This is a genomic window from Hominiventricola sp. (assembly GCF_057604405.1).
In genome coordinates this window covers 1-57,671 of the sequence record NZ_DBLYVB010000007.1, presented here as the reverse complement: position 1 = coordinate 57,671, position 57,671 = coordinate 1, and the positions used below count along the sequence as shown (strand labels likewise).

At 47.0% G+C, this 57,671-nt stretch carries 51 protein-coding genes (1 of these 51 running past the window's edge); 45 read left to right on the top strand and 6 right to left on the bottom strand.

The genetic code is table 11. The features are described 5' to 3' along the window. Nucleotides 1-2,219 carry the 3' portion of a DUF5722 domain-containing protein gene (locus ACZMB2_RS06430; RefSeq protein ID WP_487596046.1) on the top strand. 1,255 nt of this gene lie to the left of the window's left edge, so the window shows 2,219 of its 3,474 coding nt (coding positions 1,256-3,474); the start codon falls outside the window, past its left edge; it ends in the stop codon at nt 2,217-2,219. Nucleotides 2,220-2,285: 66 nt separating this feature from the next. Here ACZMB2_RS06430 and ACZMB2_RS06425 read toward each other — a convergent pair whose 3' ends face one another. After that, on the bottom strand, nt 2,286-2,570 hold the full coding sequence (locus ACZMB2_RS06425) for a hypothetical protein (protein ID WP_487596045.1): 285 nt from the start codon (nt 2,568-2,570) through the stop codon (nt 2,286-2,288). Between the two features lie 169 nt (nt 2,571-2,739). Between ACZMB2_RS06425 and ACZMB2_RS06420 the strand changes: the two genes are divergently transcribed. Together ACZMB2_RS06420 and ACZMB2_RS06415 are read left to right on the top strand one after the other, a co-directional pair. Beyond that, nucleotides 2,740-3,546 (top strand): HAD family hydrolase, encoded by an 807-nt coding sequence (locus ACZMB2_RS06420; RefSeq protein ID WP_487596044.1) that lies wholly within the window; start codon nt 2,740-2,742, stop codon nt 3,544-3,546. Then, nucleotides 3,536-4,519: a peptidylprolyl isomerase gene (locus ACZMB2_RS06415; RefSeq protein ID WP_487596043.1), complete on the top strand. Its 984-nt coding sequence runs from the start codon at nt 3,536-3,538 to the stop codon at nt 4,517-4,519. Before ACZMB2_RS06420 ends, ACZMB2_RS06415 begins: the two co-directional genes overlap by 11 nt. A gap of 31 nt (nt 4,520-4,550) precedes the next feature. Here the strand turns inward: ACZMB2_RS06415 and ACZMB2_RS06410 are convergent, their stop codons facing one another. Beyond that, the gene (locus ACZMB2_RS06410; RefSeq protein ID WP_487596042.1) at nt 4,551-5,675 is read right to left on the bottom strand and encodes a pyridoxal phosphate-dependent aminotransferase; all 1,125 of its coding nucleotides are present in this window, start codon (nt 5,673-5,675) and stop codon (nt 4,551-4,553) included. 107 nt (nt 5,676-5,782) lie between these two features. Between ACZMB2_RS06410 and ACZMB2_RS06405 the strand changes: the two genes are divergently transcribed. The 14 genes from ACZMB2_RS06405 to ACZMB2_RS06340 all read left to right on the top strand — a co-directional run bounded on the left by ACZMB2_RS06405 (nt 5,783) and on the right by ACZMB2_RS06340 (nt 23,269). Continuing rightward, nucleotides 5,783-8,872, top strand: a complete 3,090-nt coding sequence (locus ACZMB2_RS06405; RefSeq protein ID WP_487596041.1) for a DUF5717 family protein — start codon at nt 5,783-5,785, stop codon at nt 8,870-8,872. A gap of 14 nt (nt 8,873-8,886) precedes the next feature. Then, the gene (locus ACZMB2_RS06400; protein WP_487596040.1) at nt 8,887-10,053 is read left to right on the top strand and encodes a DUF5716 family protein; all 1,167 of its coding nucleotides are present in this window, start codon (nt 8,887-8,889) and stop codon (nt 10,051-10,053) included. Further along, nucleotides 9,974-10,678, top strand: a complete 705-nt coding sequence (locus tag ACZMB2_RS06395) for a hypothetical protein (protein ID WP_487596039.1) — start codon at nt 9,974-9,976, stop codon at nt 10,676-10,678. The genes ACZMB2_RS06400 and ACZMB2_RS06395 overlap by 80 nt, the downstream gene beginning before the upstream one ends. 98 nt (nt 10,679-10,776) lie before the next feature. After that, nucleotides 10,777-11,679, top strand: a complete 903-nt coding sequence (locus ACZMB2_RS06390; protein WP_487596038.1) for a transporter substrate-binding domain-containing protein — start codon at nt 10,777-10,779, stop codon at nt 11,677-11,679. Between the two features lie 241 nt (nt 11,680-11,920). Continuing rightward, nucleotides 11,921-12,607, top strand: coding sequence for an amino acid ABC transporter permease (locus ACZMB2_RS06385; RefSeq protein ID WP_118770218.1), 687 nt, complete (start codon nt 11,921-11,923; stop codon nt 12,605-12,607). Between the two features lie 13 nt (nt 12,608-12,620). Further along, on the top strand, nt 12,621-13,406 hold the full coding sequence (locus ACZMB2_RS06380) for an amino acid ABC transporter ATP-binding protein (protein WP_118770217.1): 786 nt from the start codon (nt 12,621-12,623) through the stop codon (nt 13,404-13,406). A 225-nt stretch (nt 13,407-13,631) separates the two neighbouring features. After that, nucleotides 13,632-15,080 carry an amidophosphoribosyltransferase gene (purF, locus tag ACZMB2_RS06375; RefSeq protein ID WP_487596037.1) on the top strand — a complete coding sequence of 483 codons (1,449 nt, stop codon included), beginning with the start codon at nt 13,632-13,634 and terminating at the stop codon, nt 15,078-15,080. Nucleotides 15,081-15,098: 18 nt separating this feature from the next. Then, complete coding sequence (gene purB / locus ACZMB2_RS06370) at nt 15,099-16,532, top strand: adenylosuccinate lyase (RefSeq protein ID WP_118770216.1); 1,434 nt, start codon at nt 15,099-15,101, stop codon at nt 16,530-16,532. A gap of 30 nt (nt 16,533-16,562) precedes the next feature. After that, a complete protein-coding gene (locus tag ACZMB2_RS06365; protein ID WP_487596036.1) occupies nt 16,563-17,462 on the top strand; it encodes a putative ABC transporter permease in 900 nt (299 codons plus the stop codon). Between the two features lie 140 nt (nt 17,463-17,602). Next, entirely contained in the window at nt 17,603-18,052 is a 450-nt protein-coding gene (locus tag ACZMB2_RS06360; RefSeq protein ID WP_487596035.1) for a MarR family winged helix-turn-helix transcriptional regulator, read from the top strand. Beyond that, on the top strand, nt 18,045-19,799 hold the full coding sequence (locus tag ACZMB2_RS06355; protein WP_487596034.1) for an ABC transporter ATP-binding protein: 1,755 nt from the start codon (nt 18,045-18,047) through the stop codon (nt 19,797-19,799). The genes ACZMB2_RS06360 and ACZMB2_RS06355 overlap by 8 nt, the downstream gene beginning before the upstream one ends. Continuing rightward, complete coding sequence (locus ACZMB2_RS06350; protein WP_487596033.1) at nt 19,792-21,684, top strand: ABC transporter ATP-binding protein; 1,893 nt, start codon at nt 19,792-19,794, stop codon at nt 21,682-21,684. Before ACZMB2_RS06355 ends, ACZMB2_RS06350 begins: the two co-directional genes overlap by 8 nt. Then, the gene (locus tag ACZMB2_RS06345; protein WP_487596032.1) at nt 21,681-22,340 is read left to right on the top strand and encodes an HAD family hydrolase; all 660 of its coding nucleotides are present in this window, start codon (nt 21,681-21,683) and stop codon (nt 22,338-22,340) included. Before ACZMB2_RS06350 ends, ACZMB2_RS06345 begins: the two co-directional genes overlap by 4 nt. Before the next feature lie 32 nt (nt 22,341-22,372). After that, nucleotides 22,373-23,269 (top strand): DMT family transporter, encoded by an 897-nt coding sequence (locus ACZMB2_RS06340; protein WP_487596031.1) that lies wholly within the window; start codon nt 22,373-22,375, stop codon nt 23,267-23,269. A 236-nt stretch (nt 23,270-23,505) separates the two neighbouring features. Here ACZMB2_RS06340 and ACZMB2_RS06335 read toward each other — a convergent pair whose 3' ends face one another. The 3 genes from ACZMB2_RS06335 to ACZMB2_RS06325 are packed head-to-tail and all read right to left on the bottom strand — an operon-like array spanning nt 23,506 to nt 25,019. Continuing rightward, the gene (locus ACZMB2_RS06335; protein ID WP_487596030.1) at nt 23,506-24,375 is read right to left on the bottom strand and encodes a deoxyribonuclease IV; all 870 of its coding nucleotides are present in this window, start codon (nt 24,373-24,375) and stop codon (nt 23,506-23,508) included. Nucleotides 24,376-24,391: 16 nt separating this feature from the next. Continuing rightward, nucleotides 24,392-24,715, bottom strand: a complete 324-nt coding sequence (locus ACZMB2_RS06330; protein WP_118770208.1) for a PTS sugar transporter subunit IIA — start codon at nt 24,713-24,715, stop codon at nt 24,392-24,394. A 4-nt stretch (nt 24,716-24,719) separates the two neighbouring features. Continuing rightward, the gene (locus ACZMB2_RS06325; protein ID WP_118770207.1) at nt 24,720-25,019 is read right to left on the bottom strand and encodes a PTS sugar transporter subunit IIB; all 300 of its coding nucleotides are present in this window, start codon (nt 25,017-25,019) and stop codon (nt 24,720-24,722) included. A gap of 44 nt (nt 25,020-25,063) precedes the next feature. Here ACZMB2_RS06325 and ACZMB2_RS06320 point away from each other — a divergent pair, with 44 nt between their 5' ends. From ACZMB2_RS06320 to proC, 12 genes are all read left to right on the top strand, one after another. After that, nucleotides 25,064-25,810 carry a MurR/RpiR family transcriptional regulator gene (locus ACZMB2_RS06320; protein WP_118770206.1) on the top strand — a complete coding sequence of 249 codons (747 nt, stop codon included), beginning with the start codon at nt 25,064-25,066 and terminating at the stop codon, nt 25,808-25,810. Between the two features lie 224 nt (nt 25,811-26,034). After that, nucleotides 26,035-27,441 (top strand): family 4 glycosyl hydrolase, encoded by a 1,407-nt coding sequence (locus tag ACZMB2_RS06315; protein WP_487596029.1) that lies wholly within the window; start codon nt 26,035-26,037, stop codon nt 27,439-27,441. Nucleotides 27,442-27,459: 18 nt separating this feature from the next. Next, the gene (locus ACZMB2_RS06310; protein WP_487596028.1) at nt 27,460-28,758 is read left to right on the top strand and encodes a PTS sugar transporter subunit IIC; all 1,299 of its coding nucleotides are present in this window, start codon (nt 27,460-27,462) and stop codon (nt 28,756-28,758) included. Nucleotides 28,759-28,908: 150 nt separating this feature from the next. Next, the gene (locus ACZMB2_RS06305) at nt 28,909-29,994 is read left to right on the top strand and encodes an LURP-one-related family protein (protein ID WP_487596027.1); all 1,086 of its coding nucleotides are present in this window, start codon (nt 28,909-28,911) and stop codon (nt 29,992-29,994) included. Nucleotides 29,995-29,998: 4 nt separating this feature from the next. Then, entirely contained in the window at nt 29,999-30,661 is a 663-nt protein-coding gene (locus ACZMB2_RS06300; RefSeq protein WP_487596026.1) for a hypothetical protein, read from the top strand. Nucleotides 30,662-30,758: 97 nt separating this feature from the next. Further along, nucleotides 30,759-32,525, top strand: a complete 1,767-nt coding sequence (gene argS / locus ACZMB2_RS06295; RefSeq protein WP_487596025.1) for an arginine--tRNA ligase — start codon at nt 30,759-30,761, stop codon at nt 32,523-32,525. 2 nt (nt 32,526-32,527) lie between these two features. Next, nucleotides 32,528-33,367 (top strand): CPBP family intramembrane glutamic endopeptidase, encoded by an 840-nt coding sequence (locus tag ACZMB2_RS06290; protein ID WP_487596024.1) that lies wholly within the window; start codon nt 32,528-32,530, stop codon nt 33,365-33,367. Between the two features lie 376 nt (nt 33,368-33,743). Further along, entirely contained in the window at nt 33,744-34,892 is a 1,149-nt protein-coding gene (locus tag ACZMB2_RS06285; RefSeq protein WP_487596023.1) for an ABC transporter substrate-binding protein, read from the top strand. A 76-nt stretch (nt 34,893-34,968) separates the two neighbouring features. Continuing rightward, nucleotides 34,969-35,772 (top strand): ABC transporter ATP-binding protein, encoded by an 804-nt coding sequence (locus ACZMB2_RS06280; RefSeq protein WP_487596022.1) that lies wholly within the window; start codon nt 34,969-34,971, stop codon nt 35,770-35,772. Beyond that, on the top strand, nt 35,769-36,659 hold the full coding sequence (locus tag ACZMB2_RS06275; RefSeq protein ID WP_487596021.1) for an ABC transporter permease: 891 nt from the start codon (nt 35,769-35,771) through the stop codon (nt 36,657-36,659). Before ACZMB2_RS06280 ends, ACZMB2_RS06275 begins: the two co-directional genes overlap by 4 nt. 4 nt (nt 36,660-36,663) lie before the next feature. Continuing rightward, nucleotides 36,664-37,350: an L-2-amino-thiazoline-4-carboxylic acid hydrolase gene (locus tag ACZMB2_RS06270; protein ID WP_487596020.1), complete on the top strand. Its 687-nt coding sequence runs from the start codon at nt 36,664-36,666 to the stop codon at nt 37,348-37,350. Between the two features lie 12 nt (nt 37,351-37,362). After that, on the top strand, nt 37,363-38,169 hold the full coding sequence (gene proC, locus ACZMB2_RS06265) for a pyrroline-5-carboxylate reductase (protein WP_487596019.1): 807 nt from the start codon (nt 37,363-37,365) through the stop codon (nt 38,167-38,169). A 42-nt stretch (nt 38,170-38,211) separates the two neighbouring features. Here proC and ACZMB2_RS06260 read toward each other — a convergent pair whose 3' ends face one another. Next, on the bottom strand, nt 38,212-38,616 hold the full coding sequence (locus ACZMB2_RS06260; RefSeq protein ID WP_487596018.1) for a putative ABC transporter permease: 405 nt from the start codon (nt 38,614-38,616) through the stop codon (nt 38,212-38,214). A 74-nt stretch (nt 38,617-38,690) separates the two neighbouring features. On the opposite strand from ACZMB2_RS06260, the gene ACZMB2_RS06255 reads away from it, so the two are divergent. The 16 genes from ACZMB2_RS06255 (at nt 38,691) to ACZMB2_RS06180 (ending at nt 57,012) form a co-directional block, all read left to right on the top strand. Continuing rightward, nucleotides 38,691-40,010, top strand: a complete 1,320-nt coding sequence (locus ACZMB2_RS06255; RefSeq protein WP_487596017.1) for a bifunctional folylpolyglutamate synthase/dihydrofolate synthase — start codon at nt 38,691-38,693, stop codon at nt 40,008-40,010. Nucleotides 40,011-40,027: 17 nt separating this feature from the next. Next, nucleotides 40,028-41,158 carry a prephenate dehydratase gene (pheA, locus tag ACZMB2_RS06250; protein ID WP_487596016.1) on the top strand — a complete coding sequence of 377 codons (1,131 nt, stop codon included), beginning with the start codon at nt 40,028-40,030 and terminating at the stop codon, nt 41,156-41,158. 99 nt (nt 41,159-41,257) lie between these two features. Then, nucleotides 41,258-42,433, top strand: a complete 1,176-nt coding sequence (locus tag ACZMB2_RS06245; protein ID WP_487596015.1) for an NAD(P)-dependent malic enzyme — start codon at nt 41,258-41,260, stop codon at nt 42,431-42,433. Between the two features lie 183 nt (nt 42,434-42,616). Next, nucleotides 42,617-43,084: a ribosome maturation factor RimP gene (gene rimP, locus ACZMB2_RS06240; RefSeq protein ID WP_487596014.1), complete on the top strand. Its 468-nt coding sequence runs from the start codon at nt 42,617-42,619 to the stop codon at nt 43,082-43,084. Between the two features lie 17 nt (nt 43,085-43,101). Further along, complete coding sequence (nusA, locus tag ACZMB2_RS06235) at nt 43,102-44,253, top strand: transcription termination factor NusA (RefSeq protein ID WP_487596013.1); 1,152 nt, start codon at nt 43,102-43,104, stop codon at nt 44,251-44,253. A 30-nt stretch (nt 44,254-44,283) separates the two neighbouring features. Continuing rightward, entirely contained in the window at nt 44,284-44,538 is a 255-nt protein-coding gene (rnpM, locus tag ACZMB2_RS06230; protein ID WP_487596099.1) for an RNase P modulator RnpM, read from the top strand. Continuing rightward, a complete protein-coding gene (locus ACZMB2_RS06225; RefSeq protein ID WP_487596012.1) occupies nt 44,525-44,833 on the top strand; it encodes a L7Ae/L30e/S12e/Gadd45 family ribosomal protein in 309 nt (102 codons plus the stop codon). Before rnpM ends, ACZMB2_RS06225 begins: the two co-directional genes overlap by 14 nt. 16 nt (nt 44,834-44,849) lie before the next feature. After that, nucleotides 44,850-47,696 carry a translation initiation factor IF-2 gene (infB, locus tag ACZMB2_RS06220; RefSeq protein WP_487596011.1) on the top strand — a complete coding sequence of 949 codons (2,847 nt, stop codon included), beginning with the start codon at nt 44,850-44,852 and terminating at the stop codon, nt 47,694-47,696. A gap of 1 nt (nt 47,697) precedes the next feature. Beyond that, nucleotides 47,698-48,081 carry a 30S ribosome-binding factor RbfA gene (gene rbfA, locus ACZMB2_RS06215; protein ID WP_487596010.1) on the top strand — a complete coding sequence of 128 codons (384 nt, stop codon included), beginning with the start codon at nt 47,698-47,700 and terminating at the stop codon, nt 48,079-48,081. A 2-nt stretch (nt 48,082-48,083) separates the two neighbouring features. Then, complete coding sequence (locus tag ACZMB2_RS06210) at nt 48,084-49,043, top strand: DHH family phosphoesterase (RefSeq protein WP_487596009.1); 960 nt, start codon at nt 48,084-48,086, stop codon at nt 49,041-49,043. Beyond that, the gene (gene truB / locus ACZMB2_RS06205; RefSeq protein ID WP_487596008.1) at nt 49,043-49,975 is read left to right on the top strand and encodes a tRNA pseudouridine(55) synthase TruB; all 933 of its coding nucleotides are present in this window, start codon (nt 49,043-49,045) and stop codon (nt 49,973-49,975) included. Before ACZMB2_RS06210 ends, truB begins: the two co-directional genes overlap by 1 nt. Nucleotides 49,976-49,986: 11 nt before the next feature. Beyond that, nucleotides 49,987-50,928, top strand: coding sequence for a bifunctional riboflavin kinase/FAD synthetase (locus ACZMB2_RS06200; RefSeq protein ID WP_487596007.1), 942 nt, complete (start codon nt 49,987-49,989; stop codon nt 50,926-50,928). A gap of 95 nt (nt 50,929-51,023) precedes the next feature. After that, complete coding sequence (locus ACZMB2_RS06195) at nt 51,024-52,682, top strand: Na/Pi cotransporter family protein (RefSeq protein ID WP_487596006.1); 1,659 nt, start codon at nt 51,024-51,026, stop codon at nt 52,680-52,682. A 365-nt stretch (nt 52,683-53,047) separates the two neighbouring features. Continuing rightward, complete coding sequence (locus ACZMB2_RS06190; RefSeq protein WP_487596005.1) at nt 53,048-55,609, top strand: heavy metal translocating P-type ATPase; 2,562 nt, start codon at nt 53,048-53,050, stop codon at nt 55,607-55,609. 4 nt (nt 55,610-55,613) lie between these two features. Then, nucleotides 55,614-55,877, top strand: coding sequence for a metal-sensing transcriptional repressor (locus ACZMB2_RS06185; protein WP_487596004.1), 264 nt, complete (start codon nt 55,614-55,616; stop codon nt 55,875-55,877). Nucleotides 55,878-55,959: 82 nt separating this feature from the next. Then, complete coding sequence (locus tag ACZMB2_RS06180) at nt 55,960-57,012, top strand: C40 family peptidase (protein WP_487596003.1); 1,053 nt, start codon at nt 55,960-55,962, stop codon at nt 57,010-57,012. Nucleotides 57,013-57,671: the final 659 nt, after the last annotated feature.

Below are 57,671 nucleotides of genomic sequence, written 5' to 3'. Positions count from 1 at the left end.
CTGGGAAATTGTTGAAAGAAGGAAAGGATTATACTATTTCCTATGAGAATAATGTGAATGCAGGTACAGCAACGCTGGTGGTTCGTGGAGTTAGTGGAAGTGGTCACACCGGAGTACTGCGGATGAATTTCACCATTGCACCCCAGACGGTAGCAAAAAAAGTCAAAGGAAAAGTATTGCAGAAAAAAATCCTTTATACGGGAGCAGAATTGAAACCATCCTTTTCTTTGACATATAATAAAATGACGCTGACAGCAGGAAAAGATTACCAGGTGTCTTATGCAAATAACATTGCAAAAGGTAGCGGACAGATTATTGTGACCGGTCAGGGAAACTATACAGGAATGCAGATCATTAAGTTTAAGATTACTGGGCCAAAGATGAAGGATGCCAGTGTGAGCTTAAATACCAGTTCTACTGTTTATAATGGTGCCACCAGTTATCCGGGAGTCACTGTTACCTATGCTGGAAAAACTTGTAAGGAAGGAACTGATTACACAGTTAAATATCCCAAAAAACTGAAAGCAGGAAAAAATAGTATTTCTGTCAGAGGAAAGGGCAATTTCTCCGGTTCTGTAAAACTGACTTATACATTGAGTAAAGCATCCATGGAAAAGGCAAAAGTTTCCATTCCGTATGCATGGCAGTATGCCAAAAAGGTAAATCCGGTGCCTGCCAGTGTGACAATGGACGGTACAGCGCTGAACCTGAAAAAAGACTATACGATAAAATATTATTCCAAAGCGACCGGAAAGACGCTGAGCAGGATCAAGACAGAAGGGGAGTATCAGATTTTTCTTATCGGAAAAGGAAGTTATACAGGCACAAAAACGTTGGATATCTGTGTGACCAGCGATCAGAATATCCTTGCCAATAATTATGACAGCGGATGGGAACCGGAACCAGAACCGGAAAAACCAGTCGTCGTACCGGAAGATACGGTATACTCACAGAACAAAGTGCCTGCGGACCATGATTATTATATGGGGTACTATGAACAGTACAAGATTACCTCTAAAAAAGGAATTCAGGGTACTTCCGCATACACGGAGGATCTGGGAGTACAGCATGTACTGTTGAACGTGGACATGGCAGATTTGATCAGTACTACTGCAAAATCTGGTTATGTTCCATATACTTATAAAGGAAAGACTTATTACTTTGGCGACTTGATCGCGTTAAAAGATACCATTTATTATCTTCATGGATGGGGAAGCAATGGAGAGAACCCTTATGGTGCAAACCATGCGAGAAATGTAACGCTGGTTCTGCTTATGAGCTGGAAGGATGAGCTGTCCTATCTGATTCATCCATCAGCCAGAAAAAAAGGTGCAGCACCGTACTATGCGTTAAATATGCAGGATGCAGCTGCAAAAGATACCTTTGAGGCGTTGTTCCGCTATATGGGAGAGTGGCTTGGCCAGTACAAAATCCGTGTCAGTAACTGGACATTGGGAAATGAGGTAAATAGCTGCAAGGAATGGAACTATTCCGGCAATATGTCCCTAAATCAATGTGTGGAAAATTATGCAAAGGCATTTCAGCTGTTGTATAAGGGCGTAAAACGGACGGCAACCAGCTCCAGAGTCTTTATTTCCCTGGATCACTGCTGGACTGCATCCGTGGCCGGACACAGTGGAAAATCATTTTTGGATCAGTTTGCAGCCTATATGGCCCAGACGGCACCGGATATGCAGTGGAATGTCAATTATCATCCCTATTCCGATCCGTTGGGAAGTACGAATTTCTGGAGTAATACCAGCAGTACATCCAATAGCAGCAATACAAAATATATTTCCATGCGAAATATCAATGTGCTGACGGATTATTTGTCTCAGCTGGAATCCAAATATGGAAAAGCTTCGGGTTCGATTCGTGTCATTCTGGGTGAGTTTGGTTATTCCGCGAATGCGGGAAATACTTCCCAAGAGCAGCATCAGGCGGCAGCTCTGGGCTATGGATACTATATTGCCATGGCGAACAGCCGGATTGACAGTTATATTATCCGTGCTTATCAGGATGCCCCGGAGGAAGGAAAACTGAAACTGGGACTCCGCACAAAAAATGATGTGGCAAAAGAATCCTATCAGGTGTATAAGTATCTGGATACTTCAGAATCAGAGACCTATATGAATAAATATTTAAGCATCGTTGGCCTGAATAATTGGAATCAGATTTCCGGTTTTGATGACAGTGCATTTAATAACAACGATTTCTAAAAATCAGAGCATACAAAAATCCCGGCATGCAGTGCATGTCGGGATTTCGTCATTCATGGGCAAAACCTAAGCTTCCGGAGCGTTTTCTGCTTCCTCCGGGGCTTTTTCTTCTTCCGGTTCTTCCTCTTTTTCATCAGCTTTTACCGGAGCCTCATCCTCAAAGATTTCAGAATCGTCCTCAAAAGCCTTTATATCATCTTCGTCCTCGTCAGTTTCATCGAACAGGTCATCATCTTCAAAGTCTTCCAGCTCTTCATCAGCTCCAAAGAACCTGCGGAAGAGATAAAGACCTGCGGCAGCAAAAGCAGCTGCGGTTCCGAGAAATGCAACGGTTTTCCATAATTTTTTCATAGGGAATGCTCCTTTCATTTTAGACCTCATTTTATTTATTTTAATATAAATGCCCCTGCAATAAAAGTGGTAAATCATTAAATTTTAAGAAATTTAAGAAAATATCCGTTGAGCTTTTATTTGATTTCGATTACACTATAGAAATATGAAATACAAAGGAAGACAGAAAATGATTCGACTGATTATCAGTGATATTGATGGAACTTTAGTGAAGGAAGGATCTACAGAGATCAATCCGGAATATATGGAAGTGATCCGGCAGTTAGCGGATCAGGGTGTGGCATTTGCAGCAGCAAGCGGACGGCATTCCAGCAGCATTGACGCGGTATTTCACGAAGTGAGAAACCGGATTTTTTATTTATCCGATAATGGCTCCTGCATTCAGAAATATGGAACGCCATGTCATGAACTCCGGCTGAATACAGAAGATTTGAAAGGGTATTTGCAGGAGGCTCTGGAGGGCGGCGATTGTTATCCGCTGCTTTCCACGGCAGAAGGATTTTTTACGGATGAGAAGGATGAGGCATTTGCCAATCTGATTTTTGGGCAGTATAAGGGAGCAGGAGGTATTGTGGAAAATCTGCAGGAGTATCTGCAGGAAGGGGTAAAGTTAAGCCTTTACTGCCTGGATGATGTAAAAAGGGTTTATGAGCGCATGTCCGAAAATTGGAAAGAGAAGTTTGCGATTAATATTTCCGGGGAAAAATGGGTGGATATTAACGATCCGGAGGCCACCAAGGGAAATGCAGTCAGATGGCTTCAGAGGGAGCTTGGCGTAAACAGGGAAGAGACTGTTGTCTTCGGTGATAATTTTAATGATATGTCCATGCTGGCATGCGGGGACAGAAGTTATGCTTCGGTTCTGTCGGCACCGGAAGTGAAACAGGCAGCCAGGTACGAGGTGGCATCCTATGAGGAAGATGGTGTGCTGCAGGTGCTGAAAGATATTTTGCAGGAGGTGGCCCATGAAAAATAGACGAAGAATTGGCTGCATGGGACTGATGGCAATGCTTTTGATCAGTTCTTTGACTGGCTGCGGCGATACGAAGATCGTGGTGACTACCGGTCTGGCGCCTAACGAGCTGTTTCGCATTGGAAATGTGTCCTGTGCCATGCCGGAGGCGTTGGTTTATCTCAATAACCAGAAAAATCAGTATGAAAATATCTATGGCATTGAGATGTGGGATCATGCATTTGGAGATACGACACTGGAAGAATATTTAAAAAGTCAGGTGCTTTCTCAGCTGGCGCAGATGAAGAGTATGGTTTATCTGGCAAAGGAACGGGATATTGCACTTTCCGAGGAGGATGAGCAGAAGGCAGAAAAAGCAGCTTCTGAGTATTTTGCATCGTTGAGCCAGGAGGAGATTAAGCTTCTGGGTGTGGATGAGGATGCAGTGAAAAGCATGTATGAGGATTATTGTCTGGCGCAGGAAGCTTACGATAAGATCACGGAAGATGTGACGGTGGAGGTCAGTGATGACGAATCCAGGGTCATACAGTTAGATCAGATCTATGTGCAGGAACAGTCACTGGCGGAGGAACTGAAAGGCAGACTTGATCAGGGCGAAGATTTTGAGACACTGGCCGGCACCTATTCCAAGGCGCCGAAGGTGACCGTATCCGTGGCGAGAGGAGATGAAAGCCAGGAATACGAGGATGTGGCGTTTGATCTGGATAATGATGAGATCAGTGACGTGTTTGCGGCGGATGACGGATATTATATCCTGAAATGTCTCAATACCTATCTGCCGGAGGAATCTGAGGCTAATAAGGCAAAAGTAGAGCAGCAGCAGAAAACAGAACGCTTCCAGAGCATTTACGATGGATTGATGAAGGATACTTTGTCAGAGTATCAGAAGCATCTGTGGGAAAAGGTGAAGTTTGAAGATTACACGGATGTGAAGACAGACAGCTTTTTCAAAGTGTATGAAGAAAACTTTGCATAACGAATGAGAAGAAATGAAAGAGATTCCGGGGTTAACCCAGAATCTCTTTTAAACTGTTCAGAAGTTCGGTATTTTTCTCCGGCATCATAAAGCAGAAGCGGAAGAAGGTCTCGTCCTCCAGCCCGGGGAAAGTGGAGCAGTCCCGGAGCATCAGTCCTTTTTTGATGCAGTGGACAAAGACGTCATAGGAAGTCACGCCCTCCTTTAAAATGCGGACCAGAATGAAATTGGCATGGGGTTTATAGACCTTGACGGTATCCCATGTTTTCAGTTCGTTGTAAATGCGTTCCCGTTCCGTGGAAATTAAGTTCCGGGTCTTTTCGATGTAATCCCAGTCATGAAACATATAGGAACCTGCAATTTCTGCCAGGCTGTTGATGGTCCATGGATTTTTCTCCTCCATGATTTTAGCCAGCAGCGGAAGATTGGCGGTCATGGCATAGCCAAGCCGGAGTCCAGGAGAGGCGAAGAATTTGGAAATACCCCGTAAAATGGCAAAGTTATCAAATTCCTCCAACAGTCCTACAGAACTGATACTCTCATTGTCAGGAGCAAACTCGGCATAGGTTTCGTCGATCATGACGAAAATGCCCAGTTCCTGGCAGCGGGCGAGAATCCGGCGCATCTCCTCCGGGGAGGATGCGGTGGACGTAGGATTGTTGGGATTGCAGATGACGCAGAGATCGGCCTGTTCTGCTGCCAGCGCGTTGCAGAAATCTTCCACGTCCAGCTGGAATTCATTTTCTTCTTTTAATGCGTAGTAGAGGACTTCGCCTCCGTTCAGGCGGACCTCCCGTTCATACTCAGAATACGTAGGAGAGACAATCAGTGCCTTTTTCGGGTGGTTGATCTGGATAAACAGGGAAATCAGTTCTGTGCATCCGTTTCCCACCAGAATCTGCTCCGGACGGCATCCGGTGTAGCCGGCAATGTGACTGCGAAGCTCGGTGTATTCCGGATCCGGGTAAGTAGTGACTGCGTCAATGTGGGCAGCCAGTCCATCCTTCATTTTTTTGGAAATACCAAGGGGGTTTACATTGGCGCCAAAGCCGGTAATCTGTTCCTTTGGGATTCCAAAGTATTTCTCAATCTTTTCTAAGTCACTTCCGTGGAAGTGTTCTTTTCCCTCAATCTTAGGTTCTGTATTTGTATTCATTTCTACCTCAGTCTTCTGTCCTGCGGTTGCGTAGAGCAAACCAGTGGTGATATAATATTGATAGTACTGATTATAATCAAAATTAGAGAAAATGCAACGGGGTTCATATGAAAGACAAAATCATAGACTTTTCCAATGGAATATTTACCTATGAGCAGGCAAGCCTTCGGATCGAGCCGGAAATGCTGAAGCTGGAGATTCAGGACGGCCGTGGGGTGGCGGGCAGCTTTTTGATTGTTTCCTGCGACGAACGGCGGGTAAAGGGCATTGTGATTTCGGAGATTCCTGGATTTCACCTGAAGAAAACCAGCTTTTTCGGCCGTGCGGCGAGGATGGAATATGAGTATCAGCCCCAATGGATCCGGGAGGGGGAGACACGGGAAGAAAAGCTTTTTGTGGAATCCGATGCAGGGGAATACGAGATTCCGGTGGTGATCACGGCAGTTGTGAAAGAAATACAGCAGCAGGAAGAAGAACCTTTGCCGGAAGAAAGAGCATCTGCAGAAGTTAAGCAGGAATTGAAAAAAGGACCGGGCCGTTCAGAGGACTGGAAACGGCGACGCAGCAGACAAAAGATCATGGCGGCATTCTTAATGGAGCTGGAGAGGGAGCGGCGCGGAGACAGCAGCGTAAAGAAGGCGCTGCAAAGATATCGGACTCTGGTAGATCAGCTTCGGAAGGAAAATCCGGAGGATCCGGTAGGACCTCTTATGGATGCCTGGGTTATGTTCCGGGAAGGACGGAAGGAAGAGGCAGGATGGATTTTAAGAAAATATGAAAAGACCAGGCTATACCAGCAGAAGCAGGTGACGGTCCGCGCTGTCTTTTTCTATGTGAACAGTTATGTTGGGGGAAATTGTCTGCCACAGCTTCAGAAACTTTATCAGAAACAGCCGGAGAACTGGATCCTGGTGCTCATGCTGTTGGAAAAAGATCCAAAACTTCAGCAGGATTCCCGCATGGCTTATAAACTGCTGGAACGGCAGTTTCGTGGGGGCGTGAGAAACCGGCTGCTCTATCAGTGCGCCTGGGAGCTTCTGAAAAAGGATATGGCACTCTTTACAGGACTGGATGCATTTGCACTGCAGACCTTTGCCTGGGCATCAGCTCATGGATTTCTGACATCGGAGACTGCCATGGCGGCAGCCAGCCAGGCAGCAGGAGTGAAGCACTGGTCTTTTCTGACGGCGAGGCTTTTAAAAGCCTGCTATCAGACGGTGCCCTGCAGGGAGACGGTCGGGGCGGTCTGCGCGATTTACATCCGGGGACATAGGACCGATGAAGATGCCTTTGTCTGGTATTATAAAGGGGTAGAACTGGATGCCAAGATTACCAATCTGTATGAGTATTTTATGTATGCGCTGCCAGACAGTTATGCGGAACTGCTCCCACGGCAGATCATCCTGTATTTCGATTATCATAATACACTGAGCGGAAAGCAGAAGACAGCATTTTACACAAACCTTTTACGTCATGGAGGCATGGAAGGTGCAGACATGGAGCATCACCGCTGGAAACTGCAGGAATTTTTACTGGCACAGTTAAAGGAACGAAGGCTCAATGAACAGCTGGCATGGCTTTATGAAAAGTGTCTGGCTGTGGAGACATTGGAAGGAGAACAGCTGGATGCCCTGACAGATCTTCTTTTTTTAAGAAAGCTTACTTGTAAGGATCGGCGGATCCGTCAGGTGGAAGTCCGCTATGAACAGCTGGAGCAGGTGTTTATCGTGCCGCTTTCCGGTGGAAGTGCCTGCATTCCTATTTATACACCGGGGGCAGAGATTACCCTTCTGGATGAGCAGGGAAGACGATATCGGAAGACGGTTCCCTATGATTTGAAAAGGTTATTGATATCACCGGCATTTTTGCAGGTCTGCATTCAGCAGAGAAAGGAACATCCGGGACTGAATCTCTATCTGTTGGAAGGAAAAGGAGATCACAGACTTCATAGTGAGACTGTGGAAACAGCCCGGAAGCTTCTGAAGAGTGGGAAGCTGACCAGGGACTATGAGCGGAAATTAAAATTGGAGCTTCTGCAGTATGAACGGAAGCATCGGAGACTGGAAAAGATAGAGGAGGAACTCCTGATCCCGGACGGGGAGTATTTAAACAGAGAGGAACAGGGGACTTATCTGGAAATTCTTATCTTGCTGGAACGGGATGAGGAGGCATGGAAATTGCTTCAGAAAACAGGGTGCCGTACAGCAGATCCAGCTATCTTATTAAGGCTGCTGCTGCGGCTTCTGGAACAGAAAAAGATTTCTCATGATGACCTGCGTCCGTGGGCATGGGAGGTATTCAGGAAAGGAAAGTATACGGATCGGATTCTGGCGCTGCTGGCAGAACAGGGACTGGCGGATACCCGGTCACTTCTGGAGCTCTGGAGGGCATGCAGAAAGTTTGATTTGCATTTTCAGGAACTGGAAGAGCAGCTGACAGCCCAGGCACTTTATACAGAACGGCATGTGCAGGAAGTATTTCCGGTGCTGCAGGATATGGATGAGCGGGGGACAGATCCGGTCATGGTGAGCGCATGGCTTAACTATTTGTCGTGGCTCGATTTTGTGAAGGAAGAGCCGGTGCCGGAAGGATTGTTCGAGAGTCTGGAGCAGCATATGATCTGGGATGATCCGTTGGCAAGAGTGGCCACATTGTCCTACCTTCGCCAGTTATCTGTATTGCTTTTGCTTACGGATACTCAGAAGCGGCTGGCGGGACGGCTTTTAAGCCAGCAGTGGCTGGAACGCAGACGCTTTGCTTTTCTTGCGAAATTACTCCCTTATGCAGAACATATGGATGGAATGAATGACTGCATGACCGTAGAGTACCGGTGTCATCCGGAACATCGGGTGATTCTTCATTATGTGTTGGAATACCATGGAAAGAAAAGTTTCGATTATGTGACGGAACAGCTGTATCCGGTGTGTGGAGGGGTATTTACCAGAACCTTTACGTTATTTTACGGAGAACGGCTGACCTGGTTTTTCACAGAAGAATGCCTGGACGGAACAGAGAAGTCTACGGTGTGCAAGACCTATGAGAATCGGGAGGAGCATCTGACCGGTGACGGGCGTTATGAGAGGTTGTGCCGGATGCAGAAGGCCTGTGATTACCGGCAGGAGCGGCCGCTTCAGCGGATGATGAGGGAATATGAAGCGTTGAGTGCCATTGCACAGGAACAGTTTCAGAGAAGGTGAGAGGGCAGGATGTCATGATATTGACAAAAGAAAAGCAGGGAGTGATTGCAGGAATTGATTTTCGAAAAGAAATTCCGCAGGTCTGCTATCAGACCGGTGATAGGAAGGAACCGGCATATCTTCCCCTGGAATATGAAAAACTTTCCGGACATACGGCATGCTTCTGCAAGATTCTGTCTGCATTGAAAAGATTTGAAAAAAAAGAAAATATCCGTGCTGTACTGGTACTTCCGGATATGGAAGAAGAAACAATCCGCCAGTATCTGCAGGAAGCCTGCCAGGCTGGATTCGGGAAGGAACAGATCCATATGGTGTCAGAGGCTGAGAGTCTGGTGCATTTTGTTATGAGTCAGACCTCCGATATCTGGCAGCACCGGGTGTTTTTGCTGGAATTTGGACAGGAGGAAATCCGTTCCATCTGCCTGCATATGAATCGGAGAACATCACCTATGCTGGTACAGGCGGAGGAGCCGGAATACTGGTATGTGGGAAATCTCCTGGAGGGCGGACGGGATGAAAAACTGGCGGAAACCGTGAAGGAACGGTTTTCCGGGGAGCCGGTGTCCTCCGTATTTTTAACCGGAACGGACTTTAACGCGAGAGATTATAAAAAGAGCAGGGATGAAATCTGCTTTCGAAGAAGGGTATTTCTGGCGGAGCAGATCTGTGCCAGAGGAGCATGTATGCTGGCACAGGCGGGAAAAGACAGGGTGCCGTATCTGTTCTTAAGTGAGCAGACTCTGCTTTATAATGTGGGAATCCGCAGCAGGCGGGGAGGAAAAGAGAGTATTTATACACTGGCGGAAGCCGGACAGAACTGGTATGACATACAAGTGTCCCAGGAAATGATTCTGGTGGGCAGCCCGGTGCTGGAGCTGGTTTTTCAGCCTATGTTGGGAGGCCCGGAGATCCGGGGAGGGATCCGGTTACAAAATCTGCCGGAACGCCCGGAAGGAACCGGACGGCTTCTGGTGGAGATTTCTTTTTCCTCGCCAAAGCAGTGTGAGGTGAAGGTAACGGATCTGGGATTTGGAGAATTGTATCCGGCATCAGGTCTTTACTGGGTAGATTCATTTTTACTGGAAGAAGAGGAGGAGAACCATGGGACTGGCGGTGATCTGCAGGAGCAGACGGGCGAAGACACCATATCTGGTGGAACAGACAGGCAGAAACCTGTATAGTCTGGAAGAACTTTCCTGGTTCGTCTATCACAATATCTGTCTGGCAGGGAGAAGTTTTTTTAACGAACGGCTTTGTCAGTGGATGGAGAAGGAGCTGGACTGCGGAGATCTGGCAAAACGAATCCGAAAAGGAATTTCCACGGAGACCAGCCTTACCAATCTGATCGTGGCAGTTGTTGGGGCATCAGACCTTTATGACAGCGTGCAGCTGACGGAATTAAGTGACCGGATACGTGCCATGGATTCCATGCAGGAACAGGAACGGCTGAAACTGCAGGCAGATGAGCTGCTGGATGGTGGAAATGTCTGGGCTGCCATGGGAGAATACCGGCACATTTTAAGAATGCACCAGAACAGTCGTCTGGGAGTCAGCTTTTATGCAAGGGTATGGAATAATCTGGGTGTCTGCCATGCCAGAGAGTTTGCATTCAAAGAGGCTGCGGAATGTTTCCGGAAATCCTGCGAATATGCCATGGAGCCGGAGGTACGCGATCAGGCAGAACTGGCAGAAAAGCTGGCATCAGGCATGATTCCGGAACAGAAAAACAAAAAAACAGAAGAAATGGATGCACAGAAAAAGCTGTTAGAATGGGAACAGGAATACCGTACCAGAAGGCGGCAGTAAGAAACCTCTTGACAATCTGTATCTGAACTGGTATGATTCTATCATCGTCAATCGCTTTACTGTGGTAGAGTGGTAGCGGATGGAAATATCAGGAGGATATGATTATGAAAAAGTTAGTAGTTCTGATGCTGGCAGGTATGATGTCTGCAGCAATGATAACAGGATGCGGAAGTTCTTCTGCAGATACCGCTGCTCCGGCAGAGGCAGAAGAGACAGATGCTGCAGCAGATGAAGCGGAAGCAGCAGATACGGAAGATGCTGCAGCAGACGAGGCAGAAGCAGCAGATACCGCAGATTCCGATCTGGCATATGTACAGGATAAAGGAACTCTGGTAGTAGGTATTACGGAGTTTGAGCCGATGGATTATAAAGATGAGAGCGGCGAGTGGGTCGGCTTTGATGCAGATATGGCAAAAGCATTTGCCAAGAGTCTTGGTGTCGATGCAGAGTTTGTAGTCATTGACTGGGATAACAAGATTCTGGAGCTGGATGGAAAGACCATCGACTGCGTATGGAACGGCATGACGCTGACCGACGAAGTGACAAGCGCCATGGAGTGCACCAACCCGTACCTGAACAATGCACAGGTTGTTGTTGTTCCGGCTGACAAAGCAGACCAGTATCAGGATGAGACAAGTCTTGCAGACCTTTCCTTCGCAGTAGAGACCGGAAGTGCCGGTGAGGCAGAGGTAAGTGCACTGGGACTGAACTATACTCCGGTAGCAGCACAGTCTGACGCATTGATGGAAGTTGCAGCAGGAACTTCTGATGCAGCTGTTATCGACTCTCTGATGGCAGGTGCTATGGTAGGAGAAGGAACCGGTTATGAGAACCTGACTTACACCATCGGACTGAACAGCGAGGAGTACGGCGTAGGATTCCGTAAAGGATCTGATCTGGCACAGGCACTCAACGATTTCTTCAAGACCAGCTCTGAGGACGGATCTCTTCAGGCATGTGCAGAGCAGTATGGAGTACAGGCAGCTCTGATTCAGCAGTAAGTGGTAAGCATTCAGAGCCGTGCACATGTTCAGTAAATATGTGTTTCATGCTTGCATGAATAAGCATATTTTTAAACATGTATATGGCGAGGAGCCATCCATGAGCAAAAGGAAAGCCTCGTTAGAGGCGGTTTTGCGAAGGAGGCTCTGAATTTGTAAACGGACAGCCGGGAGCGTAATTTTGCTTCTGGCTGTCACTTGTGTCTATGACACAATAGAAAAAAGAAGGCAGGAAAAGTACATGGAACTCATATTACAACAGATGCCGGTGGTGGTACATTCACTGAACATCGGCTTTATACAGACGTTAAAGCTCTTTTTTGTAACACTGATCGGAGCATTCCCTCTGGGACTGATTATTGCCTTTGGCTCCATGTCCAGATTCCGCCCGTTAAGTTATTTTACAAAAGTCATTGTCTGGGTTGTCCGCGGAACACCGCTCATGATCCAACTTCTGATTATTTATTATTTTCCGGGACTGGTACTTGGAAATGCCATCTGGGGAGGAGGAGAAACAGGCCGTTTTGCAGCGGCAGCCGTATCCTTCATCTTTAACTATGCATGTTATTTCTCCGAGATCTACAGAGGAGGTATCCAGAGTGTACCGGTAGGACAGGAAGAAGCAGGACTGGTGCTTGGCATGACCAGAACCCAGATTTTCTTTAAGATCACACTGCTTCAGATGATTAAGAGAATTGTGCCGCCCATGTCCAATGAGATTATCACTCTGGTAAAGGATACTTCTCTTGCAAGAATCATTGCACTGCAGGAGATTATTTGGGCAGGACAGGCATTTATGAAAGGTTCCCAGGGAATTTCGGGAGCTATCTGGCCGTTGTTCTTTACAGCAGTTTATTATCTGATCTTCAATGGTGTGCTGACCGTATTACTTGGCAGACTGGAGAAGAAACTGGATTATTTCAGGTAAGGGGGAAGACGAGATGCCAATTCTGGAAGTAGAACATATTAGTAAATCCTTCGGAGGTACGGAAGTCTTAAAAGACATCAGTTTTTCTCTGGAGAAGAGTCAGGTGCTGTCTATCATCGGTTCTTCCGGCAGCGGTAAGACGACCATGCTGCGCTGCCTGAATTTCCTGGAGAGACCGGATAGTGGAATTATTCGTGTCAATGGAGAGACTTTGTTTGATGCGGCAGATTCTTCTGCCAAGCAGGAAGAGGAGATCCGTAAGAAACGGCTTCACTTCGGACTGGTGTTCCAGTCCTTCAATCTTTTTCCACAGTATACGGCTCTTGATAATGTTATTCTGGCAAAGGAGCTTCTGGCAAAGGAGCAGCCGGATTACAAGGCAAGAAAAAAAGAGATTCACGACGAGATTGAGGCGCTTGCAGAACAGCTCTTAAAAGAGATGGGACTTGGTGAACGGATGAAAAATTATCCGCACCAGCTTTCCGGCGGACAGTGCCAGCGTGTGGCGATTGCAAGAGCTTTAGCACTCCGCCCTGACATTCTCTGTTTTGACGAGCCGACATCAGCACTGGATCCGGAGCTGACCGGTGAGGTGTTGAAGGTGATCAAAGGTCTGGCTGACCAGAAAATGACCATGGTCATCGTTACCCATGAGATGGCATTTGCAAGAGATGTGGCAAACCATGTGATTTTCATGGATGACGGACGCATTGTGGAGCAGGGTACCCCGGATGAGGTATTCGGAAATACAAAAGAAGAGAGAACCCGTCAGTTCCTGTCACGATTCAATCAGGGCTGATAAGGGGAGAAAAGCTGTTTTGCGGCTGGAATCTATTTTCAACAGCAGGACAGCTTTCTTTATGCCTGCTTATGAAAAAGTGGATAATTACGCGTGTTTTCTTATAAATAAGTAACAATTTATAAATTTTTCTAATTGAACAGTTGAAATTCTGAAAAGCGCAGGTTATACTATTGGCAGAAACGCGAAAGAACAAGAAAGATACATTTTGGAAGGATAACGCGGATGGAAGGAAAGAACAGGATGGAACAGGGAAATGTACTGGATGGTCTGCACGAGGAGTGCGGTGTCTTCGGTATCTATGATTTTGACGGGGGAAACGTAGCTTCTTCCGTATATTATGGTCTGCTGGCATTACAGCACAGAGGGCAGGAAAGCTGCGGTATTGCCGTAGGGGATACGGATGGTCCAAGAAAAGTGACGACCCACAAAGGCATGGGACTGGTAAATGAAGTGTTCACACCAGAGATTCTGGAGAACATGCATGGGGATATCGGAGTGGGTCATACCCGTTATTCTACCGCAGGCAGCAGTACCCGTGAAAATGCACAGCCGCTGGTTCTGAACTATATCAAAGGTACGCTGGCAGTCGCACATAACGGTAATCTGATCAATGCACCGCAGCTTCGCCGGGAACTGGAGTACAGCGGAGCAATTTTCCAGACCACCATTGACTCTGAGGTCATTGCTTATCATATTGCAAGAGAACGGGTTAATTCTGCATCCGTAGAGGAAGCAGTATCACATGCCATGAATAAGATTCAGGGAGCCTATTCCCTGGTGGTTATGTCTCCGAGAAAACTGGTGGGAGCAAGGGATCCCTATGGTTTCCGTCCCCTCTGTATTGGAAAACGCGACAATACCTACATTCTGGCTTCTGAGTCTTGTGCTTTGCAGACCATTGGTGCAGAGTTTATCCGCGACGTGGAGCCTGGCGAGATCGTCAGCATTTCTCCGAAATACGGCATCGTATCAGACAAGAGTCATTGCCTGCCGAAGGAGAAAGCAGCCAGATGTATTTTTGAATATATTTATTTTGCAAGACCGGACAGTCACATTGATGGTGTCAGTGTCTATGGTTCCCGTATTGAAGCCGGAAAATATCTCGCCATGGACAGCCCGGTGGATGCAGACCTGGTAGTGGGTGTGCCGGAGTCCGGCAATGCCGCAGCCCTTGGTTATTCCCTGCAGTCCGGAATTCCCTACGGAACCGCATTTGTAAAGAACAGTTACATTGGAAGAACCTTCATCAAGCCGAAGCAGAGCAACCGCGAATCCAGTGTACAGGTAAAATTAAGTGTATTGAAAGAAGCTGTAGCCGGAAAACGTATCATTATGATTGATGATTCTATCGTCCGCGGCACTACCAGTGACCGGATTGTGAAAATGTTAAGAGATGCCGGAGCGACGGAAGTTCATATGCGCGTCAGCTCTCCGCCATTTTTATATCCGTGCTATTTTGGAACCGATGTTCCGGCACGGGAGCAGCTCATCGCCTACAACCGTACTGTTGAAGATATCCGTCAGGTCATCGGTGCAGACAGTCTTGCCTACTTGAAACTGGAGCGATTAAGTGATATGGTAGGAGGACTTCCTTATTGCAGCGGATGCTTTACCGGAAAATACCCTTTGGATCCGCCGACGGAAGATATTCGTGGTGACTATGATAAATAGAGAAAGGAAAATAATCATATGAGTACAGACAGATATACAAGCCCATTATCAGAGCGTTATGCCAGTAAGGAGATGCAGTACATTTTCTCCCAGGATATGAAATTCAAGACCTGGAGGAAACTGTGGATTGCACTGGCAGAGACTGAGAAAGAGCTGGGACTGCCCATTACCCAGGAACAGATCGATGAGCTGAAAGCCCATGCAGAGGACATCAATTATGATGTGGCAAAAGCCCGCGAAAAAGAGGTTCGTCATGATGTAATGTCCCACGTTTATGCGTATGGTGTGCAGTGTCCGAAGGCAAAAGGAATCATCCATCTTGGTGCAACTTCCTGTTATGTAGGAGACAATACGGATATTATTATTATGACCGAGGGACTTCGCCTGGTTCGTAAAAAACTTATCAATGTAATTGCAGAGCTGGCAAAATTTGCTGACCAGTACAAAGCACTTCCGACCCTGGCATTTACGCATTTCCAGCCGGCACAGCCGACTACCGTTGGCAAAAGAGCATCCCTGTGGCTCAATGAGTTCTGCATGGATCTGGAGGATCTGGAATATGTATTAAGTACCATGAAACTTCTTGGTTCCAAAGGAACAACCGGTACCCAGGCAAGCTTCCTGGAACTCTTCGATGGAGATCAGGAGAAGATTGATCAGATTGATCCGATGATCGCAAAGAAGATGGGCTTTGAAAAATGTGTTCCGGTATCCGGACAGACCTATTCCAGAAAAGTGGATACCAGAGTGATGAACATTCTGGCAGGTATTGCAGCCAGCGCCCACAAGATGTCCAACGATATCCGTCTGCTGCAGCATTTGAAAGAAGTAGAGGAGCCCTTTGAAAAATCCCAGATCGGTTCTTCTGCTATGGCATATAAGAGAAATCCTATGAGAAGTGAGCGTATTGCTTCTCTTTCCAGATATGTGATGATTGACGCCCTGAATCCGGCTATCACTTCTGCTACCCAGTGGTTTGAGAGAACCCTGGATGATTCCGCTAACAAGCGTCTTTCCATCGCAGAGGGATTCCTGACCATTGACGGTATTCTGGACCTGTGTCTCAACGTCGTAGATGGTCTGGTGGTTTATCCGAAGGTAATCGAGAAGAGACTGCGCAGCGAGCTTCCGTTCATGGCAACCGAGAACATCATGATGGATGCGGTAAAAGCAGGCGGAGACCGCCAGGAGCTTCATGAGAGAATCAGAACTCTTTCCATGGAAGCAGGTAAGAATGTCAAGGTAGAAGGAAAAGACAACAACCTTCTGGAACTGATTGCAGCAGATCCGGCATTTAACATGACGCTGGAGCAGCTGGAATCCTGCATGGAACCGTCCAGATACGTGGGCCGTTCCGAGATTCAGGTAACCAATTTCCTGCGTGATGTGGTACAGCCGATCCTGGATGCCAACAAAGACGTTCTGGGAGTGAAGGCAGAGATCACCGTATAGTTTTCAAAAAGAATCGGAGGAATTACCGTATTGTATAGCTACACGTTCAGACAGTGGTTATCCTTCTTTTATCTCTATTGTATATTTGGCTGGTGCTTTGAGTCGGCGTATGTATCCCTCAAACAGCTCCGGCCTGTGAACCGGGGTTTCCTAAAGGGGCCCTGGCTTCCTTTATATGGAAGTGGTGCGATTTTGGTGCTGTGGATGACCTTGCCATTCCAGAATTCACCGGTGGAAGTGTATGTTGTTGGCCTGGTGGGGGCTACCGTATTGGAATACTTTACCGGAGAAGCCATGGTGCGGCTCTTTAAGGTACGGTACTGGGATTACAGCAACCAGCATTTTCAGTATAAGGGACATATTTGTTTAAGTTCCTCCATTGCATGGGGATTTTTAAGCATTGCCATGGTCTATGGCATTCAGCCCCAGGTGGAGCGGTTTGTCTTCTGGATGAATCAGGAATTTGTATCGGTAGCAACCTTCCTCATTACCGTCTGCATGGTTTACGATTTCAGCGGAGCTTTCCGGGAGGCTATGGATCTGCGTCATATGCTGGAGCAGGCAGAGCAGCTGATGGCAGAACTGGAGCAGCGGGCAGCAGAGAAGAAGCGGCTTCTGGAAGCTGCCTCTACCTTTGCGAAGGAAGCAGTCTCTGAGAAGCTGGCCGATACGAAGGAAGCCCTTGCGGAACGACTTCCGTCCGTGGAGACACCCGATCCGGGACAGCTGAAAGAGAAAGTACTGGAACGGTTGGAAAAAGAGATGGCACAGCTGGAAGACCGTCAGGAGCAGTTAAAAGAGCGGATGACCAGCGGAGCCTCATGGTTTCTGACCCACAACCCGGGTTCCCGGTTTATGAATGCGGGAATTGACCGGTCTACGGAGATCCGGGAGCGGATTTTAAAACGGAAGAACACAAAAAGTTCATAATTTTTGAAGGATTTCCTTCTTGACTTTGTTAGAACTCTAACGTATACTCGTTAGAGTTCTAACTTTTTGTGTACCGTTCAGAGTTATGCGAATGTGGCTCTGAATGGTTACATTCGTATTGTTAGGAAAGGAGGAAATAAATGCTGCAGACAGAAGACCATCCGATTAAGACGATTATGGATTTAAGCTGTCTTTTGCGTCGTGCCATGGAGCAGGAGATGGAAGAGTTTAAACTTTCGTCCATTCAGAGCCGGATTCTGGGATTTCTCTGGTACAAGAGAAATCTTCATGAAAAGGCATTTCAGAAAGAGCTGGAATCCGAATTCAAGATTCGCAGGTCTTCCGTAACCAGTGTGATTCAGGGATTGGAAAAGCATGGACTTGTGGAGCGCAGGAGTGTAAGTACCGATGCCAGACAAAAAGAGCTGGTATTGACGGAAGAAGGCGTCCGGGTACAGCGTCAGGTCATTGAGCGTATTGAAGAGATGGAAAAGCGCGTCAATGGATGGCTGAGTCCGGAAGAGCGGGAATGGTGGCTCCGCTGCGTGAATAAGATAGAGACTGGATTAAAGGAGGCTGAATATGATTAAAAAACTCATGTCCTATATCGGAGAATTCAAGAGAGATACGATTCTTTCCCCGGTATTTGTAACATTGGAAGTATTTCTGGAAGTACTGCTCCCCACCTTGATGGCGCTGGTCATCGACAACGGAGTAGAGACCGGGGATATGAATTATGTAATGAAAATGGGACTCATCATGCTGGTAGTTGCCATGCTGTCCCTGGCTGCAGGTACCCTGTCGGGTGTATTTGCGGCGAAAGCGTCCATGGGATTTGGACGTAATTTAAGAAGAGGTATGTTTGACAATATTCAGGATTTTGCATTCCGGAATATTGATCATTTCTCCACGGCAGGTCTGGTTACCCGTATGACTACGGATGTGACCAACGTGCAGAATGCATACCAGATGCTGGTGCGTATGTTTGTGCGGGCGCCGATCATGATGATTTCCGCACTGATCATGTGCGTGAAAATTAATGCAAGGATATCATTGGTTTTCCTGGCTGCGCTGGTATTTCTGGGACTGGTGCTGTCCTTTGTAATCAGAAGGGCATTTCCGCTGTTCAATGAAATGTTCCGCGGCTATGACAGTTTGAATGCCAGTGTGCAGGAGAACCTGACAGGCATTCGTGTGGTAAAGGCTTATGTAAGAGAAGATCATGAAAATGACAAGTTCTGCAAAGCAACAGATCGTCTGAAAAATTTAAGTGTCCATGCAGAAAAACTGGTCATTATGAACCAGCCGGTCATGCAGTTGACGGTGTACACCTGTATTCTTTTGATTTCCTGGATTGGTGCAAAAATGATTGTAGTGAATGGCACCATGACTACTGGAGAACTTATGAGTCTCTTTACTTATACCATGCAGATTCTTATGAGTCTGATGATGATTTCCATGGTATTTGTCATGGTTACCATGGCAAGTTCTTCTGCAAAGCGTATTGCAGAAGTGCTGGATGAGAAGAGTACTCTTCACAATCCGGAAAACCCGGTATATCAGGTAGAGGATGGTTCTATTGAATTTGACCATGTAAATTTTGCTTACAGCGAAAATGAGATGAAGGAAGAGCGGGAGGAGAAATGTGTCCTCACTGATATCAATTTCCAGATTCATTCTGGAGAGACCATCGGCATTATCGGTGGAACCGGAAGTTCCAAGTCTACGCTGGTACAGCTGATTCCGAGACTTTACGACGTACTGGATGGTTCCGTGCGTGTAGGCGGAAGAGATGTCCGGGAGTATGATATCGAGACCCTTCGAAATGAGGTATCTATGGTACTCCAGAAGAACGTACTGTTTTCCGGTACCATTCTTGATAATCTGCGCTGGGGCAACAAGGAGGCAACGGAGGAAGAATGCCGTCATGCCTGCGAGCTTGCCCAGGCCAGTGAGTTTATTGATAAGATGCCGGATGGCTATGAGACCTTCATTGAGCAGGGGGGAAGTAATGTTTCCGGCGGTCAGAAACAAAGACTCTGTATTGCCAGAGCCCTCTTAAAGAAGCCGAAGATCCTGATTCTCGACGACTCCACCAGTGCGGTGGATACGAAGACCGATGCTCTGATCCGGAAGGCATTCCGGGAGGAGATTCCGGCTACGACCAAAATTATCATTGCCCAGCGTATTTCTTCTATTGAAGATGCCGATCGGATTCTGGTTCTTGACCAGGGACGTATCTCCGGCATGGGAACCCATGAAGAGCTCTTAGAGACCAATGAGATTTACCGGGATATTTACAGATTACAACAGAAAGGAGCAGGTTTGAATGAATAAGAAGAACATGAATGGACGCGGCAGCAAGAATCCAGGCAAGACCTTGATGCGCCTGCTCTCCTATGTGTGGAACTATTATAAAGTGGAATGTGTGTTTGTTGCTATCGGCATTGCGGTCAGCTCTCTGGCTGCTGTGGCAGGCAATCTGTTTATTAAAAATCTGATCGATGATTATATCATGCCGTTCCTTTCCGAAAATAATCCGAGTTTTGCTCCCCTTGTACGGGCACTGCTTATAATGGCGGGAATTTACTATATCGGAACCTTTGCCACGTTTCTTTATGCGAGGCTGATGGTCAATGTGACCCAGGGAACTTTGAAACGGATTCGTGACGATATGTTTACTCATATGGAGCGCCTGCCCATCAAATACTTTGATACCCATGCTCATGGCGATATCATGAGCTGCTACACCAACGATACGGATACACTTCGCCAGATGATCAGCCAAAGTATTCCACAGATGTTAAGCTCTGTGATTACCATTGTAAGTACGTTCATTTCCATGATTGTGCTGAGCATTCCCCTGACGCTGCTGATCATTGTTATGGTTGCTGTTATGGTCGGAGTGGTCCGGAAGATTGGTTCCCAGAGTGGAAAATATTTTATCCGCCAACAGAAGGATCTGGGAGTTCTGAACGGTTACATTGAAGAGATGATGGAAGGCCAGAAGGTGGTCAAAGTATTCTGCCATGAGGAAGAGACGAAGAAGAAATTCTATGAGCTTAACGACGGACTTTTTGACAGTGCAAAAAATGCAAATATTTATGCCAACATTCTGATGCCGGTTATGGCAAACCTTGGAAATATCAACTACGTGATTACTCTGGCAGTTGGTTCTATTCTGGCCATCAATGGTGTGGGTGGTCTGACCCTTGGGGCACTGGCATCCTTCCTGCAGCTGACGAGAAGCTTTAATATGCCGATTACCCAGGTATCCCAGCAGTTTAACTCCATTATTATGGCGCTGGCAGGCGCAGAGCGTGTCTTTGATCTCCTGGATGAGCCGGTGGAAGAAGATCATGGTTACGTAACTCTGGTCAATGCGGTGGAGGAGCCGGACGGAACCCTTAAAGAGTCTCCGGTGAGAACCGGTATCTGGGCATGGAAACATCCCCACCAGGCAGATGGTACCATCACCTACGAAAAACTCCAGGGTGATGTGGTATTCAACGGCGTGGACTTTGGATATACGGATGACAAGATCGTTCTTCATGATATTAAGATGTATGCAAAACCCGGACAGAAAGTTGCATTTGTCGGTGCAACCGGTGCCGGAAAGACGACAATTACCAACCTGATTAACCGTTTTTATGATATTCAGGATGGAAAGATCCGTTATGATGGTATTAATATTAATAAAATCAAGAAACCGGATTTAAGAAGGTCTCTTGGCATGGTACTGCAGGATACCCATCTGTTTACTGGAACCGTGGCAGATAATATCCGTTACGGAAAATTGGATGCAACGGACGAGGAAGTCATCGCAGCGGCAAAACTGGCCAATGCCCATTATTTCATTACCAAACTGCCGCAAGGATACGATACGGTCTTAAGCGGCGACGGTTCCGAGCTTTCTCAGGGTGAGCGTCAGCTTCTGGCCATTGCGCGTGCAGCCATCGCAGATCCGCCGGTACTGATTCTTGACGAGGCAACATCCAGTATTGATACAAGAACCGAGACCATCGTCCAGAGTGGTATGGATAAGTTGATGAAAGGCAGAACGGTCTTTGTCATTGCCCATCGTCTCTCTACTATTAAGAACTCTGATGTTATCATGGTACTGGATCAGGGACGCATCATCGAACGTGGTGACCACGAGTCTCTGCTGGCAGAAAAAGGACGTTATTATCAGTTATATACGGGAGCATTTGAATTATCATGATAAAAGGCGTATTATTTGATCTTGACGGGACACTGCTTGATACTCTGGAGGATTTGTACCAAAGTGTCAATGCAGCCCTTACTGCCTGTGGTTTCCCGGAACGAACCAGAATGGAAGTCAGAAGTTTTGTAGGAAATGGAGTCCGGAACCTCATGGTCCGTTCTGTACCGGACGGAGAAGAGAATCCGAAGTTTGAGGAGTGTTTTCAGAAATTCCGGGAACATTATGCGGCGCATTTAAACGACCATACGGCGCCCTATGCAGGGATTATGGAACTGCTGGCAGAGCTGAAGGAAAAAGGAATTCCCACGGCGGTTGTCTCCAATAAATCCGATGCGGCAGTGAAGGAACTGTGCCGGGAGACCTTTGGAGATCTGGTGCCGCTGGCTATCGGAGAATCTGAGCGGGTGAAGAAAAAGCCAGCGCCGGATACCGTGATTGAGGCGGCAGCAGGAATCGGTGTTCCACTGAAGGACTGTGTCTATGTAGGGGATTCCGAAGTAGATCTTGCTACTGCAGAAAACGCCGGGATTCCGTGTATTTCTGTTTCCTGGGGATTTCGTGATAAGGAACTGCTGGAAAGTCTGGGAGCAAAGACGCTCCTTGACACGGTGTCAGAATTAAGAGACTGTCTTCTGGACATGGCAGCAAAATAAGAAGAATAGACAGTCGGAGGATGAGTGAGAGAATGAAACAGATGAAAAATAATGTGCTGCTGGTGCTGACAGCCCTGATCTGGGGCTGTGCATTCGTAGCACAGAGCGTGGGAATGGATTATGTCGGACCCTTTACTTTTAATGCAGTCCGGTGTCTGATTGGTGCGGCAGTGCTGATCCCGGTGATTCTATTTATGGATAAGAGCGCCAGAAAAAGCGGACTTACGGATGAAGAAATGAAAAGCCGTCGTGGAGATACAAAGACGCTGGTTACCGGAGGTATTTGCTGCGGACTGGCCCTTGGTATTGCGAGCAGCCTGCAGCAGTGGGGCATCTTGTTTACAACGGTAGGAAAAGCCGGATTTATTACCGCCATGTATATTGTACTGGTTCCGATTTTCGGTATTTTTCTTGGAAAGAAAGTCCGTCTGCTCATCTGGTTCTGTGTGGCACTGGCGGTAGCAGGTCTTTATTTTCTCTGCATGAATGAGACATTTCGTCTTAACACAGGGGACTTTCTGGTGATCCTGTGTGCGATATGTTTTTCAGTGCATATCCTGGTTATTGACCATTTTTCGCCAAAAGTGGATGGTGTACGGCTGTCTGCAATCCAGTTTTTGGTGGCAGGCATTGCCTGCGGAATCCCTATGCTGATCTGGGAACACCCGGAATTACCGGGCATTCTGGCAGCATCTATGCCGCTTCTGTATGCAGGAGTCATGTCCTGCGGGGTGGCTTATACGCTGCAGATTATAGCCCAAAAAAATGCGGACCCCACTGTGGCATCTCTGCTCTTAAGTCTGGAGTCCGTCTTTTCCGTGCTGGCAGGATGGGTGATTCTTCATCAGAGCCTGAGCATCAGAGAATTGTTCGGTTGTGTGCTCATGTTTGGAGCTATTATTCTGGCACAGCTGCCGGAGAAGAAGTGAGTTAAGGTTTCATAGGTGATGAAGTAGGCAGAGAAAGGGGACAGTATGTGAAAGGAACGTCCGCAGTCCCGGTACTTCACGAGAACGAGCCTTTGGCGATGTTTGAGTGTTAGTACCGCTGGATCGAGGACTTAGCGCGAGCGGTTCCGCTCACATACTGTCCCCTTGTCTGCCGGTTAATTGCCTATGAACTATAACTTGCTTGAAGCATAGCCTTCTATCTTCCGAAGCATTGCCTATGAATGATAGCCCACACGCAGCATAGAAATTTCTTCTTTATAAGGGGCTCTGGTATTCTTTTTATCACCGTCAACGGGAATCCACGGCGTTTCGAGAATCTTCGGAACATCCGCAAAATCCGGGTGATGGACGATGTAGTTCAGAGCATCAAAACCAATACAGCCTTTTCCAAGATTCTCGTGGCGGTCCTTTGCGGCTCCACGGGGATTTTTGCTGTCATTGATATGGAAGGCAGCAATTTGATCTTTTCCCAGCACCTGGTCAAAGTGTGCAATTACCCCGTCAAAATCGTTGACAATATCATAACCACTGTCATGGGTATGGCAGGTATCGAAGCAGACACGGAGCCGGTCTTTTTTCGCTACGCCGTCATAGATTCGTGCCAGCTCCTCAAAATTCCGTCCAATCTCAGAACCTTTTCCAGCCATGGTTTCCAGTGCTACCATACAGTTTGTATCGTCTGTCAGCACTTCATTTAATCCCTTTACAATCGAGGCAATACCGGCATCCACACCGGCTCCTACGTGAGCACCCGGGTGAAGTACCATGATATTGCTGCCCATGGCATCGGCGCGGGTCAGCTCCAGCCGGAGAAAATGAATGGCCAGTTCATAGGTTTCCGGTTTGACGGTGTTAGCCAGATTGATGATATAGGGAGCATGGATAATGAACTCATCGATGCCATTTTCTTTCATCAGTGCGTGGGCAGCGTCAATGTTCAGCTCACTGATCTCTTTCCGGCGGGTATTCTGGGGCGCGCCGGTGTAAATCATAAAGGTATTTGCCCCGTAAGAGAGAGCTTCTTCCACAGAGCCGAGCATCATTTTTTTCCCGCTCATGCCCACATGGGAACCGAGTTTTAACATAAGAAAGTCCTCCAACTCAGTTGATTCTTTTGTAGACTTCGATTAGTTCTTCTGCCATGATTCGGGCCATTTCGGCCATTGCCAGCTGATCCTCAGCATGAACCAGAAGTAATCGGGTCAGAAGTCCACCTTCTGTACCGGTTTCTTCCTGAAGTAATCCAAAATGTGCTTCATGGGCATGCAGGTAGTTTTCATTTCCGCGTTCAATAGCTGCTTCAGCCTGTTCGAAGTCTCCCGATTTGGCACATTCAACAGCTTCCAGATAGTCACTTTTTGCAGCACCGCTATAGGAAATCAGTCCCAGGCAGGATTGTTCCAGAACTTCCTGAGTAATTGTCATAGGATCAGTCCTCCATATATTTTTTGATGTCGGAATATACTTTTTTACCATCCATCATTCCATAGGCCATCATATCAATGACTTCTACCGGTTTTCCGGGTGCCATCTCACTGATCCGTTTCTGAAGATAACGGATCTGCGGCCCAAGCAGAATTAAATCCGCTTTTCCAACATGTTCTCTTGCTTTAATTTCACTGGCAGCCCAGATATGAAGCTCTTTTCCGTCTTCTTTTGCAGCCTGTGTAATTTTTTCACAGAGCATTCCGGTAGACATACCCTGAGAACAAAGTAATAATACGTTCATTTGAAAATCCTCCTGATTAATTTTTTGTTAAAGTGTGTTATAATATGGCAATGTACATTCACAGAGAGGTGATTTTTTTGAAAAACCTGCATTTTTCACAGCAACACTTATTAAATGAAACAGAGCATAAAGTCCTGTCCTGTATACTGAATGCAATCGAACAGGGAGATACAAAGATTAATATCCGGATGATAGCACGTCAGGCTTATGTCTCTACAACTACGGTAATAAAGCTGGCAAAGAAACTTGGCTATCAGGGTTATAGTGATATGATCTATTCTCTGAGACATTCGGTTGACGAGGAACAAAAACCGGCAGAAGGTATTGAACTGACCAGCATTCTTGATCCTGTGAATGAGCCGGCCATAGATATGTTTGTCGAACTGCTTCTGAAACATCAGAATAACTGTATCTTTGTCATAGGACTTGGCTTTTCTACCATAGCCTCTTCTTATTTTATGAGAAGACTGGCTACGCTCGGATTTCTTGCCTATGATGGATCCCCTTCTGATATGATGCGGAGGGAAGACACCCCGAGCCTTTGCATATTTTTCTCTAAAAGCGGTGAGACAAAAGATCTGATCAATATTGCCCAGTGTGCAAAGGCCGCAGGTCATGATATCGCACTGATTACAGCTAATGGGTCTTCTGCTTTGGCGGACTTGAGCAGTCCGCATTTGGTGATCCGGTCAACAGGTTCAGTTGCTTATAATGTGCCGGATTTTTTTATTGGAAGAACGATCATTCTTCTGGAATATATCTTGTCCAAATTAGTACTTTATTTGCATTGAATATGCGTAAATATGCATATTCAGTGCTTTTGATACATTCTATCATTTTCGTTGCCGCACTTCAATCCTTCCGCTGAAAGAGTAACATGTTTTTTCTTGAAGTTACAAATTTCTTTGTCTTTCCAATCTCTTGAAAAAAAATCGCAAATTCCTTATCCTTTGTACAGATGAAGTCCTGCTGAATATGCAGGCGTATAAATATGCAAAAAAGGAAGGAAGCATGTATGAAAAAAAAATTTTCAGTTGCAATTGCCGGCGGCGGGAGTACCTATACTCCTGATATGCTGGAGATGCTTTGTCTGGTACGAGAGGATTTTCCTCTCCGGAAAGTCGTTCTCTATGACATTGATGCCGACAGACAGGAACATATAGGAAAATTTGGTGAAATCCTGTTTCGGGAATATTATCCGGAAGCTGAGTTTTCCTACACAACGGACCCTCAGAAAGCGTTTGAAGATATTGATTTTGTATTGGTACAGATTCGTGCAGGCGGATTGAAAATGAGGGAGCTGGATGAAAAGATTCCGCTTAAATATGGAGTGATTGGGCAGGAAACCTGCGGACCTGGAGGCTTTGCCTATGGAATGCGTTCTGTTCCGGCAATGATTGAACTTGTAAAAACCATCCGGCGCTATTCTCCTGAAGCATGGATACTTAATTATTCCAATCCGGCTGCGATCGTGGCAGAGGCAACTAAACGGGTATTTCCGGATGATTATCGTTTGATCAATATCTGCGATATGCCGATTTCCATTATGGATATCTTTTGTCCGCTGGCAGGAGGAAGAAAGCGGACAGATGTGGAACCACGTTATTATGGACTGAACCATTTTGGCTGGTTTACCCATATGTATGACAAAAAGACCGGTGAAGATGTCCTTCCCGAGATGTTGGAAAAATTGAAGACCGGAGATTGCGACAGAGAACTTGGATATTCTGGGAAAAATGATGATTACTGGAATTTCACATTTCGTCATCTGGAGAAAATGGTACAGGATTTCCCTCATTCTCTCCCAAATACGTATATGCAGTATTATCTTTATCCTGACACCATGGTGAAGCACAGTGATCCAAATTATACAAGAGCGAACACAGTCATCGACGGAAGAGAACGTCGGGTAAAGGAATACTGCGATGGTGTGGCCAGCCTCAATCAGATCCGCGGCACACAATATGATCTTGACTTGAAATACAGCCGCGGATCACATCTGGATGCAGACGGAAGTTTTGCATCTGCGACGGTTGCCCACAATGATGCACATGCCACCTATATTGTGGAACTGGCCATGAGCATTGCTTATAATCAGAATGATATTTTCCTGATTATTACAGAAAATAAAGGAATTGTTCCCAATCTTTCTGAAGGCATGATGCTGGAAGTTGCCTGCAGAGTCGGTATTAACGGGGCAGAGCCGCTTCGCATCCAGGAAGCAGGTGCTTTTGAGAAGGGGCTGCTGGAAGGACAGTATGCGTATGAAAAACTGACAGTAGATGCTGCACTGGAAGGCTCTTATCAAAAAGCACTGATGGCGCTTACAGTCAGTCGTACGGTTGGCGATGCGGAACTGGCCAGAACGCTTCTTGACGAATACATTGCCGCCAATGGAGAATATTTTCCGAAATTAGTCTGATTTACGAGGGAGGAAGACATGAAACATTTATCAAAGCTGATTGAAACTTATTTAATGCCATTATCCCAGAAGCTTTCAAGCAACAAATATCTGGTTGCCCTGCGTGACGGTCTGATGCTGTCCATGCCACTTCTGATTGTTGGTTCACTTGCAATTGTTATTGGTGATTTTCCAATTCCGGCTTTTCATGAATTCATGACATCCATCGTTGGTGATGTATGGAATACCTGGTGCTGGGATATGGTAAATCCGGCAACTATGGGACTGGTTGCACTGTTTGCGGTGGTTGGAGTGTCCCATAGTCTTGCATCGGAAGAAGAGGTTGAGCCGCTTCCGGCAGTGGCAATCTCTATCAGTGCCTATTTTCTTCTGCTCCAGCAGATGGATGGAGGCGGATATGCTACATCCAGTTTTGACTCCGCAGGTCTTTTTACTGCAATGCTGACAGCGTTAATCGCAACGAAGCTGTATGCAGTTCTTCTGAAGAAAGATATTAAGATTAAAATGCCGTCTACTGTTCCGGGATTTGTGACAAGACAGTTTGAAGCACTGATTCCGGCAACCCTGATCGTGATTCTGTTTCTGATTTTGCGGTTGATTTTTGAAGCAACTCCCTATGGAACTGTATCTAACTTTATCGTTACAGTGATTCAGATGCCGCTCACCAATATAGGAACAACCTTCATAGGAACAATTTTCATTACTGTGCTGAATTCTATATTATGGTTTTTCGGTATTCATGGAACGGCGGTAATTGATTCTTTTATGGGCCCTTTGTGGTATGCAGCACGTTTTGCAAATCTGGATATTTTTCAGACCACAGCAGACGCTGTCAGACCGTATATTGCAACGCAGGATTTTGCTAATCTGATTATTTTCCTTGGCGGTACTGGTAATACAGTTTCCCTGGCTTTGATCATGGCATTTAAATGTAAATCAAAACGCCTGAAATCTCTCGGAAAACTGAGCTTTCTGCCGGGTATCTTTAATGTAAATGAACCGGTTATTTTCGGACTTCCGCTGGTTTTGAATCCGATGATGGCGATTCCTTTCTTTATTGTACCGCTTGTTACGGTAGGAATCTCTTTCGCGGCTATGTTCTTCGGACTGGTACCGTATCCTACGGGTGTCACTGTTCCGTGGACCATGCCTGCACCGTTTGGAGGATGGATGATGTGTGCTGATATCCGAGGCGGTATTCTGCAGTTGATAGTACTGGTAATCGGAGGATTGATCTATTATCCCTTTATCAACGCACTGGATCAGCAGTATCTGAAAGAGGAAAGTGCAGAAGCACAGACAGAACTGAAAGAGTAGAACGTATAATGAAATGTGGCATAGCTCCCTGATAGCGGGCTATGCCATTTTTTTGTCCTAAATATCAACCCTACCCATCCGAGTAGTGCCATAATAGATAGATTCCAGTAAAATTAAATTATTATGTTACGATGGAAAAGGGGTGTACATATGAAGATGCGGACGTTTCTTTATCGACTGGTGGGAGCTGTGATTGTGCTGCTGGGACTGGCATTGCTTTTTAAATTCTGGTACAGTAAATTCTTTATTTCTGTATCAACGGTGATCGTAATTATTGGAGTTGCGGTTTTTATGATGGCAAGCCCGGAATCCTATAACGCCTCAACAGATGTGGTGAAGATGATTGGCATGGGAGATACGGTACGGACCATCGAGGATTTTTACGAGGCATTTAAAAATGTACCGACGCCTCTGGGCAGCGGTTATCTGGGACATTTTTATACGATGAAGCAGCCGGCACTGATCTTTGGACCCGATTTTCAGGGCAATTATCTCTACTTCTGGCTGAATGGTTCCGGACTAAATGGTTATCTGGGTTATTCTTTTTTGGAAAGTATGATCAAAGATCGGATCAATGAGCCGCTGATTCCCATGAAGGAAGACTTTGGCGAGGATCTGGCAGGTTATATTTGTTTCCAGGCGGATGTGATGCTTTTGCAGAAATATTTATATGACAGCTTAAGTTCTTTTGCAAAGACAGGGAAGGTGCTTCCGATTCCGGCATCGGAGCCATCGGAAATATATACTTTTACGGAAGATTTCAATCTTGCAGGTCAGCAGTTTGATCTCTGTGATAAAGATGGAAATTTCATCTATCATATAGAAGGAACAGCACCACTTCTGAAGTTCTATGTGCGGGATGGACAGGAACGGGAAGTGTTCCGGGTGGAGAAGGAAATTCTCCATGTGCTGCCTGCCTACCGCTTCTATCTGAAGGGCGAGCTTTACGGAAAATTGGAGAAAAAACTGGAATTTATCAGAGATCATTTCACTATGGATGTAGCAGAAGGAAAGCTGGAGCTGCGGGAGTATGCCGGTTCTATCGGACGCAATTTCAGTGTGACCCTCAATGGCCGGATGCTGGGAGCTGTTATGGAGGATATGCAGTTTACCCTTCATAACATCGTTTTTGATAATTCGGTACTGATGGTTTATGACAGGGATTATCTGCCGCTTATGACCGCAATGGCCATTATGGTGGCAAGAGAGATTGCAAGAGACGAGGAGGATGAGTAAGCACATGAAGAGGTACAAAAGAAATCTGGCTCTGCTTTTGGCTGCTGTGACGGCAGTTCTGTCAGCGGGGTGTGAGATCGAGGAGGTGCCAAGGGCGGCTGTGGAAGAGGAACGTCAAGTGCTGGAAGAGGCATCCTCACTGGCCTACACAGGGGATCTGGAGGATATCACCCTTACCTCGGATCTGACGGCGGATGGTGTGATTGCCGGAAGTATCAAAGAGACCGGATTCTGGAATACGAAGTATACCGTGACAGCAGGAGGAGAAGACTGGTTCTATCTGGGTGACCCGAAGGATAACTTTATCTACAATCTGGAAGGCGTCAATTCCGGTACCACTTACGCATATTATGATATGGATGACAACTGCCTTGGCTATGCCCAGACGCGGATCATGGAGACCGATGGACTGGAACATGACTGGTATATAGTTTTCCTGGATGCGGATGGAAATATCAGGGCAGATTATCTGACCGATGAAAGATGTCATTATGTCATGGACTTTGACGGAAATGTTCTGGGCACCTGCTCTGCAACGGGGGAGACTTTTTCGGATAAGTATGAAGTAAAAGTACAGATGAATGAGGGGGAGCAGATGGATCTGATGGATAAGGTGGCCATCTGCCGCCAGCTGGCGCATTGGTATGCGTTTGATCACAGCTACTAGAGAGATTGCCACTCCTTGACAAACGCTTTTATTTTCCCTATACTTGAAAGAAGTTCTTTAATGGAAAATGGAGAAGTTAAGGAGGAAGATTCAGCATATGAAGAAAATACTGGATCTGCTGAGTGCAGAAGTGGCAAAAGCGTTTGCAGCAGCAGGCTATGATGAAAAATACGCGCGTGTATCGATTTCCAACCGTCCGGACCTCTGTGAATATCAGTGTAACGGAGCCATGGCGGCAGCGAAAGAGTACCACAAAGCGCCGATTATGATTGCAAATGGAGTCGTGGAGCAGCTTGCCGGTTCCGAAGTATTTGGAGAAGTACAGGCGGTAAATCCGGGATTCATTAACATGAAGATCAATGATGCGTTCCTGAGCAGCTATTTAAATGGCATGGAAGCAGACGAGCGTCTGGGATTTGAGAAAGCAGAACATCCGAAGACCATCGTCATTGATTATGGCGGACCGAATGTGGCAAAACCGCTTCACGTAGGACATCTGCGTTCTGCCATCATCGGAGAGAGTGTAAAGAGAATCGCGCGGTTTGCAGGACATCATGTTATCGGTGATGTACATCTGGGAGACTGGGGTCTGCAGATGGGTCTGATTATTACCGAGCTTCATGAGAGAAAGCCGGAGCTGTGCTATTTTGATGAGAATTACGATGGCGCTTACCCGGAGGAAGCTCCGTTTACGATCGCAGAGCTGGAGGAGATTTATCCGACCGCCAGCAAGCGTTCCAAAGAGGATGAACCTTATAAAGAGGCTGCCATGCAGGCAACCTATGAACTGCAGCATGGAAGAAAAGGTTATCAGGCACTGCTGCAGCACATTTTAAATGTATCTGTTACCGACTTAAAGAGAAACTATGCAAACCTCAATGTCAGCTTTGACCTGTGGAAAGGCGAGTCCGATGCACAGCCATATATCCCGGACATGGTGCAGAAGATGAAAGACGATGGATTTGCTTATGTGAGCGACAATGCTTTGGTTGTTGACGTTAAGGAAGATACCGATACTAAGGAAGTACCGCCTTGTATGCTTTTGAAATCTGACGGAGCATCCCTCTATACGACCACCGATCTGGCAACCATCGTAGAGCGTATGAAGCTTTATAATCCGGATGAGATTATCTATGTAGTAGACAAGCGTCAGGAGATGCACTTTATCCAGGTATTCCGCTGTGCAAGAAAATGTGGTCTGGTGACAGATGAGACCGGTCTTAAGTTCCTTGGCTTTGGTACCATGAATGGAAAAGACGGAAAACCCTTCAAGACCAGAGACGGCGGTGTTATGAGACTGGAATATCTTCTGAAAGATATCAATGAAGAGATGCTGAAGAAGATCGAGGCAAGCCGTCCCATGGATGAGGAAGAGGCAGAGAAGATCTCCAAGATCGTCGGTCTTTCCGCTGTTAAATACGGTGACCTGTCCAATCAGGCGTCCAAAGACTATATTTTCGATGTGGATCGTTTCACGTCTTCAGAAGGAAATACAGGTCCTTACATCCTGTACACCATCGTTCGTATTAAGTCTATTTTAAGAAAATACGAAGAGATGGGAGGCACTGCAGGTGACGGACAGATCACGGCCAGCGCCAACGAGAGTGAGAAAGCGCTTCAGCTGGAACTGACCAAGTTCAACAGCGTGATGGAGACTGCTTACGAGGAGTCTGCACCTCACAAGATCTGTGCTTATATCTACGATCTTGCCAATGCATTTAATAAATTCTATCATGAGACTAAGATTCTTGGTTCTGAAGATGAGGCAGCAAAGAAGAGCTGGATTGCCCTGCTTCTGCTGACCAGAAAAGTGCTGGAGACCTGCATTGACCTGCTGGGCTTTGAAGCACCGGAGAAAATGTAAATATGCAGAAACGTACAAGAGTAAGCATTTATAGCATATGGAGGGTCATCTATCCGATGATCCTCTATATGCTTTTACAGAGCATGATTATGGTGGTAGGTATGATGGCTTTATCCCTGTTCCTCCCGGAATTGGCACAGAATGCCGGATCCTCGGTAGAGAACTGGTCGGATACGGCGGTGAGTTTTCTGCTGTTAAGTTCGGCTCTGTCGGTGATATTGTTCGGATTTTTATACCGGGCAGACTGTGAAGAACGGTTGGAATACCGGCAAGTCCGTACGCCTCAGCGAATGGATGGAAACAGTATCCTGTGGATCAGCGTGGCGAGTATCGCTTTTTCCATGGTGGGCAATAACCTGATCGATATCAGCCCGTTGCCGGAGTTGTCGGGCTCCTATGAGGAAACCAGTGCCATGCTTATGTCGGGAAGTCTGATCCTGCAGCTTTTGTGTGTGGGAATACTGGCTCCCATTGTGGAAGAAATCCTTATGCGGGGCATCATTTTTGGACGACTCCGTGACATGATGCGCCCGGCTTGGGCCATCTTCTGGGGTGGTCTGCTTTTTGGAATCTTCCATGGAAATATTGTGCAGGGGGTATATGCTTCCTTTTTTGGCTGGTTCCTGTGCTGGCTTATGGAACGGTTCGGCACCATCAAGGCAACCTGCCTTTCCCATATGGTATCCAATATGGCAGTCACCCTCATTGTGGGTACCAGTCTGTATAACCAGATTTTTGAGAATGATATTGTATTTTGGGTGGTAACTATAGCAGCTGCCGTATTTTTCGTTATGGCAATATTTCTTCTTTCTATACATAGAGAAGAGGAACGAATTTTATAGAGCATGTGGAAACAAAGAAGTTTCAGAACGATTCTGGGACTTCTTTTTCTTTTAGCTGAATTAAATTGTGTGACAAAACCCAGGCCGGTAGAACGATACACTGTGAAAGGAACGTCCGCAGTCCCGGTACTTGATGAGAACAAGCCGTGGGTGCAGTTCGAATCTTAGTACCGCTGGATCGAGGACTTAGCGCGAGCGGTTCCGCTCACAGTGTATCGTTCTATCGGCCGGAAGTATTTCATGACAAACCTATTATTCCTACTTGATTTATATGAAAAAGGTATTGACAGACTAAAGAAGCCGTAGTATAGTAAGTGACATCAAGAAACATATAATTCCTATATACAAAGTATGGATATAACTAAGGAGGAACATTATGAAAAAACGAGCACTTACCCTGTTACTGACGGCAGCACTTTCAGCAGGACTTCTGGCAGGCTGTGGCTCTTCATCAGATAGCAGCACAGCAGCATCCGATTCACAGACCAATGCAGAAACGACAGACAGCGAGAGCGAGGATACAGCAGAAGCAGCAGATACAGCTTTTGACAGCAAAGGTTCTTTAAGAGTTTTAGGATGGAACAGCATGGTTGGACATATCGATTCCGCACTTGCCTATGCAGCAGGTTATTATGCAGACGAGGGACTGGATGTGGAGATGACCTACAATAACTCCAACCCGGATAATATACAGGCACTTCTTCAGGACAAGGCAGATCTGGTATCCGCAGGGGCAACCGCAGTCCTGAATTACATTGATCAGGGTTCCGATATCGTGATCATTGGTGGACAGATGTCAGAGGGAGCTTCCCTTTATGCTCTTCCGGATCGGGCATCCGAGTTTACTGAACTGAATGAAGAGACTCTTGCAGGAAAGAAAGTAGGTGTTACCCGGTTAAATACTGGTGATATTGCATTTCGTAAGATGCTGAAAGACAGAGGCGTGGATGTATCCAAGATCGAATTTGTGGAGCTGGATTCCCAGGCAACGGTTGTAGAGGCAGTAAAAAAAGGTGAGGTTGACCTTGGTATTGCATTCCTGACTTATCGTCAGAGTGCAGAAGCACAGGGACTGGTTCCGGTCAGCTACCTGGATGGCGAAGATGAGTGGCCGGGATTCATCTGCTGCCGTATGTTTACCACCAGAGAGAAGCTGGAGGCAAACAGAGACGCTTACGTAGCAGCACTGAAAGCGAATATCCGTGCATATGAGCTGATGCAGACGAATGAAGATGAAACAATTAAATATGCACTTCAGGAACTGGAGACCGACGAAGATACCATCAGGAGCCAGGTATATGAATATGGACATATCGGATTCAGCCCGAACCCGGATGTAAAAGATACCGACCAGTTCTTCCAGGCAATGGTAGATATCGGATATTCTGAGGGAAATGTAGATATGAAAGATTACATTGATCCGACCGTATTTGAAGATGCACTGAACGAGCTTCTCCAGGAAGACCCGGATAATGAGGTATATCTGCAGCTTCAGGCAGAGGATCAGGCAACCAATCAGGATTGAAGAGAAGACACCAAGGCAGAGGAAAGCTGCTGCGGCTAATAACAAAGAATTATATTAAAAACGGAGATACATGGAAATGAGTAAAATAGAGTTAAAAGACATCACACTCGATTATACAGACCAGGGAAATGTCTACCATGCACTGGATGGAGTCACATTTTCTGTGGAAGAAGGTGAATTTGTGAGCCTCATCGGTTCCAGCGGATGTGGAAAAAGTACCACATTAAGCATTCTGGCAGGCCTCAACAATCCCCAGAGCGGAAGCTTTCTGATCGACGGACAGGAGACAAGAGGAACCGGAAAAGACAGAGGCGTGGTATTCCAGCACTATTCTCTCTTTCCATGGATGTCCGTAAGAAAAAATATTGAATTTGGCATTAAGCAGAATTTCCCGAGACTTTCCAAAAAGGAACTGACTGCAAAAGCCATGGAATACCTGGAGAAGGTAGGACTGAAAGGCTTTGAAAACAAGTATCCCTACCAGCTCTCCGGTGGTATGCAGCAGAGAGCTGCCATCGCCAGAACACTGGCCATGGAGACGGATATCCTTTTGATGGATGAGCCTTTTGGCGCCATCGACGCCAAGAACCGTGTTCTTTTACAGGATCTGCTGTTACAGATTCTGGACACAACGGAGAAGAAAAAGACCATCGTGTTTGTCACTCATGATGTGGATGAGGCGATTCTCATGTCTGACCGGATTCTCTTTATGGAGGACAAAAAGATCGACCATGAGGTAAAGGTTCCCTTTGCAAGACCCCGGAACCGGGAAAAACTGACCAGTGATGAAGCATATCTCAGCCTGCGAAGAAAAGTTGTGGATCTCTTTTATCACGAACAGGAACAGAAACTGGAGTTTGAAGGAGGAGAAGGAATATGATACGGAAAATACACGGGGCACTTCCCCATCTGTTATTCCTTGTGCTGGTGTTCCTGATCCTTCAGCCATCAGTCGAAGGCACCAAATCCTATACGGCATTTCTGATCATTGTCATTGCCGTGGAAGCAGCGCTTCTTGCCAACTGGAAGAAAAAAGCAGCCATCGATATTGGAATTATCGTATTTGCAGCGCTGATTCTCTGGGAGTACATTACCGCCAAGGTGGGAGTCAAAGATGCCATGCTCTATCCGGCACCGGAAAATGTATTCAACATTTTTGTAACGGATTATGAAAAAATACTGGAAGGTGTGGGAAGCTCCCTGCGGCTTATGGGACTTGCGTTTGCACTGGCCCTGTTCTTCGGTGTTGGCTTGGGACTGATCGTCGGCCTGTCAGACCGCCTGAGCAGTACAGTGATGCCTATTGTCCGGGTTATCAGCCCGATTCCGCCGATTATTTATTCCCCCTACGCGGTAGCACTGCTGCCCAGTTTTCGAGCAGCTTCCATTTTCGTCATCACCATGACGATTTTCTGGTCCATCTTCATGAATATGGTATTAAGCGTGCGCCAGATTGACCGGAAGATCATGGATTCCGCGAGAACACTGAATCTGAATCAGAGTTCCATGATTCTTCATGTACTGCTTCCTTACAGTCTGCCGGGAATCATCAACAGTGTGTCTGTATCGGTATCCACTTCCTTTCTGGTATTGACAGCGGCTGAGATGATCGGAGCAACATCCGGACTTGGATGGTATATCAAATATAACGCAGATTTTGCAAACTTCACAAAAGTGATCGCAGGTATCTTTGTGATCGGTGTGGTAGTTACCGTGCTGAACGCGCTGATCAGTCTGGTGAAGAGACTGCTGATCCGCTGGAGGTAAGAACATGGAATTTAATGAACGGGTTCACGCTTACATTGCGGCAAAGTATTACGTACATTTAACGGAGCATTTTGGGGAGCGCGGGAAGAAAGCATTCCTGCATGCCACCCAGTATTATGCTCTTCAGAGGGGCCGGAGAATGGCACAACGGGCTATCCGGGACGGGCAGGAGCTGACCCAGGCAACGTATAACTACTATGGAGAATGGGTCAATACGGAATCGGCCAAAGAGGAAGGCATTTCCAATATCATGACACCGGATGGAAACGGTGCATTGAAAATTACCCGATGTCCCTGGTACACCCAGTTTCATGATATGGGGCTTACAGAGGCGGGAGCGGCTTACTGCAAATATCTGGACAGTTCCATTTCCAGGGGATTTAACCCGGATCTCGGTTACGAGGTAGACCAGACCCTTCATACGGCAGACTGCTGTATTCATCGACTTTCCACTGGTAAGGATATTGCCGAAGGCAGTGGACGGGGAAAGAATCCTGCGGGAATTAAAAATTTTGAATATCACTGTGCCCATTCCTACTGGGCGTACAACGAAGTGACGGCGGCTATTTTCCAGGCAGAAGGAGAGGCAGTCAACGCGGAAGTGTTGGCTGATGTGGCAGCGGAGTACGGACAGAAAGCGGCAGACACATTGATGAAATATAGAAATACAAATTTCAACGTATGTGAGTAAGGAGAAGAGAAAATGAGCAAGAGCATTGGATTTATCGGCGGTGGAGCTATGGCCACCGGCATTATCAAAGGAATTCTTTCTGCAAATACACTGACAGCAGAAGAGATCTATGTAAAAGAGCTTCTGCCGGAGCGTCAGGTATATTTAAAAGAAACTTACGGACTTCAGCTGGCAGACAGCCTGAAGGAACTGGCTGAGAAAGCAAAGGTACTGGTACTGGCAGTTCGGCCTCAGGACGCAGAAAAAGCAGCAAGAGAGCTTTCCGAAGTGATCACACCGGATCATGTACTGGTATCCATCTGTGCAGGGATAAAGATCGAGAAACTGTCCGGCTGGATTGGTGAGAAAGTCACTTATGCAAGAATTATGCCGAACACCATGACCGAGATCAAACGCGGTTACAGTGCCCTGACCTTCAGTGAGAATGCTTCTGAGGAAGCAAAGAAGAGCGTACAGAGAATTACCGATTCCATCGGATCTACCCTGGTAATCCCGGAAAAACAATTTGATGCATTTACCGCATTAAGCTGCGCAGGTCCGGAATGGCTGCTGCTCTTCTCGGCGGCACTGGTAGATGCCGGTGTGGAGTGTGGCATTGCCAGAGCAGATGCAAAGAAAATCGTAACTCAGAACCTGATCGGAACGGGCCTCATGCTGGAGAGCACTGATAAGCATCCGTTCCAGATTACCGACGAGATGAATACGCCGGGAGGTATCGGCATTGCCGGATATCACACTTTTGTAAGTGCAGGTCTTAATGGTATCGTGATGGATGCAGTACAGGCTGCATATAAGAGAACCACTGAGCTTGGTAAATAAAAAATAATCACACAACACAAAGAAAGGCCTTTTGAAACGGATTCACGTTTCAGAAGGCTTTTCCTGTACTTTTAATATTTTTTCAAAAAGAAGACCTGCCGTAAACCACAACGGTGCATAGTCGAATCGGATGAGACCGTGATAGTGAAAGCGACTCCGGCTATAATCCCAGGGGCAGAAATCCCGTTTTTTCAGCAAACTGCCGCTTATATATTCCCCGGCATAAATACAGAGCATATAAACGAGTCCCCGTTTCCAGAAGCTGTGTTTTTTTAACAGACGGATGATGGGAGAGAGGAAAGCGGCGCTTCCGTAGATGGGAAACATCCAGAGGGAAGAGCGGCCTGTAAGCTTGGGATCGCGGATCCGTAAGGAGTGAAGTCCGGTCCAGAACAGCTCCAGACACCAGCCCATCATACCGCATCGGAAAAAATTTCGTCTTATCATAACCATAGTATTTGAAATATGAACCGGATTATACTATACTTAACCTGATTATGTGCATTTCGGCTGGAAGGCCGATGGCAAAAAGAAAAGAGAACAATCCTATGACATATGAAGAAGCAAAGGCATTTCTGGCAGGCTGCAATCAATATGCAGGTGCCATCACCCTAAATCCGTTGAAACGAATGCTGGAATTATTGGGGAATCCCCAGGATCAGCTGAAATTTATCCATATTGCGGGAACCAATGGAAAAGGTTCCACCCTTGCCTACACCTCCACGGCGTTGAAAGCAGCCGGTTACCGGGTAGGGCGGTACATTTCCCCAACCATATTCAGCTATCGGGAACGGATTCAGGTAAATGAAGAATATATTTCGAGAGAAGGTCTGATAAGGCTGACGGAACAGATTAAAAAAGTCGGTGAGCAGATGCTGGCAGAAGGAAGCGGTCATCCGACCATGTTCGAGGCAGAGACGGCGCTGGCATTTTTATGGTTTGTGGAGCAGAAATGCGATATTGTGGTGCTGGAAGTGGGCATGGGCGGTCTGACCGACGCCACCAATGTAATTACAAATACCATTGTGGCAGGGCTTGCATCCATCAGTATGGATCATATTGGCGTGCTGGGAAATACCCTGGGTGAGATTGCGGTGCAGAAAGCAGGCATTATTAAGCCGGGATGCACGGTGGTGAGCGCTGCTCAACAGCCGGAGGCAAAGCAGGGGATTCTTGATGCGGCAGAACGCTGCGGCTGTGAAGTTCATTTTGCAGAGCCGGAGAAGATTGTGAAGAAAGAACGGGGACTGTTAAGACAGGTTTTCGATTATAAAGATAGAACGGATGTGGAGATTTCCCTGTCTGGGGAATACCAGTTTGACAATGCGGCGCTGGCGCTGGAGATTCTGGACGCCTGTCGTGCGAAAGGCTTTTCGATTCCGGAGGAAGCGATTCGGGAAGGATTTCGGTCTACCGTATGGCTGGGAAGATTTTCCGTCATTGCAAAGAATCCACTGTTTCTCATGGACGGAGCTCATAACCGGGATGCAGCCAGAGTACTGCGGGAATCCATTTTACAGGATCTCAAAGGAAAACGGATCATTTATATTATGGGTGTGCTGGCAGATAAGGAATATGAGGAAGTGGCGAGACAGACCGCACCGCTGGCAGCAGAGATCATTACGATTATGACGCCGGATAATCCGCGGGCTCTGTCAGCAGAAGCATTGGCGGAAACGGTGAAACTTTATAATCCCCATGTGCACCCGGCAGCCAGCATTGCGGAAGCGGTGGCAGAGGCAAGGCGCATGGCAGGACCGGAAGATGTGATTCTGGCCTTTGGTTCCCTGTCTTATTTGGGAATACTGGCGCGGGAAGTATGGAAAGAAACGGAAGAATAGAGAAAGGATAGGATCAGGTGGAAGATTTATTACAGCTTCGTCAGGAGATTGACGAGATTGACCAGGAGATGGTCCGACTGTTTGAAAAACGGATGGATGTAAGCCGCAGAGTGGCAGAATATAAGATTGCAAATGGAAAGAAGATTCTGGACCGCGGAAGAGAGGTACAGAAGCTGGAAAGCCTGGGAGAACTGGCTCACAGTGATTTTAACCGGCATGGGGTGCAGGAACTGTTTCAGCAGATTATGGCTATGAGCAGAAAGCTCCAGTACCAGCTGCTTGAGCAGGAAGGCGTATCGGGAAGCCTTCCTTTTACGAGAATTGAAAAAATTGACCGGAAACACTGCCGGGTGGTTTATCAGGGAGTGGAAGGTGCTTATCAGCATGAGGCGGCCATTCAGTACTTTGGCGAGGGCGTCAACATTTTCCATATGAGTACCTGGAGAGAGTGCATGGAAGCGATTAAGGAAGGCATGGCAGATTATGCGGTGCTTCCGATTGAGAATTCCTCCGCAGGAGAGGTGGATGCCATTTACGATTTGCTGGAAGAGTATGACAATTATATTGTAGGCGAGCAGATTTTGAAGATCAATCATGCCCTGCTGGGACTTCCGGGAACGAAGCTTTCTGATATTAAGACGGTGTATTCCCACCCCCAGGCACTGATGCAGTGTTCCGTGTATCTGGACAGGCATCCTGAGTGGAAGCAGATCAGCCTTTCCAATACGGCTGTGGCAGCAGCCAAAGTGCAGAATGATCAGGATAAGTCCCAGACAGCCATCGCAAGTCCGGCAGCCGCAGAGTTCCATGGATTGGAAGTGCTGGAGATGCCCATTAACCACAACCGATTTAACTCCACTCGGTTCATCATCGTTACCAACCGGAAGATGTATGAGGCGGATGCGAAGAAGGTCAGCATCTGTTTTGAACTGCCCCATAAGAGCGGAAGCCTTTACAATATTCTGTCCCATATGATTTACAACGACCTTAATATGTGTAAGATCGAATCCCGGCCCATTCCGGAGCGAAACTGGGAATACCATTTCTTTGTGGATTTTGAAGGAAATTTAAATGACAGTGCGGTGAAAAATGCCATCCGCGGCATGATGGAGGAGTCCGTACATTTTAAGATTCTTGGAAATTATTAAAAAGTTGCAAAAATTGGTAATACCAATTGACAGAAATGCTTTTGACGATTATGATGGAGAAGGTAATAAAACACTGACCTTAAGCAGGAGGAATAGGATATGGATTACGCAAAAGAGTCATTAAGACTCCACAGAGAGTGGAAGGGCAAAATTGAAGTGGTTGCAACTGTACCGGTTGCCAACAAGGATGATCTGTCATTGGCTTATACGCCGGGCGTTGCACAGCCCTGTCTGGAGATTCAGAAGGATGTGGAGCAGAGCTACGAGCTGACCCGCCGTCATAATCTCTGCCTGGTCGTTACCGACGGAAGCGCGGTACTGGGACTGGGAGACATCGGACCGGAAGCAGGTATGCCGGTTATGGAAGGTAAATGCGTGCTATTCAAGGCATTTGGTGATGTGGACGCATTCCCACTCTGCATTAAGAGCCATGACGTGGACGAGATTGTCAACACCATTTACATGATTTCCGGAAGCTTTGCAGGCGTGAATCTGGAGGATATTTCCGCTCCCCGCTGCTTTGAAATAGAGAAAAAACTGAAAGAAAAATGTGATATTCCGATTTTCCATGACGATCAGCATGGTACCGCCATTATTACACTGGCCGGACTGACCAACGCACTGAAGCTGGTTGGTAAGAAAAAAGAGGAAGTAAAAGTTGTGGTAAACGGTGCAGGAGCTGCTGCTATTTCCATTACCCGTCTGCTTCTGACTGCAGGTGTGAAGAATGTAATCCTGTGTGACAGAAAAGGCGCCATCTATGAAGGCCGTGCCGAGGGAATGAACCCAGTGAAGGAGGAGATGGCGAAAGTCACTAACCTGGAGAAGAAGAGCGGAAGCCTGGCAGACATGCTGGTGGGTGCAGACGTTTTCATCGGTGTCAGCGCACCGGGTATGGTGACACCGGAGATGGTGAAGACGATGAACAAAGATGCCATCATTTTTGCATGTGCAAACCCAACACCGGAAATTTTCCCGGATGATGCGAAGGCAGGAGGCGCAAGAGTTGTTGCAACCGGAAGAAGCGATTTCCCGAACCAGATCAATAATGTACTTGCATTTCCGGGTATTTTCCGCGGTGCATTCGATGTACGTGCAAAAGACATCAATGATGAGATGAAGCTGGCCGCTTCCAAAGCACTGGCAGATCTTATCACGGATGAGGAGCTTAGCGAGGACTACATTATTCCGAAGGCATTTGACCCGAGAGTTGGTAAAGCCGTAGCTGCAGCTGTGGCAGAAGCAGCAAGAAAAACAGGCGTTGCAAGACTGTAAATTGTAAAAAAAGCCTTGCAATCACAAAATAATGTGATATACTGGAAATAACATAAACCGTTGACTTAAGAAAGGGGTGGGCACAAAGTCCACTCCTTCTTATATGTCTGGAGATATTTATGTAGAAACACAGCAGCAGGCAATCATGCCTGGAGATGGCACCCGGTAAAAGGAGGATTATATTTGGCAAAGAAAGAACTGTATGAGCAGAAAACGGAAGCCTTACTGCTTCCCATGATGGAAGAACATCATTTTGAACTGGTAGACGTAGAATTTGTGAAAGAGGCGGGAACCTGGTTTCTGCGGGCATACATTGACAAGCCGGGCGGAATTACCATTGACGACTGTGAGCTGATCAGCCGTGCATTGTCAGATCAGCTGGATAAGGATGACTTTATTGAGGAAGCCTATATTCTGGAGGTAAGTTCCCCGGGACTTGGCAGACCTTTAAAGAAAGACAAGGATCTTGAAAGGAGTCTGGGAGAGTCCGTAGATGTAAGACTGTTCCGGGCCATTGACCGGCAAAAGGAATTTACGGGGATCCTGAAAGCATGGGATAAAGAAACGGTAACGCTGGAGTTTGAGGACGAGGCAGAGCTTGTGATTGAGCGTGCCAACATCGCCCTGATCCGACTGGCATTTGATTTTTAAGGAGGAAAGTACAAAAAATGAACAGTGAATTAAAGATGGCGTTGGAGACTCTGGAAAAGGAGAAGGATATCAGCAAGGAAGTCATGCTGGAAGCCATTGAGAATTCTTTGATTACAGCCTGCAAAGGACATTTTGGTAAGGATACGGATAATTTCCGTGTGGAGATCGACAGAGAGACTTATGATTTCCATGTATATGTAGATAAGATCGTTGTAGAGCAGGTTGAGAACGATGTAACAGAGATCAGCCTTGCAGATGCAAAACTGAAAAACAGCAAATATGAGCTGGGCGATACCGTCAGCGAGGAAGTAAAATCCAAAGAATTCGGACGTATCACCACACAGAATGCAAGAAATGTCATTCTGCAGAAGATCCGTGAGGAAGAACGTAATGTGCTGTTTGATCAGTACTATGCAAAAGAAAAAGATGTAGTAACCGGTGTGGTACAGCGTTATATTGGCAAAAATGTCAGTGTTAACCTGGGCAAAGTCGATGCCATTCTGAATGAAAATGAGATGGTAAAGGGTGAAGTATATACCCCAACCGAACGTATCAAAGTATATATTCTGGAAGTGAAAAATAACAAAGGACCGAGAATCCTCGTATCCAGAACCCATCCGGAGCTGGTAAAACGCCTCTTTGAGTCTGAGGTTACTGAGGTAAGAGACGGTATTGTTGAGATCAAGAGCATTGCCCGTGAGGCAGGTTCCAGAACCAAGATCGCCGTATGGTCCAACGATCCGAATGTAGATCCGGTAGGAGCATGCGTTGGTATGAACGGTGCCAGAGTCAATTCCATCGTCAACGAGTTAAGAGGCGAGAAGATTGATATCATTAACTGGAATGAGAACCCGGCACTGCTTATTGAGAATGCATTAAGCCCGGCAAAAGTAGTCGTTGTACTGGCAGATCCGGAAGAGAAGACTGCCAAGGTAGTCGTACCGGATTATCAGCTGTCTCTGGCCATTGGTAAAGAAGGACAGAACGCACGTCTGGCAGCAAGACTGACCGGATTCAAGATCGATATCAAGAGCGAGAGCCAGGCAAATGCCATCGAAGGTTTCTATGAAGGCTTCTATGATGAGGACGAGGATGAGGACGACAGCCAGGATGAGGCTGCATACGAAGAGTCTGAGGACAGCGCAGAAGCAACTGAAGCAGAGGAGTAAAAAGATTTGAGTACAGTCAGGAAAGTCCCGATGCGGCAGTGTATCGGATGTCAGGAAATGAAAAGCAAAAAAGAGATGATGCGCGTTCTGCGGACGACAGAGAATGAGATCGTTCTGGATACGACCGGCAGAAAGAACGGACGGGGAGCCTATCTGTGCAAAAATCCGGAGTGTTTTCGGAAAGCCGTAAAGTCCCACGGACTGGAGCGGTCTTTGAAGACGACGATCCCAAAGGAAGTCTACGAGCATCTTGAGAAGGAGATGGAAGGACTTGCAGAAGAATAAGGTGCTGACCTACTTAGGTCTTGCAACGAGAGCTGGAAAGACGGTAAGCGGGGAATTTTCCGTGGAAAAATCCCTGAAACAAAGAAAAGCAAGACTGGTAGTTGTGTCAGAGGAAGCCTCTGAAAATACGAAAAAGAAATTCCGTAATATGTGTGAGTACCGGAAGACCCCCCTGTATTTCTTTGGAACAGGAGAAGAACTGGGACGCGCATGCGGAAAAGAATTCCGGATCGTGACAGCCGTGGAGGACGAAGGTCTGGCGAAAGCGGCCATCAGCCATCTGGAACAGGAGTAGGTGTGGAGGCAGTAATATGGCAAATAAAATTCGAGTGTATGAGCTCGCGAAGGAACTGAACAAAACAAGTAAGGAAGTGATGTCCTTACTGGCAGAGAAAAATATTGAGGTGACAACACATATGGCAACATTGGAAGATAATCAGGCAGACATGGTCCGCGCACAGGCAGGTCAGGCAAAGCAGGAAACTCCGAAGACCGGGGATACTCCCAAGGCTTCTGAAGATGCAAAACCGAAAAAAAAGAAATTTATTGTAGTACACAATCCGGAGAACAGCCGTGATAGAAAGAGTCCGGAGAGAAGACCGGCACAGCCGAAGACACAGGCAGCCAAACCGGTACAGAAACCGGTACAGAAACCGGCAGCAGCTCCGAAGGCAGAAGCAAAATCGGCGGCAAAACCTGAAGTAAAAGCAGAAGCCAAACCGGCAGCAACTCCGAAGGCAGCTGAAACAAGAACAGAAAACAGAATGGAGGGACGTCCTGCAGGAAGACCGCAGGGAGACCGCCAGGGATATAACCGCGGAGACAGACCGCAGGGAGACCGCCAGGGATATAACCGTGGGGACAGACCGCAGGGAGACCGCCAGGGATATAACCGCGGAGACAGACCGCAGGGAGACCGCCAGGGATATAACCGCGGAGACAGACCGCAGGGAGACCGCCAGGGATATAACCGTGGAGACAGACCGCAGGGAGACCGCCAGGGATATAACCGTGGGGACAGACCGCAGGGAGATCGCCAGGGATATAACCGTGGGGACAGACCGCAGGGCGGTGGATACAACCGTGGAGGAGACAGACCGCAGGGCGGTGGATACAACCGCGGAGGAGATAGACCGCAGGGCGGAGGATTTAACCGTGGAGGCCAGGGAGGCGGACGTGACGGACGTGGCGGCCAGAACGGACGCGGCGGAATCGGACGTCAGATGAACAAAGCATTTGATACGCCGGTAGAGACCAAGCCGGAAAACAGACGTTACGATAACCGTAACCATCAGAAACAGGAGAAACAGTATAAGGATGAGGATATCAGTAAGCTGAAAAATCGTCCGGGCCGTTTCATCAAACCGGCTCCGCAGCCTGTTGAACAGAAGAAAGAGAGCACGGAACCGAAGAAGCTTCCGCTTCCTGAGATGATCAGCATTTCTGATCTGGCAGAACGTATGAAGATTCAGCCGTCTGCAATCATTAAGAAGCTGTTCCTGGAAGGCAAGATGCTGACCGTGAATTCTGAGCTGGATTTCGAAGCAGCAGGTGAGATTGCACTGGAATACAATTTTGATCCGGAACCGGAAGTAAAAGAGGATGTTATCGGAAAACTTCTGGAGGATGTGGAAGATCCGGAGGATACCCTTGTACAGAGACCGCCGGTTGTATGTGTTATGGGTCACGTAGACCATGGTAAAACTTCCCTTCTGGATGCGATTCGCCATACCAACGTAACAGATCGCGAGGCAGGTGGTATTACCCAGCATATCGGTGCTTACACCGTAACCATCAAAGATCGTAAGATCACATTTTTGGATACTCCGGGACATGAGGCATTTACCGCCATGCGTATGCGTGGAGCAAACTCCACTGATATCGCCATTCTGGTAGTTGCTGCAGATGATGGTGTAAAACCGCAGACAGTAGAGGCAATTAATCATGCAAAGGCAGCTGGCGTAGAAGTGATCGTTGCCATCAACAAGATCGATAAACCGGGTGCAAACGTTGATCGTGTAAAACAGGAGCTGACCGAATATGGTCTTATCTCCGAGGATTGGGGCGGAAGCACTATCTGTGTTCCGGTATCTGCAAAATCCAGAGAAGGTATTGAGGATCTTCTGGAAATGGTACTTCTGACTGCAGATGTTCTGGAATTGAAAGCAAACCCGAAACGTCAGGCGAGAGGTCTTGTTATTGAGGCAGAGCTTGACAAAGGAAAGGGACCGGTTGCTACCGTTCTGGTACAGAAAGGTACCCTGCATGTAGGTGATTTCATTGCGGCAGGCGCTTCCTATGGTAAAGTACGTGCCATGATGGATGATAAAGGACGCAGAGTCAAGGAAGCAGGCCCGTCCACGCCGGTAGAGATTCTTGGTCTTAATGACGTACCGATGGCAGGCGAAATCTTCGTATCTCCGGAGAGTGATAAAGAGGCAAGAACTTTCGCAGAGACCTTCATCAAAGAGAGTCGTGAGAAGATGCTGGAGGACACCAAGCTTAAGATGTCTCTGGATGATCTGTATTCCCAGATCCAGACAGGTAACTTAAAAGAGTTGAATCTGATCATCAAAGCAGACGTTGCCGGAAGTGTAGAGGCTGTAAAACAGTCCCTGCTGAAACTTTCCAACGAGGAAGTCGTAGTAAAATGCATCCATGGAGCCGTTGGTGCTATCAACGAATCCGACGTTATTCTGGCAAGTGCATCCAGCGCGATCATCATTGGCTTTAATACCAGAATTGATCCGGCTGCAAAAGATACCGCAGAGCGTGAGAAGGTAGACGTTCGTCTCTACAGAGTCATTTACGATGCGATCGCAGATGTGGAGCGTGCCATGAAGGGTATGCTGGATCCGATCTTCGAGGAGAAAGTCATCGGACACGCGGAGATCCGTCAGATCTTCAAGGCATCCGGCGTCGGCAATATCGCAGGTTCTTATGTGCTTGACGGTATGTTCCAGCGTGGCTGCAAGGTTCGTATTACCCGTGAGGGCAAACAGATCTATGAAGGAGAGCTGGCTTCCCTGAAGCGTTTCAAAGATGATGTAAAAGAAGTAAAGGCCGGTTTCGAGTGCGGTCTTGTATTTGATAAATTCAATGATATCCAGGAACTGGATGTGGTTGAAGCCTATACAATGGTAGAGGTGCCGAGATAGAATGAGAAAAAACAGTATTAAAAATACCAGGATCAATGGAGAGGTACAGAAAGTTCTCTCCGAGATCATCCGGGGTGAGATTAAGGATCCGCGTATCAGTCCGCTGACATCGGTTGTATCCGTATCAGTGGCACCGGATCTGAAGACCTGCAAGGCATTTATCAGTGTTCTTGGAAATGAAGAGGCACAGGTAAATACCATGGCAGGATTAAAGAGTGCAGTAGGTTATGTGCGCCGTCAGCTGGCAAAGGAACTGAATCTTCGGAATACTCCGGAGATCACGTTCGTGCTGGATCAGTCCATTGAGTATGGAGTGAATATGTCCAAAATCATTGATGATGTGGTACGTAAAGACGGAGCGAGTGAAGAGAAAGACGGGGAATAAGTATGCAGCTGCAGAAAGAACTGGAAGGCGTTACTACAGTGGCCATTGCCGGTCATATTCGGCCGGATGGTGACAGCGTTGGCGCCTGCATCGGATTATGGACTTATATCAATGATAACTATCCACAGGTGGAAGCGGATATGTGGCTGGAAAAGCCGGATGAGAAGTTTTCCATGATCAAAGGATTTTCAGAGCTTCGTGAGCCGGACGGGGAGGAGCGGGAATATGACCTGTTTATCGCCGTGGACTGTGCGGCACTGGATCGCCTGGGAAAAGCACAGCCGGCTTTTGAAAAAGCCGGAAAAACCCTTTGTATTGACCATCATGTGAGCAACAAAGGCTATGCCCTGACGAATATCATTGACGGAGACGCAAGCTCCGCCTGCGAAGTAATCTGCAGAATGCTGGATATGGAAAAAATTTCCAGGGACGCAGCGTCTGCCCTGTACATGGGAATTGCCCATGACACAGGAGTGTTCCAGTACAGCTGCACTTCACCGGATACCATGCGGCTGGCTGCCGCTCTGATGGAGAAGCAGATTCCGTATACGGATATTTTAGAGGAAACTTTCTATAAGAAAACATATCGGCAGAACCAGGTACTTGGAAAAGCACTGCTGGAGAGTATGCGTCTATTAGATGGCAAATGCATTGTCAGCGTCATGCGGCAGAAGGATATGGATTTCTTTGGAGTAACCACCACAGATCTGGATGGCATTGTCAGTCAGATGAAGCAGACGGAGGGGGTAGAGGTAGCAATTTTCCTCTATGAAATTGATTATATGGAATATAAAGTATCCCTCCGCTCTGAAAAGATTGTGGATGTCAGTAAAGTGGCTTCTTATTTTGGCGGTGGCGGACACATCCGGGCTGCAGGAGTGACCATGAAGGGAACCTTCCACGATATTGTAAATAATTTAACCTTACACATCGAGCGGCAGCTTGAAGGGCAGGAAGATTAGTGATTAACGGAGTTATTAATATTTACAAGGAACGCGGCTTTACATCCCATGATGTGGTGGCAAAGCTGCGTGGTATTTTAAAACAGAAAAAAATCGGACATACAGGGACGCTGGATCCGGATGCGGAGGGCGTCCTTCCTGTGTGTCTGGGAAAAGGAACCAGACTCTGCGATATGCTGACGGACCATAGCAAGGTTTATGAGGCGGTGCTGCTGCTGGGACAGTCCACGGACACCCAGGATGTATCAGGAACCGTATTGCAGGAGGCACTGGTGGATGTTTCAGAAGAGAAAGTCCGGGAGGCAATTATGAGCTTTGTGGGGCCTTATGACCAGGTTCCGCCCATGTATTCCGCACTGAAGGTGAACGGACAGAAACTCTGCGATCTGGCGAGAGCCGGAAAAGAGGTGGAGCGGAAAGCCCGCCCGGTGGAGATCTACGAGATTCAGATTGAGGAGATTTATCTTCCGAGAGTAAGGATGACCGTGTCCTGTTCTAAGGGAACCTATATCAGAACTTTGTGTCATGATATCGGAGAGAAACTTAAGTGCCATGGCTGTATGGAAAGCCTTCTGAGAACCAGAGTAGGACAGTTCCACCTGAAAGACAGTCTGACGCTGGCACAGGTGGAAACCTACCGGGATGAGAACCGGGTTCCTGAGATTGTAATGCCTGTCGATCAGGTATTTTCTGACTGTCCGGCACTGAAGCTTACGAAAGAGGCGGCAAAGCTTGGATATAACGGAAATCCCTTTTCCTCCACACAGGCGTTGACAGAACATGGCCTGACGGTGGATAAGTCATTGGAAATCTCTCTGGACGGTGGAAAATGGTTCCGTGTATATGACCCGGAGGGAGTATTTATTGGAGTCTATGCTTATGACAGCAAAAGAGAGCAGTTCCGTCCGGAAAAAATGTTTTACGAGAAGTGAAAAGAAACAGTATGAAGTATGTGACAGGTGAAATTGGATATACCATGGACAGACCTTCTGCAGTCAGTCTGGGAAAATTTGACGGGCTCCATCGCGGACACCGGAAACTTCTGGATGAGGTGCAAAAGCAGAAGAAAAACGGACTTGCATCGGTGATTTTTACCTTTACGCAGAATCCGACAAGGGTGCTGTCGGGATTATCCGCCCAGAATATTATTACAAATGAAGAACGCCGTGCTATGTTGGAGGAGGAAGGCATCGACTGCCTGGTGGAATGCCCCTTTGTACCGGAACTTGCCCATATGGAACCGGAACGTTTTGTGGAAAAGATTCTGGTAGAGCAGTTAAAAGCCGCCTTTATTGCAGTAGGGACGGATTTCCATTTTGGTTATCAGCGAAGAGGGGATTATGAACTTCTGCTGAAACTGGGAGACAGGTATGGGTTTCAAGTGGAAGTGGTGGAAAAAGCACAGAGCCATGGCCGGGATATCAGCAGCACCTATATAAGGGAGGCGCTGCATGAGGGAAATATTCCATTGGCCAATGAACTGCTGGGATATCCTTATTATGTGACAGGAGAAGTGCTTCATGGCCGGCAGATCGGCCGGACCCTGGGGCTTCCGACGACGAATCTTCTTCCACCCCAGGTGAAACTGCTTCCGCCCAATGGGGTCTATCTTACCAGAACCATTCCCATGGATGGAGAAGAGTGGGAGTATTACGGAATCACCAATATCGGGTACAAGCCAACGGTAGGGGCCACGGAGCAGAAAGGGGTAGAGACATACCTTTTTGATTACAACGGAGACCTCTATGGAAGAAAGCTTCGGGTGGAATTTCTGGAGTTTGAGCGCCCGGAACAGAAGTTTGGATCCCTGGAAATGTTGAAAAGCAGGATTTTATCTGATGTAAACTGGGGAAAAAGCAAAATAAAACAAAAGAACCCCTTGTAAGTTTTATGAAATTCATGTAAAGTATTAGTAAAGCGTATGTTAAACAACATACGCTTTTGTTTTGTCATAAAATGGACGAATGAGGTAGAGAAAAAATGGAGTTGAGTGTAATTGTGACACTGATGGGCGGGCTCGGCCTCTTCCTTCTGGGTATGCATCAGATGGGAGATGGTATGGAGAAGGCGGCCGGAGCCAGAATGCGTAATATTCTGGAAGCGGTAACTTCCAACCGGGTTATGGGAACACTGGTCGGAATTCTGTTCTGCGCGGTGATCCAGTCATCCAGTGCGACGACAGTTATGGTCGTCAGTTTCGTAAATGCCGGCATGATGAACCTGTATCAGGCAGCCGGTGTTATTTTTGGAGCAAATATCGGTACAACGGTCACGTCACAGCTGGTATCCTTTAATTTATCAGCTTATGCGCCGGTCATCCTCTTTGTAGGAGTGCTGATGACGCAGTTTGTGAAGAATGACCGGATTAAGAAGATTGGTGAAGTCATCCTTGGATTCGGAGTTCTGTTCATGGGACTGGACATTATGTCCGGCAGCATGTCCAATATGAAGGATTCTCCGCTGGTGGCAGAGTTCTTAAGCAGCCTGACCAATCCGTTCCTGGGAGTGCTCCTTGGTACGGTCATCACGGCCATTATTCAGAGTTCTTCTGTAACCGTCAGTATCCTTCTTCTGATGGCACAGCAGGGTCTGATGGAGCTTCCGATCTGCTTCTATATCATTCTGGGATGTAATATCGGTGCCTGTATGTCCGCACTGCTGGCGTCTCTGAATGGAAATAAAAATGCAAAGAGAGCAGCGTTGATTCACCTGTTCTTTAATATCATCGGAACTATTATTATTTTCCTGATCCTGACATTTGCAGGTGATCTGGTGCTGCATCTCTTACAGACCATCTCCGGACCGGAACCGGGAAGATGTGTAGCAAATGCCCATACGTTATTCAAGATCAGTCAGGTTATCATGCTGCTTCCATTTACAAAAGGAATTGTAAAACTGACTTATCTGGCAGTACCGGGAGAAGACGAGAATGCCGATGTGGAGTGCGAGCTTCTCTATATAGGAAAGAAAACCGTATTTTCTCCGACTACCGCAGTCATCGAGGCTGTCAGAGAACTGGAGCATATGGGTAAACTTGCTTATGAGAACCTGAATCGTGGTCTGGATGCATTAATTACATTAAATGAGGATGAGATCAATAAGATCTATGAAGTAGAGAAACAGATTAACTTCATGAACCATGCGATCACCAATTATCTGGTAAAGATCAGTCAGATGACTCTTCCTATCGACGACAGTAAGAGTATCGGTGCCCTGTTCCATGTAGTCAATGATATTGAACGTATTGGTGACCATGCAGAGAACCTGGCTGATTCCGCCCAGACCCGTATCAAAGAGCAGATTGCTTTCAGTGATACGGCGCTGGAAGAGTTAAGAGAGATGGGTTCCAGAGTGAACACCATTCTCAAATATGCCATGGACATGTTTGCCAACAATACCAGAGAGCATCTTCATGATATCATGACTCTGGAGGACAGCATTGATGAGATGGAGCGCGAACTTCAGAAACATCATATCGAGCGTCTGACGAAAAATGAATGCTCCGCAGCAGCAGGTATGGTATTTTCCGATACCATTTCCGGCTTCGAGCGTGTGGCTGACCACGCAACCAATATTGCATACTCCATGCTGGAGACCCCGCCGGAGGATGAAGAAGAATCTGACGGAACCAAGAAATAATTGCATAAAGATTTTCACGACACCTGCGGGTTAAAACCTGCAGGTGTTTTTTGATGGTGTTTTGCAAAACAACCAGACAGTCGAAAATGACAGGCTGTGAGCGGAACCGCTCGCGCTAAGTCCTCGATCCAGCGGTACTAACATTCGAACGTCGCTGCTTGCTCGTTCTCATGAAGTACCGGGACTGCGGACGTTCCTTTCACAGGCTATCATTTCCTCCTGCTGGTTGCTTTCAACATATACAACCTGAATATTTTTATCATATATTTGAAACCGGGTTGACAGTTCTGACCTTCCGTGATATAACAAAATCAACAGGACACCCCAGGGGGGTGTATGAGACAAGAGAAAGGATGACATCACGGATGAAACAGAAATATAATGTGACTGGCATGAGCTGCAGTGCGTGCAGCGCTCATGTGGAAAAAGCGGTGAGTAAAGTGCCGGGAGTGAACAGTGTACAGGTAAATTTACTGCAGAACTCCATGGTGGTAGACTATGATGAAGCTGCGACGAATGATCAGACGATCATTCATGCAGTGGAAGAAGGTGGATACGGTGCTTCTGTAAAAGGAGAGGAAAAGGCAGAAGAACCCAATGCGGTGCAGAAGAAGGCCGAGGAGGAAGCGCGGAAGATGAAGACCCGTCTGGGACTTTCTATTGGCTTTCTGGCGGTTCTCATGTATATTTCCATGGGACATATGTTAGGATGGCCCCTCCCGGGAATTCTGCTGGGACATGAGAACATGATGATCATGGCGTTGACCCAGCTGTTCCTGACACTGCCGGTGATGTATCTGAACCGGAAATATTATGAAAATGGTTTCCGTTCCCTGTTCCACGGCGCTCCGAATATGGATACACTGGTAGCTATGGGATCCACGGCAGCTGCAGGTTATAGTGTGAGCCGGTTGTTTGTCATGGGTTATGCCCTGGGCCGCGGTGATATGGATATGGCTCATATGGCAGGCATGAATCTGTATTTTGAAGCGGCAGCCATGATCCTGACGCTGGTTACCATTGGAAAATATATGGAAAGCCGTTCCAAGAGCCACACTTCCGATGCCATTACCAAACTCATCGGTCTGGCACCAAAGACAGCACTGGTCTTACGGGATGGACAGGAAGTGGAGATTCCGGTAGAGCAGGTACAGGTCGGTGAGACTGTTATTGTAAAACCTGGACAGAGTATTCCGGTAGATGGCATCCTCACAGAGGGAACCGGAACCGTGGACGAATCTGCCATCACTGGTGAGAGCATTCCGGTGGAGAAGAAGAAAGGCGACCGGGTGACTGGCGCGACCGTGAACCGTGCAGGTTATTTCCAGATGAAAGCAGACCGCATCGGTGAGGATACTACTCTTTCCCAGATTATTCGTCTGGTAGAAGAGGCAGGCGGGTCCAAAGCCCCCATTGCCAAGCTGGCAGATAGAGTCAGCGGTGTATTTGTACCGGTAGTTATTACCATTGCCCTGATTACCATTGTTGTATGGCTGCTTCTGGGACAGAGTTTCAGCTTTGCACTGGCATCCGGTATTGCCGTACTTGTTATTTCCTGTCCATGTGCACTGGGACTGGCAACACCGACAGCCATCATGGTAGGAACCGGAAGAGGAGCCGAGCAGGGCATCCTCATCAAATCCGGCGAGAGTCTGGAGACCGCACATCTGGTAGATACAGTAGTACTTGATAAGACCGGAACCATCACGGCAGGTCATCCGGAAGTGACGGATGTGGTACTGGCAGAGGGTGGAAATGCAAAAGAACTTCTGAAGCTGGCCGCTTCTCTGGAGCAGGCTTCTGAGCATCCTCTGGCAGAGGCAATTGTGGAAAAAGCGGAAAAAGAACAGATTTCTTTGGCGAAAGCGGCAGATTTTAAGGCTGTAGAAGGACAGGGAGTTCTGGGAACCGTAGAAGGAAAGACCGTACTGGCCGGCAACCTTCGTATGATGCAGGCACAGAATATTGCAACAGAAGGACTGGAAGTAAAAGCGGAAGAACTGGCAGACCGGGGACGTACCGTTCTCTATATTGCAGCAGAGAAGAAGATCTTAGGTCTGTTGGCGGTTGCCGATACGGTGAAGAAGACCAGTGCCCAGGCCATCCGGGAGATGCAGAAGATGGGACTTTCCGTTGTGATGCTGACCGGTGACCATGAGAAAACGGCAAAAGCCATTCAGAGAGAGCTTGGCATTGAGCGTGTGGTAGCAGAAGTGCTTCCGCAGGATAAGGAAAAAGAAGTCAGAAGGCTGCAGGCAGAGGGCCACAAAGTTGCCATGGTAGGCGATGGTATCAATGACGCACCGGCACTGGCAAGAGCTGATGTGGGGATTGCCATCGGAGCAGGAACCGATGTAGCCATTGAATCCGCAGACATTGTATTGATGAAGAGTGATCTTCTGGATGCGGTATCTGCTATTCAGTTAAGCCGTGCAGTGATTAAAAATATTAAGGAGAATCTGTTCTGGGCATTCTGTTATAATGCCATCGGTATTCCGCTGGCAGCAGGTGTCTTCTATCAGTGGCTTGGCTGGCAGTTAAGTCCCATGTTCGGAAGTGCGGCCATGAGTTTCAGCTCTGTATTTGTAGTTACCAATGCACTTCGTTTGAAAGGTTTCAAGCCTTCCTATAGAAAAGGAAAGCAGGAGATAGAGCCGGAAGAACTGCACATTGCGGCAGCAGAATCGGTACCAGAAAAAAAGGAGAAGAAAGAAATGAAAAAGAAAATCAGTATTGAGGGCATGATGTGCGGACACTGCACAGGAAGAGTAGACAAAGCGCTGAACGGTCTTAATGGCGTGGAAGCACAGGTAAGCCTGGAAGACAAAGCAGCTTACGTGACACTGACCGGGGAGGTGTCTGACGAACTTCTGAGAAAGACCGTAGAGGATGCAGGTTATGAAGTAACCGGAATCACTCAGGAGTAAACATATGCAGGCAGATCACAAAAAGATAGAACGGCTGTTGAAAACTGCCAGAGGCCAGATCGACGGCATTCTCCGTATGGTGGAAGAGGATCGTTACTGCATGGATATTTCCGCGCAGGTAACTGCAACCGATGCTATTTTGCGGAAAGTCAATAACGAGATCATCCGGGCACATATGAAGGGCTGTGTGAAGGCAGCCATCCTTGAAGGTGCCGGTGATGAGAAGATTGACGAGCTCATGAATGTAGTTGATAAAATCACCAAATAAAACGGGGCATTGACAAACTCCCGTAAATGTTATAAGATTGTATTCGAAATGTAACAATTTTGTAATATTTACGGGAGTTTATATGTTAAAAATTTTGAATAAAACCATTACAAAAAGTGTCGGCGTTGTGCTGGCAGGTATCATGACAATTGCGGCTGTTCCAATGAATGCAGAGGCATCCGGCGCTCTGGGCATCAGTACTCAGGTCGGTATTTCCGGTGAACTGGCGCAGGCAGAGAGTTCTGAAGCAGTGGAAAGCGCAGTCAATCAGGCAGTGCTCAATGCATTTCATCTGGATGGCTATTCCAATCTGGGAATTGTAAATGTTAATGAAGGCAAAGTAAATATCCGTGAGAGTGCTTCTACCGATGGAAAGATCGTAGGAAAGATCGGAAATAACGCAGGCTGCGATATTCTGGATGAGGATGGAGAATGGATTCATGTGAAATCCGGAAAAGTTGAAGGTTATATCAAATCTGACTACGTACTGACCGGAAGCGACGCACTGAACAAGGCATCTTCCCTGTTAAAGAAAGTGGCAGATGTAAATACGGAAGGTCTGAAAGTAAGAACTGAGCCGAGTACCGAGAGCGAGGTTCTGGATATTGTAGGAAGCGACCAGAGCTTTGATGTTCTGGATGAGCTGGACGAGTGGGTAAAGATCGACCTGGATGGTGACGAAGGTTATCTTTACAAAGATTATGTCAATGTAGGCGCTAAGCTGGAAGAGGCACTGAGTATTTCCGAGCTGATGTATGGCTCCGGTGTATCGGATGTGCGAGTGGCACTGACCAACTTTGCAAAGCAGTATATAGGAAATCCCTATGTATGGGGCGGAACCAGCCTGACCAAAGGTGCTGACTGTTCCGGATTTGTTCTTTCCGTATTCCGCAATTATGGAATCAGCCTGCCGCACTCTTCCCGTGCACAGGCCAACTGCGGAACCAAGATCAGCCTTTCTGATCTGAAACCGGGAGACCTGATCTTCTACGGAAACCGTTCCGGTATCAACCACGTAGCCATCTACGCAGGCGGCGGGCAGGTGGTACATGCCAGCAACCCGAGAGTCGGCATTACCGTATCTAATGTATATTACAGAAGCCCTGTAAAAGCAGTGAGAGTAATCAAAGATTAATAAGAAATGTTACAGGCCCGGAAAATGGAGAAATCTGTTTTCCGGGCTTCTTCTATATAGAAATGACACCGGAACTGCGGACGTTTCCCGCGTAAAAGTCGGTGATTTCTGTGTTGCATGGCAATTTGCCGGAAGCTTTTGGCGCATAACTGCGCAAAAATATGATAGGTTGGGCATATAGAAAAACTACAGATGAAAACACCCGAAATCTTCCGAAAAAGCATGACTTCATCATAAATTTTCCGGAGAAAAAGCAGTGAATGGGCAGAGGAGAAGTCAGAAGCTTTCTGACACCCATGAATGAAAGAATTGTTGGGTGTCAGGGGAAAGCTTGCGGATATATGCCCAATTTGTTTTTAGGGCTTGTAAAAAGTTTTGCAAAAAAGTGTGAAAAAGCTGTTGACAATTGTCATATAGTTTGGTAATATATCTGAGCTGGCTGTGAGAACGGCTGGTACACATGAACTGAGAGTTTGAAAATAATAAACTAAACTTGAAAAAAGTTAAAAAAGTTGTTGACAAACAAATGTGAATGTGATAACATATCAGAGTTTCTGCTGAGGCAACGAGATAAACAATGAACCTTGATAATTAAATAGTGCTTTAAAGATCTTCGAAAATTCTTTTTGAAAATTTTTAAACGAACAGCTTTAACTTAT

What these genes read in the sequence shown, in the direction of transcription:
- ACZMB2_RS06335 (WP_487596030.1), bottom strand. Translation starts at nt 24,375, where the DNA reads ATGTTAAAACTCGGTTCCCATGTGGGCATGAGCGGGAAAAAAATGATG.
- purF (WP_487596037.1), top strand. Translation starts at nt 13,632, where the DNA reads ATGGAAGGAAAGAACAGGATGGAACAGGGAAATGTACTGGATGGTCTG.
- ACZMB2_RS06405 (WP_487596041.1), top strand. Translation starts at nt 5,783, where the DNA reads ATGAAAGACAAAATCATAGACTTTTCCAATGGAATATTTACCTATGAG.
- ACZMB2_RS06420 (WP_487596044.1), top strand. Translation starts at nt 2,740, where the DNA reads ATGATTCGACTGATTATCAGTGATATTGATGGAACTTTAGTGAAGGAA.
- ACZMB2_RS06300 (WP_487596026.1), top strand. Translation starts at nt 29,999, where the DNA reads ATGAAGAGGTACAAAAGAAATCTGGCTCTGCTTTTGGCTGCTGTGACG.
- ACZMB2_RS06390 (WP_487596038.1), top strand. Translation starts at nt 10,777, where the DNA reads ATGATTATGAAAAAGTTAGTAGTTCTGATGCTGGCAGGTATGATGTCT.
- ACZMB2_RS06320 (WP_118770206.1), top strand. Translation starts at nt 25,064, where the DNA reads ATGGCAATGTACATTCACAGAGAGGTGATTTTTTTGAAAAACCTGCAT.
- proC (WP_487596019.1), top strand. Translation starts at nt 37,363, where the DNA reads ATGAGCAAGAGCATTGGATTTATCGGCGGTGGAGCTATGGCCACCGGC.
- ACZMB2_RS06270 (WP_487596020.1), top strand. Translation starts at nt 36,664, where the DNA reads ATGGAATTTAATGAACGGGTTCACGCTTACATTGCGGCAAAGTATTAC.
- ACZMB2_RS06190 (WP_487596005.1), top strand. Translation starts at nt 53,048, where the DNA reads ATGAAACAGAAATATAATGTGACTGGCATGAGCTGCAGTGCGTGCAGC.
- rbfA (WP_487596010.1), top strand. Translation starts at nt 47,698, where the DNA reads ATGAGAAAAAACAGTATTAAAAATACCAGGATCAATGGAGAGGTACAG.
- ACZMB2_RS06380 (WP_118770217.1), top strand. Translation starts at nt 12,621, where the DNA reads ATGCCAATTCTGGAAGTAGAACATATTAGTAAATCCTTCGGAGGTACG.
- ACZMB2_RS06275 (WP_487596021.1), top strand. Translation starts at nt 35,769, where the DNA reads ATGATACGGAAAATACACGGGGCACTTCCCCATCTGTTATTCCTTGTG.
- ACZMB2_RS06180 (WP_487596003.1), top strand. Translation starts at nt 55,960, where the DNA reads ATGTTAAAAATTTTGAATAAAACCATTACAAAAAGTGTCGGCGTTGTG.
- nusA (WP_487596013.1), top strand. Translation starts at nt 43,102, where the DNA reads ATGAACAGTGAATTAAAGATGGCGTTGGAGACTCTGGAAAAGGAGAAG.
- ACZMB2_RS06210 (WP_487596009.1), top strand. Translation starts at nt 48,084, where the DNA reads ATGCAGCTGCAGAAAGAACTGGAAGGCGTTACTACAGTGGCCATTGCC.
- ACZMB2_RS06360 (WP_487596035.1), top strand. Translation starts at nt 17,603, where the DNA reads ATGCTGCAGACAGAAGACCATCCGATTAAGACGATTATGGATTTAAGC.
- ACZMB2_RS06330 (WP_118770208.1), bottom strand. Translation starts at nt 24,715, where the DNA reads ATGACAATTACTCAGGAAGTTCTGGAACAATCCTGCCTGGGACTGATT.
- ACZMB2_RS06285 (WP_487596023.1), top strand. Translation starts at nt 33,744, where the DNA reads ATGAAAAAACGAGCACTTACCCTGTTACTGACGGCAGCACTTTCAGCA.
- ACZMB2_RS06280 (WP_487596022.1), top strand. Translation starts at nt 34,969, where the DNA reads ATGAGTAAAATAGAGTTAAAAGACATCACACTCGATTATACAGACCAG.
- ACZMB2_RS06245 (WP_487596015.1), top strand. Translation starts at nt 41,258, where the DNA reads ATGGATTACGCAAAAGAGTCATTAAGACTCCACAGAGAGTGGAAGGGC.
- ACZMB2_RS06315 (WP_487596029.1), top strand. Translation starts at nt 26,035, where the DNA reads ATGAAAAAAAAATTTTCAGTTGCAATTGCCGGCGGCGGGAGTACCTAT.
- ACZMB2_RS06200 (WP_487596007.1), top strand. Translation starts at nt 49,987, where the DNA reads ATGAAGTATGTGACAGGTGAAATTGGATATACCATGGACAGACCTTCT.
- ACZMB2_RS06395 (WP_487596039.1), top strand. Translation starts at nt 9,974, where the DNA reads ATGGGACTGGCGGTGATCTGCAGGAGCAGACGGGCGAAGACACCATAT.
- argS (WP_487596025.1), top strand. Translation starts at nt 30,759, where the DNA reads ATGAAGAAAATACTGGATCTGCTGAGTGCAGAAGTGGCAAAAGCGTTT.
- ACZMB2_RS06385 (WP_118770218.1), top strand. Translation starts at nt 11,921, where the DNA reads ATGGAACTCATATTACAACAGATGCCGGTGGTGGTACATTCACTGAAC.
- ACZMB2_RS06350 (WP_487596033.1), top strand. Translation starts at nt 19,792, where the DNA reads ATGAATAAGAAGAACATGAATGGACGCGGCAGCAAGAATCCAGGCAAG.
- ACZMB2_RS06415 (WP_487596043.1), top strand. Translation starts at nt 3,536, where the DNA reads ATGAAAAATAGACGAAGAATTGGCTGCATGGGACTGATGGCAATGCTT.
- purB (WP_118770216.1), top strand. Translation starts at nt 15,099, where the DNA reads ATGAGTACAGACAGATATACAAGCCCATTATCAGAGCGTTATGCCAGT.
- ACZMB2_RS06345 (WP_487596032.1), top strand. Translation starts at nt 21,681, where the DNA reads ATGATAAAAGGCGTATTATTTGATCTTGACGGGACACTGCTTGATACT.
- rnpM (WP_487596099.1), top strand. Translation starts at nt 44,284, where the DNA reads ATGCGGCAGTGTATCGGATGTCAGGAAATGAAAAGCAAAAAAGAGATG.
- ACZMB2_RS06290 (WP_487596024.1), top strand. Translation starts at nt 32,528, where the DNA reads ATGCAGAAACGTACAAGAGTAAGCATTTATAGCATATGGAGGGTCATC.
- ACZMB2_RS06305 (WP_487596027.1), top strand. Translation starts at nt 28,909, where the DNA reads ATGAAGATGCGGACGTTTCTTTATCGACTGGTGGGAGCTGTGATTGTG.
- ACZMB2_RS06255 (WP_487596017.1), top strand. Translation starts at nt 38,691, where the DNA reads ATGGCAAAAAGAAAAGAGAACAATCCTATGACATATGAAGAAGCAAAG.
- ACZMB2_RS06355 (WP_487596034.1), top strand. Translation starts at nt 18,045, where the DNA reads ATGATTAAAAAACTCATGTCCTATATCGGAGAATTCAAGAGAGATACG.
- ACZMB2_RS06425 (WP_487596045.1), bottom strand. Translation starts at nt 2,570, where the DNA reads ATGAAAAAATTATGGAAAACCGTTGCATTTCTCGGAACCGCAGCTGCT.
- ACZMB2_RS06325 (WP_118770207.1), bottom strand. Translation starts at nt 25,019, where the DNA reads ATGAACGTATTATTACTTTGTTCTCAGGGTATGTCTACCGGAATGCTC.
- ACZMB2_RS06340 (WP_487596031.1), top strand. Translation starts at nt 22,373, where the DNA reads ATGAAACAGATGAAAAATAATGTGCTGCTGGTGCTGACAGCCCTGATC.
- ACZMB2_RS06185 (WP_487596004.1), top strand. Translation starts at nt 55,614, where the DNA reads ATGCAGGCAGATCACAAAAAGATAGAACGGCTGTTGAAAACTGCCAGA.
- ACZMB2_RS06260 (WP_487596018.1), bottom strand. Translation starts at nt 38,616, where the DNA reads ATGATAAGACGAAATTTTTTCCGATGCGGTATGATGGGCTGGTGTCTG.
- ACZMB2_RS06310 (WP_487596028.1), top strand. Translation starts at nt 27,460, where the DNA reads ATGAAACATTTATCAAAGCTGATTGAAACTTATTTAATGCCATTATCC.
- infB (WP_487596011.1), top strand. Translation starts at nt 44,850, where the DNA reads ATGGCAAATAAAATTCGAGTGTATGAGCTCGCGAAGGAACTGAACAAA.
- ACZMB2_RS06400 (WP_487596040.1), top strand. Translation starts at nt 8,887, where the DNA reads ATGATATTGACAAAAGAAAAGCAGGGAGTGATTGCAGGAATTGATTTT.
- ACZMB2_RS06195 (WP_487596006.1), top strand. Translation starts at nt 51,024, where the DNA reads ATGGAGTTGAGTGTAATTGTGACACTGATGGGCGGGCTCGGCCTCTTC.
- ACZMB2_RS06410 (WP_487596042.1), bottom strand. Translation starts at nt 5,675, where the DNA reads ATGAATACAAATACAGAACCTAAGATTGAGGGAAAAGAACACTTCCAC.